This is a genomic window from Paenibacillus sp. YIM B09110, from assembly GCF_037167145.1.
Classification (GTDB): domain Bacteria; phylum Bacillota; class Bacilli; order Paenibacillales; family Paenibacillaceae; genus Pristimantibacillus.
In genome coordinates, this window is sequence record NZ_JBANSP010000006.1 from 288,357 (window position 1) to 346,027 (window position 57,671).

Annotated in this window: 38 protein-coding genes (2 of these 38 cut by a window edge); 6 read left to right on the forward strand and 32 right to left on the reverse strand. The window is 50.2% G+C overall.

Annotation, left to right across the window (positions count from 1 at the left end; translation table 11 throughout):
* A protein-coding gene (locus V8F51_RS12130; RefSeq protein ID WP_337100490.1) for an S-layer homology domain-containing protein crosses the window boundary here: on the forward strand, positions 1-943 show its end. The gene continues 1,073 nt to the left of window position 1, outside the view; 943 of the gene's 2,016 nt are visible here — the last part of the coding sequence; its start codon lies beyond the left edge, outside the window; it ends in the stop codon at positions 941-943.
* A gap of 110 nt (positions 944-1,053) precedes the next feature.
* On the opposite strand, the gene V8F51_RS12135 is transcribed toward V8F51_RS12130, so the two are convergent.
* Both V8F51_RS12135 and V8F51_RS12140 read right to left on the reverse strand, forming a co-directional pair.
* Positions 1,054-1,260 carry a hypothetical protein gene (locus tag V8F51_RS12135; RefSeq protein ID WP_337100491.1) on the reverse strand — a complete coding sequence of 69 codons (207 nt, stop codon included), beginning with the start codon at positions 1,258-1,260 and terminating at the stop codon, positions 1,054-1,056.
* Positions 1,261-1,263: 3 nt separating this feature from the next.
* Positions 1,264-1,707, reverse strand: a complete 444-nt coding sequence (locus tag V8F51_RS12140) for a hypothetical protein (protein ID WP_337100492.1) — start codon at positions 1,705-1,707, stop codon at positions 1,264-1,266.
* 10 nt (positions 1,708-1,717) lie between these two features.
* Between V8F51_RS12140 and V8F51_RS12145 the strand changes: the two genes are divergently transcribed.
* Positions 1,718-1,993, forward strand: coding sequence for a tyrosine-type recombinase/integrase (locus V8F51_RS12145; protein WP_337100493.1), 276 nt, complete (start codon positions 1,718-1,720; stop codon positions 1,991-1,993).
* A 467-nt stretch (positions 1,994-2,460) separates the two neighbouring features.
* Here V8F51_RS12145 and V8F51_RS12150 read toward each other — a convergent pair whose 3' ends face one another.
* The 10 genes from V8F51_RS12150 to biuH all read right to left on the reverse strand — a co-directional run bounded on the left by V8F51_RS12150 (position 2,461) and on the right by biuH (position 13,436).
* Positions 2,461-3,351, reverse strand: a complete 891-nt coding sequence (locus tag V8F51_RS12150; protein ID WP_337100494.1) for an AraC family transcriptional regulator — start codon at positions 3,349-3,351, stop codon at positions 2,461-2,463.
* 810 nt (positions 3,352-4,161) lie between these two features.
* Positions 4,162-4,998 carry a sulfurtransferase gene (locus V8F51_RS12155; RefSeq protein WP_337100495.1) on the reverse strand — a complete coding sequence of 279 codons (837 nt, stop codon included), beginning with the start codon at positions 4,996-4,998 and terminating at the stop codon, positions 4,162-4,164.
* 167 nt (positions 4,999-5,165) lie between these two features.
* Positions 5,166-6,917, reverse strand: a complete 1,752-nt coding sequence (atzF, locus tag V8F51_RS12160; RefSeq protein WP_337100496.1) for an allophanate hydrolase — start codon at positions 6,915-6,917, stop codon at positions 5,166-5,168.
* A gap of 17 nt (positions 6,918-6,934) precedes the next feature.
* Positions 6,935-8,542, reverse strand: a complete 1,608-nt coding sequence (locus V8F51_RS12165; protein WP_337100497.1) for a PucR family transcriptional regulator — start codon at positions 8,540-8,542, stop codon at positions 6,935-6,937.
* A 17-nt stretch (positions 8,543-8,559) separates the two neighbouring features.
* Positions 8,560-8,991 (reverse strand): cupin domain-containing protein, encoded by a 432-nt coding sequence (locus tag V8F51_RS12170; protein ID WP_337100498.1) that lies wholly within the window; start codon positions 8,989-8,991, stop codon positions 8,560-8,562.
* A gap of 48 nt (positions 8,992-9,039) precedes the next feature.
* Complete coding sequence (locus V8F51_RS12175; protein ID WP_337100499.1) at positions 9,040-10,113, reverse strand: ring-opening amidohydrolase; 1,074 nt, start codon at positions 10,111-10,113, stop codon at positions 9,040-9,042.
* Positions 10,110-10,862: an ABC transporter permease gene (locus V8F51_RS12180; protein WP_337100500.1), complete on the reverse strand. Its 753-nt coding sequence runs from the start codon at positions 10,860-10,862 to the stop codon at positions 10,110-10,112. The genes V8F51_RS12175 and V8F51_RS12180 overlap by 4 nt, the downstream gene beginning before the upstream one ends.
* On the reverse strand, positions 10,859-11,683 hold the full coding sequence (locus tag V8F51_RS12185; protein ID WP_337100501.1) for an ABC transporter ATP-binding protein: 825 nt from the start codon (positions 11,681-11,683) through the stop codon (positions 10,859-10,861). Before V8F51_RS12185 ends, V8F51_RS12180 begins: the two co-directional genes overlap by 4 nt.
* Positions 11,684-11,695: 12 nt before the next feature.
* Positions 11,696-12,706 (reverse strand): ABC transporter substrate-binding protein, encoded by a 1,011-nt coding sequence (locus V8F51_RS12190; protein WP_337100502.1) that lies wholly within the window; start codon positions 12,704-12,706, stop codon positions 11,696-11,698.
* Between the two features lie 46 nt (positions 12,707-12,752).
* Positions 12,753-13,436 carry a biuret amidohydrolase gene (gene biuH / locus V8F51_RS12195; RefSeq protein ID WP_337100503.1) on the reverse strand — a complete coding sequence of 228 codons (684 nt, stop codon included), beginning with the start codon at positions 13,434-13,436 and terminating at the stop codon, positions 12,753-12,755.
* Positions 13,437-13,944: 508 nt separating this feature from the next.
* On the opposite strand from biuH, the gene V8F51_RS12200 reads away from it, so the two are divergent.
* The gene (locus V8F51_RS12200) at positions 13,945-19,986 is read left to right on the forward strand and encodes an Ig-like domain-containing protein (RefSeq protein ID WP_337100504.1); all 6,042 of its coding nucleotides are present in this window, start codon (positions 13,945-13,947) and stop codon (positions 19,984-19,986) included.
* A 483-nt stretch (positions 19,987-20,469) separates the two neighbouring features.
* Here the strand turns inward: V8F51_RS12200 and V8F51_RS12205 are convergent, their stop codons facing one another.
* The 4 genes from V8F51_RS12205 to V8F51_RS12220 all read right to left on the reverse strand — a co-directional run bounded on the left by V8F51_RS12205 (position 20,470) and on the right by V8F51_RS12220 (position 28,382).
* Positions 20,470-22,041, reverse strand: a complete 1,572-nt coding sequence (locus V8F51_RS12205; RefSeq protein WP_337100505.1) for an ABC-F family ATP-binding cassette domain-containing protein — start codon at positions 22,039-22,041, stop codon at positions 20,470-20,472.
* Between the two features lie 115 nt (positions 22,042-22,156).
* Complete coding sequence (locus V8F51_RS12210) at positions 22,157-22,897, reverse strand: DUF975 family protein (protein ID WP_337100506.1); 741 nt, start codon at positions 22,895-22,897, stop codon at positions 22,157-22,159.
* 246 nt (positions 22,898-23,143) lie between these two features.
* Positions 23,144-26,995: a fibronectin type III domain-containing protein gene (locus tag V8F51_RS12215; RefSeq protein WP_337100507.1), complete on the reverse strand. Its 3,852-nt coding sequence runs from the start codon at positions 26,993-26,995 to the stop codon at positions 23,144-23,146.
* Between the two features lie 466 nt (positions 26,996-27,461).
* The gene (locus V8F51_RS12220; protein WP_337100508.1) at positions 27,462-28,382 is read right to left on the reverse strand and encodes a hypothetical protein; all 921 of its coding nucleotides are present in this window, start codon (positions 28,380-28,382) and stop codon (positions 27,462-27,464) included.
* A 230-nt stretch (positions 28,383-28,612) separates the two neighbouring features.
* Here V8F51_RS12220 and V8F51_RS12225 point away from each other — a divergent pair, with 230 nt between their 5' ends.
* On the forward strand, positions 28,613-29,176 hold the full coding sequence (locus V8F51_RS12225; protein WP_337100509.1) for a DUF1697 domain-containing protein: 564 nt from the start codon (positions 28,613-28,615) through the stop codon (positions 29,174-29,176).
* 18 nt (positions 29,177-29,194) lie between these two features.
* Complete coding sequence (locus V8F51_RS12230) at positions 29,195-30,307, forward strand: metallophosphoesterase (RefSeq protein ID WP_337100510.1); 1,113 nt, start codon at positions 29,195-29,197, stop codon at positions 30,305-30,307.
* A 243-nt stretch (positions 30,308-30,550) separates the two neighbouring features.
* On the opposite strand, the gene V8F51_RS12235 is transcribed toward V8F51_RS12230, so the two are convergent.
* The 4 genes from V8F51_RS12235 to V8F51_RS12250 all read right to left on the reverse strand — a co-directional run bounded on the left by V8F51_RS12235 (position 30,551) and on the right by V8F51_RS12250 (position 38,074).
* Positions 30,551-31,810, reverse strand: coding sequence for a molybdopterin-dependent oxidoreductase (locus V8F51_RS12235; protein WP_337100511.1), 1,260 nt, complete (start codon positions 31,808-31,810; stop codon positions 30,551-30,553).
* A 160-nt stretch (positions 31,811-31,970) separates the two neighbouring features.
* Positions 31,971-35,024 carry a glycoside hydrolase family 2 TIM barrel-domain containing protein gene (locus V8F51_RS12240; RefSeq protein WP_337100512.1) on the reverse strand — a complete coding sequence of 1,018 codons (3,054 nt, stop codon included), beginning with the start codon at positions 35,022-35,024 and terminating at the stop codon, positions 31,971-31,973.
* A 3-nt stretch (positions 35,025-35,027) separates the two neighbouring features.
* Complete coding sequence (locus V8F51_RS12245; RefSeq protein WP_337100513.1) at positions 35,028-36,914, reverse strand: DUF2264 domain-containing protein; 1,887 nt, start codon at positions 36,912-36,914, stop codon at positions 35,028-35,030.
* 32 nt (positions 36,915-36,946) lie between these two features.
* Entirely contained in the window at positions 36,947-38,074 is a 1,128-nt protein-coding gene (locus tag V8F51_RS12250; RefSeq protein WP_337100514.1) for a glycoside hydrolase family 88 protein, read from the reverse strand.
* Positions 38,075-38,415: 341 nt separating this feature from the next.
* On the opposite strand from V8F51_RS12250, the gene V8F51_RS12255 reads away from it, so the two are divergent.
* On the forward strand, positions 38,416-40,656 hold the full coding sequence (locus tag V8F51_RS12255) for a helix-turn-helix transcriptional regulator (protein WP_337100515.1): 2,241 nt from the start codon (positions 38,416-38,418) through the stop codon (positions 40,654-40,656).
* 319 nt (positions 40,657-40,975) lie between these two features.
* Here the strand turns inward: V8F51_RS12255 and V8F51_RS12260 are convergent, their stop codons facing one another.
* From V8F51_RS12260 to V8F51_RS12315, 12 genes are all read right to left on the reverse strand, one after another.
* Positions 40,976-43,627: an AbfB domain-containing protein gene (locus tag V8F51_RS12260; protein WP_337100516.1), complete on the reverse strand. Its 2,652-nt coding sequence runs from the start codon at positions 43,625-43,627 to the stop codon at positions 40,976-40,978.
* A gap of 75 nt (positions 43,628-43,702) precedes the next feature.
* Entirely contained in the window at positions 43,703-45,526 is a 1,824-nt protein-coding gene (locus V8F51_RS12265; protein ID WP_337100518.1) for an AbfB domain-containing protein, read from the reverse strand.
* Positions 45,527-45,864: 338 nt separating this feature from the next.
* A complete protein-coding gene (locus V8F51_RS12270; protein ID WP_337100519.1) occupies positions 45,865-47,466 on the reverse strand; it encodes an extracellular solute-binding protein in 1,602 nt (533 codons plus the stop codon).
* A 70-nt stretch (positions 47,467-47,536) separates the two neighbouring features.
* Entirely contained in the window at positions 47,537-48,430 is an 894-nt protein-coding gene (locus tag V8F51_RS12275; protein WP_337100520.1) for a carbohydrate ABC transporter permease, read from the reverse strand.
* Between the two features lie 12 nt (positions 48,431-48,442).
* Positions 48,443-49,366 carry an ABC transporter permease gene (locus V8F51_RS12280; protein ID WP_337100521.1) on the reverse strand — a complete coding sequence of 308 codons (924 nt, stop codon included), beginning with the start codon at positions 49,364-49,366 and terminating at the stop codon, positions 48,443-48,445.
* Positions 49,367-49,767: 401 nt separating this feature from the next.
* A complete protein-coding gene (locus V8F51_RS12285) occupies positions 49,768-51,852 on the reverse strand; it encodes a hypothetical protein (RefSeq protein ID WP_337100522.1) in 2,085 nt (694 codons plus the stop codon).
* A gap of 653 nt (positions 51,853-52,505) precedes the next feature.
* Complete coding sequence (map, locus tag V8F51_RS12290; RefSeq protein WP_337100523.1) at positions 52,506-53,258, reverse strand: type I methionyl aminopeptidase; 753 nt, start codon at positions 53,256-53,258, stop codon at positions 52,506-52,508.
* 369 nt (positions 53,259-53,627) lie between these two features.
* Positions 53,628-53,816, reverse strand: coding sequence for a hypothetical protein (locus V8F51_RS12295; protein WP_307206031.1), 189 nt, complete (start codon positions 53,814-53,816; stop codon positions 53,628-53,630).
* A 180-nt stretch (positions 53,817-53,996) separates the two neighbouring features.
* The gene (locus tag V8F51_RS12300; protein ID WP_337100525.1) at positions 53,997-54,215 is read right to left on the reverse strand and encodes a hypothetical protein; all 219 of its coding nucleotides are present in this window, start codon (positions 54,213-54,215) and stop codon (positions 53,997-53,999) included.
* A gap of 136 nt (positions 54,216-54,351) precedes the next feature.
* Complete coding sequence (locus V8F51_RS12305) at positions 54,352-54,780, reverse strand: PaaI family thioesterase (protein WP_337100526.1); 429 nt, start codon at positions 54,778-54,780, stop codon at positions 54,352-54,354.
* A gap of 12 nt (positions 54,781-54,792) precedes the next feature.
* Complete coding sequence (locus V8F51_RS12310; protein WP_337100527.1) at positions 54,793-56,628, reverse strand: long-chain-fatty-acid--CoA ligase; 1,836 nt, start codon at positions 56,626-56,628, stop codon at positions 54,793-54,795.
* 15 nt (positions 56,629-56,643) lie between these two features.
* Positions 56,644-57,671 carry the 3' portion of an acyl-CoA dehydrogenase family protein gene (locus V8F51_RS12315; protein ID WP_337100528.1) on the reverse strand. 775 nt of this gene lie beyond the right edge of the window, so the window shows 1,028 of its 1,803 coding nt (coding positions 776-1,803); its start codon lies off the right edge, out of view; its stop codon occupies positions 56,644-56,646.

The following is a 57,671-nucleotide window of genomic DNA, read 5'->3' on the forward strand; positions in this document are numbered from 1 at the left end:
GGGAAATGTGGGCGGTTTAGTAAAAACAGGTTTTAGGTTTACGGGTTGGAACACGGCGGCAAACGGGAGCGGAACAAGCTATTCCCTAAGCGATACGTTCACCATTACATCGAATGTGACGCTATACGCGCAGTACGTTCCGGTGCCGGTGCCGCCAGTAGTTACTCCGCCTGCCCCGACATATACATTAACCTATAACGGTAACGGCAACACGGGAGGAATCGTACCTACGGATAACAAGTCTTACGTGCAAAACGAATCGATAACGTTATTAGGCAACACGGGAAGCTTGGAGAAAACGGACTACGCGTTTGCAGGCTGGAACACAGCTGCTGATGGAAGCGGGAAAGAGTATACAGCAAATGCTGCGTTTACCATGGGATCAGCGAATGTGACGCTGTACGCGCAGTGGATCATAGTACCTTATACGGATATATCCGGACATTGGGCAGAGTCCAACATTATTGCGATGAGTAGAAGTATAGTGAGAGGATATCCGGATAACACGTTTAGACCGGATAATACCGTAACACGAGCAGAGTTCGCGGTAATGCTGATCAAGGCGCTGAAACCGGAAGGAATCGGGGCGGCACTAACTTTCACCGATGCGGCGCAGATCGGTAGCTGGGCGGAGAAAGAAGTTTCGCTAGCGGTAAAGTTAGGCATTATTAAAGGCTATACTGACGGCTCTTTCCGTCCAGATAAGGAGATTTCACGCGCTGAGATGGCGGCGATAATTGCAAGGGCGCTAAAGTTGACACTCGACGAGACTGCGATAACAGGGTTCACGGACGACAAGGATCTTCCAAAATGGGCGAAAAGTAGCATTGTTGCTGTGAATAAAGCAGGCATCATGCAAGGACGAGGCAGTAACAAATTTGCCCCAGCCCATGCAACAAGAGCCGAGGCAGTCACGGTTCTAATGAACATGCTGGCAAGATAGAGCGAGTAGAGCAATAAACGGAGGATTATCCTGCGGGCGGTTGTACAAACTGTCTGCGGGGTAATCCTTGTTTTATTGCAAATCACTAGCGTTGCATAAAATTACTGTGATTAAAAAGCCGGAAAATTAAGAATTTCCAGCATAATCCATACATTAACCGCCTCTGCGTAGTATGCTGTATCTGGCACATCCGCAAAACGTTGCTGGCTCATGGTTTGGGCAGAAGTAGCAGATCCCGCTTGGCTTACCTTTTTACGCCGTTTACGCTGAAATGCCTCCCTGCCTTGCCGGAAAAGCCGCGCCATGAGCGTAAACAAGCATTAGTCCTTCCCCGGTGTATACGGATGGTATTTTTGCCCCGACTCATGGCAGTTTTCTTCCACATCCAAAGCAATGGCCTGCACGACCTCAGCAACCTTGTCTGCTTGTGACGACGAATCTTTCATAAAAAATGCAAGATATTTTACCAAATCATCAAGATTAACCTTATAACCAAACAGCGCCAATGCGTTTTCCAAACTCCAAAGCAATACTGACGCTTTGTAGCTTGTACGTTCGTACACCTCCATGTTCACCTTTGGTCGATAAGACACAAATTTGGCATCCACAGCCTTTACTTCATCAAGAATCTCTGATTCTGGTTTGGTGGTCAAGTAATCAAGCCATCTTGTTCGAAGCTGTCCGCCGTTTTCTATGGCTCGGCGAACAAGTGACTTAACTTGCTCGCTTGCGCAGGACAAACTTTCTGCTGGAGCAAAATTCAACGATCATGGGTTGGTCACACAAACCAAGTTCGGCTGCCCTGTAAGCCCCTACTACTTTGAATCCCGTTGGCTAGATATGCTTCGCAAGTCTGGACTTCCGAAGATCAGGTTTCATGACCTCAGACACACGCACGCCAGCTTATTGCTACAGCAGAACGTACACCCTAAGCTAGTTAGTGAGCGGCTCGGCCATTCAAGCATCGGCATTACTTTGGATAGGTACAGCCATACTTACGGTGTAGACTATAAAGCGGCGATGGAAATGGATGAAGTGTTGCGGCAATAAAACAAAAGGCAAGTGCTACCTTTTGATAGCACTTGCCCATCTTAAAGTATCTTTTATATCAGTAGACCATCAAAACACATGTGGCAGCAATAAGCCGAAGGAAATGCCAATAAAAGGCCAAGTGAAGCGAGGTAGCACAACTAAACTAAACTATCGTTTTCGTTACTTCAACGAGACTGTCGACACGAATCGGCAGTCTCGTCCTTGATTCATATTAAACTAACATTCTTCGTTAGTTCAATCACTTAGGGTATTTCTGAATGATTATTGATTATCTCATTTGAATGTGAAGCACTATAACTACCTAATGCCCGGGCATGAATATGATGATGAAATCTCTGGTTTCCAAACCCCCATGCTAGAGACCATCCATCACTTCCATCTTTGTCGTAATACAACACAACTTTGTTGCGTTATAAAACCCAAAAAGAGAGCTGTCGCGAAACAGCCCTCCATTGCCCTGCCCATTACGCGTCCCATTCGCTCGCTCGCTTCTTTACCGGGATCCAGATCTCGCTACGAAACGCCGGCGAGCTCGTGTCCTTGCTCACGTTCCGCAGTATCTCCGGCCCCGGCGCCAGCTCGTATCCGGTCGTCGGGAACCACTCGGAATAGATACGCCCCCATACCGATTGCAGCGCCTCGGGGAACGGACCGACCGCTTCAAACAACGCCCACCTCGTCGCCGCCACCTCCAGCGCGGCGAACCGCTCCGGGCAGGCATTCGTCGTTGCGGCGCCGATATAATAGTCGAACTCGCCTTGCTCCTCCATGCGTCCCTCGGAGAAGTTCGCCGACGCGCTGACGAGTCCCGCTGGCTCGACGTCGGACAGCCGTTCCAAGCGTACGAACTCCTCCTCGTCCAGCGAATTCCACATCGCCGCGATGTACGGGTTCACGCCATGGAACACGATCGGCACCCGCTTGCTGTAGCCAACGATGCGGAACGCTTCCTTGTCCACGATCCGATAGTTCATCTCGCTTCCTCCCTGTATTGAAAATCGGAAGGTCATCGGCGGATAAGCTTTCAGCATCGCTCCCGGCCTCCTGGCTTCGGAAGGCGTAGCGTCGTGCAACTGCTGGAATGCCCGCGCAAACGCGTCCGGCGACGAATAGCCATACTTCAGGGCGATGTCGATCACCTTTGCGTTGCTTTGCCGCAGCTCTGCCGCAGCGCGCGTCAGCCTTCTGCGCCGGACGTACTCGGACAGTGGAATGCCAGCCAGGAACGAGAACATCCGGGTGAAGTGATACTCCGAGCAAAGCGCGATCCGCGCCGCCTCGGTCATGTCGATGTCGTCCGCGATCCGCGCTTCGATGTATGCCAGCGCGGCGTTCATGTGCTTCAACGAATCCATATTTGCTTCAGACCTCCTCTCGTGAACATAATAACAGGAAGCGCGAAGACGTATCCGACTTTCATTGCACCCTTATGCAGGGCTGGTCTTGTGTCACCCGCTTCGGCACGTCAGGCTCAGGTCATCGGAGAGAAAGTGAACCGCTTGGATGGTACAAGGTGGGACTACGTTCAGAGAGCTTTATATAAAGACCAGGTTCAAAGCGGTATAGCAATCCCCCCCCAGAATACTAATCAACAATTTAATTAATCAACAAAGCCATCAAAGCAACATCAATGAGTTATGCGCTTGCAGGTAGAACATGGGAATTAAGTATCGTGACCGTTAGCGTTGCGATGATTTACTAAATAATTGGTCTATACCTTGTCCGCTTGGATTTCCATATTTATAATTATTATATATGCACTGGTTCGTTGTCGCCATCCTTTGGCGGCTATTTTGAACTTATTTGAGAGGAGTGATTCCTATGACAACAGTAACAGCCACTCGCGAACGGCTGTCTTCTGCTGCGATCACTTTTAATTTTAGAATGGTGACTCGGCATGATCAATTTTATGTAGAAACATGCACTCAAGGGCCGGAAGTCTCTTTAAGAACGAAAATTACTGGCCTTCTTCATTCACATACTTGGCGCTGAATGATGTTTTCAGCCATATAAGTGGACGCTCGGTGCGGGGGTTCCTGAAAATGTTTACAGAGAGCAAGTGTTGACTCCCTGTTGACTTCGTATCCCTGAGCACAACGCAAAGAAGTACATCGCCACATGAACGATGTACTCCAGATCACATACTGATATGTCGATTACTCCTTCTACTCGTCCCCCATCGCAACAGGGTTGTCCGCATATGAAATCCAATCGCTCCAGCTCCCCGCATACAGCCGCACCTTGTTAAAGCCAGCCTCTTGCAGGGCGATAACATTAGGTGTCGCGGTTACGCCCGAGCCGCAGTAGACGATAAACTCGCGGTCGCGGTCCAGATCGGCGAAGCGGTCGGCTTGCGCCGCAGCGTCCTTCCAAGCGCCGGACTCAGCAAGGCCGTCCTTCCAGAAGCGGTTGATCGCTCCGGGAATGTGACCGGCGACACGGTCGATCGGCTCGACTTCGCCGCGGTAGCGCGGAGCTTCCCGGGAGTCGACGAGCGTCACTCCTTCGCTGCCGAGCAAATCCCTTACTTCATCCATCTCAACCAGCATACTGTGCTGTACCGTTGCGATATAAGTCGCAGGCTGCGCCTCTGTCTGTTCAGACGATACCGGCAGACCCTGATTCACCCAAGCCGAGAAGCCTCTGTCCAGCACATAGACCTGTTCATGACCGAGATACTTCAGAAGCCACCATAAGCGGGAAGCCATTGCTCCGCCTTGATCGTCATAAGCGACCACAACCGATTCGTTGCTTATGCCAGCCTTGCCGAAAGTAACCGTCATTGCGAATATATCCGGCAACGGATGGCGTCCCCCAACTTCTTCAACCTCCCCGGACAGATCCTTCTCCAGGTTCATATAGACAGCTCCCGGAATATGCGACTCCTCATAAGCTTTGCTTCCTGCCGTGGGATCGTCCAATCGGAAACGGCAATCTGCAATAACGAGATTCGTATCCCCCATCTTCTCCTGCAGCCATTCCAACGATACGATATTATTCATTTTGCTTCTCCTCTTTCGTTCAAAAATTTCACCTATATCTATAGTATAGTTTACGGATTCAATCTTCAATGGAACGATTCCTCCTCCTATCATCCCACATCTTGGATTGAACGACAAAGAACCCGAAGCGTCAACGCGCTTCGGACTCGATGTTTTCAAGGCCCGGCTTACACAATATGCCGCCAACCGCCGTAAGCGGAGATGTCTTCGGCATCCTGCTCGGCATAGCCTTCGCATATAAAACCGGGAATTTGCGTCCCATCCGCAAGCTCAACTTTCCCTATTCCGAGAGGCGCTGGTATTAGTGCCGCGAACGCACCGAAAGCTGCGGCCGGCATCTCCCACACTTCCAATTGGAAGGCTTGTCCGCCCTCCTGCCGTTTAATCAAGCCGGGCTTAGGCGGCGCGGTCGCCAATTTCACCATTGCATACTTGGCAGCCGTTGCGGCTTCGCGTACAAACCGGGCACCATGCTCTTGCATCTGCTTCTCCAGCGGAAATCCCCGCATATGCAAGCCGCATACCGCAACGGGAATCATATCCTTCGCCGGACTGCTCACGGGCATTATCCGTCCATGAATAATCATCTCCGCCGTACCTGTAACAAGAGCTTCCTCCTCGGCCAGCGCGAACAGCGTAATCCCGAACGGCAGCGCCGGAGCAGCTTCTCCCGCAGGGATGGCTGCGGCGCATAGATCAAGCAAATTGCAATGGTTCGTATATCGCCCCATATTGGAATTCGTGCCGATCGGGTCCAATCTTACCTGCTCGCGCAAATACGTACCACCACACGTCGGCATAATCATCACGGCGTTGTCCAGCAGCTTCTTTGCAGCGAGCTTATACCGCTGCAGCTCATGCATTGCTGTAAACACGGAAGCGGCAGTCTGCTTATCCGATGCCCCGGAGCGCAGGATTTGCTCCGTCGTTCCGAACACCGCTTCCGGATTGGCCTCCACAAACTCGCTCAAGCTTGCCCAACGCTCCGACACCCACGGCCCGTCGTACAGCAACGCCGCCGTCCGGCCGAATAATTCATAATCGATATAAGCTATCGGCAGATCAAGCTTCGTAATGCGATCGACCGCGGCATCCCATGCATCGCTATATTCAGCCGCATAAGGTCCGTAGAACTGCGGCGGGTCGACCGGCAAATAAACCTTACTCGGCAGTCTGGACGCCGATCGCTCCACGCTGCGAGACCAAGGATCGGATGCATCCAAGCCTCGTGCATACGTATCAACCTTAAGTGCATCCTCCAGCGAATGGGCAAACACATTCACGCAATCGAGGCTGGCGCATGCCGGGACGACGCCTTTGGTCGGCCAAGCCCCCAGGCTCGGCTTATAACCGACCAGATTGTTCAGTGCAGCGGGAACACGTCCGGATCCCGCCGTATCCGTGCCGAAAGAAAAGGCGGCATGGCCGCGCGCGACCGCGACAGCCGAGCCCGAGCTCGAACCGCCGCTAATCAGCTCGGGACGCAAAGCGTTATGCGCTTCTCCGTATGGGCTTCGAACGCCTACAAGACCCGTGGCGAACTGGTCCAAATTGGTTTTGCCCAGCGGAATCGCCCCTGCGTCGATCATTCGCCGTACGACTGTCGCGTGCTCGGTCGGCTCATAGGAATAGGCAGGGCAGGCCGCCGTCGTTGCGACTTGAGCCACATCGATATTATCCTTAATCGCAAACGGAATGCCCCATAAAGGCAGACCTCGAGATTCCGTTCCTTCCAAACGTGCTAGATACGGCTCCAACGCTTCGATAGTAGGAGGCGTGATCCAAATATTCATAGCCGAATCCGCTTGGACACGGTTTATAATCTCTTGGATGACTTCCCTAGGCGTAACCGCTCGACTCGCATATAGCTCCTGAAGCACACCGATCGTCAGCTCGAATGGAATTGTCGGATTGCTCATCGTTTCACTCTCCCCCGTCATTTGGGCCTCATCTCGTTAAGCTTGACGGCCAAATACAACTGAAATAGATCATCGCCGTCATCGATGTTAATGCCCAATATTTCGCATACCCGGTCGACTCTATAAGAAACGGTATTGTAATGCGTAATAAGCTCCGCGGCCGTTTTCTTCAGATTGCGGTTATATTTGAAATACACCTTGATCGTTTCGTAAAATTGCGAATTATGCTTCTGGTCGTATTCGAGCAACGGTACGATATACTGATCGCGGAAGCTCATGACCTCCTCCGTGTCCGGGAGATGATACAGCAGCTGATAAACGCCAAGCCCTTTGTAGTCAATATAAGGCTCGTCATAGTTGCAAATAGCGCTAATATGGTTAATTTTCTTGGCATCATCGTAGCTTTCCCATACCCGGTCCGGACGATTGACCGTCTTGCCGACGCATAGCGAGAAGCCCTGCGAGCCGAATTGGGATCGCAGCTCTTCCGCAATTCGGTCAAGCGTCGTTCGCTGCGGGGTTTGCGTAGAACCTGGAATGAGGATGACTAGCTCCCCTTCCAACAGAGTAGCCTGCAAGCCCTCGCACGGCGACTTGGTTCGAAGACGTCTGACGGCCTGCAGCAGTTGCTTAGCAGGAGGCTTCCCGACTATCCAGCGAACAAGCCCCACGTACATATTCTGATAATCGTCCAGCGAACTGCCCGACGCTTCCGCCCTTATTCTCAAATCCTCCATGGTCACGATTCTTCCGGAAATCCAATCTTGGAGAAACTGATCGATATATTTCAATTCGACCTCTCGTCTAGCGTTCGCGTTGATCATCTCCAGCCCAACGAGAATGCCCACACGGTCGATCGTCAACTGATCGACCACGGAATGCTCCTGATTCCACTCTAATAGAATCAGCAAACATTTCTCGTGCCGCTTATCGTTGACTTCAGATACATATACGCGAATACGTCGATCGCCTATCGAGATGAAGCTGACTCCGAGATTCGATTCAAGCCGCAGTCGAGACCACAACGCGGTATCCTTAGCCTGCTCCAATCGCTCTGCTTGAGGAGACAGAAACAGCTGATCCGAATCGTCGAGAAGAACAATCGGATTATTAAGCATGCCGTCCAGCGTCTGCATAAACTCCTCGATTCCTTTACCATAAAGGAGCTGTTGGGACAGCTTCTGGAATCGGCTTTGCAGGAGCGACAACTCCCTCGCCTCCGTAACGAGCACCCGCTCCATAATGTCCCGAACAACATCCGAGAAAACCGTCGAAGCCGGGAGCTCGAACACGGGAAAGTCGAGCTGGTTCGCAAGCTCAAGCGCCCGCGGCGGTATTTGCTCGATGAACCGCTTTGTTTTGATGCCGAGAGCCGCAACGCCTTTCTCAGCCAACTGCGGAATAATATCGGCGATTACCTCCGGCTGATCGCGGAAAGGGAATCCGCTCGTGATAAGAAATTCCCCTGGTCGAACCCAATCAATAACATCCGGCACTTCCATCACGTTCACCCGGTTAATGCTCCGATGCATGCCTCCGGTTCCGGCCAATACAACCGCTTCCTTGAAACCGGGCATTAACAAAATGTCCCCGCATGTAATACCCGCTTGATTGTTATTCGCCATGGCTGATCCCCGCAATCTTATTTCTTAATGGAATAGACGTCTTCCACGAGAGTCGTGTTAAAGAAAGAGTTAGCCGGCACATCCTGCTCAACAGGCAGGAACACGCTGATCTGCTCCGTCGGCTGATCATCGTCATTCGCTACGGAATGAACGACTCCCGCAGGTACGTGGAACGTATCTCCGGCTTTGTAGCTTTTCCATTCTCCATTGCATAGGAGCTTAACTTTGCCGACCGTAATATATATAATCTCAGCGACGTCATGATAATGGGGCAGCACTTGCCCGCCGACGCCGATTTTTTCCCATAGAATCGAGCTTGAACGAATGCCCAGCTTGTCGGCCTGAGCGGCAGAAACGATTTCGCGGTGATAAAGATGGATATGATCCGGCATAAGCCCCCACGCCATCTCTTCTCCCACCATTACCTCTGTCTTGTTAGCGTTGATCATATTGTTAATCTCCTGTCTTTATTTGTTTATTTGATTTATAAAAAGAGGTTAAGCCTTGCGGCGAAAGACGACCGCCACCGGTCCGCCGCCTGCCGGTCCTTGGTGCTCTGCGCCGCCGGATACATAAATCATCGGATCGCCGCACACGGAAGCAAGAACGCCTCCAACGACCGCGCGGGCATGGCGCGTATGATTAATATCGGAGTCGTCGAGCATCGTATGCCTTTGTCCCCGCACGTAACCCGTCGGATCGGCTTCGGCCTTCGCAAGCACTTGCACCAGCTCCGCATTCGGGTATTTGTCCAATATCCGCTTCAATGCCGCGGCGTCTATCGCATCTTTCATTACATCATGATCGATAAAGTACGGCCCTTCCGCAAAGACGGAATTGCCGAACACGATAACCTCGCAGTACTGCAGCTCGCTTCCCGCAGACGTGGAAGCAACATCGCTGTATAAGCCCCACGAATGGCAAATGTCCGATTCCTGCAGCTGCTCGCGGTCGATTTCCCCCAGTGCCACTGCAGCTCCGAGCGCCGAGGCGCCTCTGGAGAAGCCCATTGATTTGTACGTATCTTCCGTGACGATGCCCATGCCTCTAAGATGCGCATCCTGAATCTGCTCCGCCGTCAGCAGCGGACATTTAATTTGCACGAAATGAACGTCGGCCGGACTGCCGATGCCTGCCTCGCCGATCGCGCGGCGGACAGCTTCCGCGACTTGATCGACCTGTGTCATGCGCCCGAGCTCTTCGGGCTTGAAGTCAGGCGTTCTCGCAACGCCGATCGCTAGCGATTTCTGCGCCTGTTGAACCGAATCCTTATCGACCACTCCGCTGCGGCTGATAACTGAGAAGTGAGGACTCAAGATGCCCTCGGTTCCCCCCGACATGACGAACGAGATGGACTTCGCCTTCTCGCCGCTATAGTCGGCGAACAGATTTTTCAAAGCAAGAACGGCAAACCCGCGCGTAAAGTCGTTCACGCAGCCGTTCCCTTCCGTCTTGCCGAGCACGGCGACGACATCATTCGGATTGATCGTTGAATCCTCAAAGCGCTGTTTCAATGTATGGGTATCGTTCGGCGAACGAGCTGGAACTTTAACAACCGAGCATATCATCATATTTCATCCGTCCTTTGCCAAAATACGACTTTCTTCTCCAGCCAGCTGATGCCCCAGAAGAGCACCAATCCGCATAATGCCGAAGCGATAATTGCCGAGAACATCATCGGCGTGTCCATATGATAGGAAGATACGAGCACGACATAGCCAAGCCCCTTGTTCGCCCCGACGAATTCTCCGACGATAGCGCCGACAATGGCGAGCGACGTCGATATTTTCAATGCCGAGAACACGTAAGGCAAGCTCGTCGGAAGTCGAAGCTTCCAGAATATTTCTAGCTTCGTGCCTTTGTAGGTCGAGAACAGCTCCCACGCTTCATGCTCGATGGCCTTTAAGCCTTTAACGCTGTTAACGAGAATCGGGAAGAAGCAAATGAGCATAGACGCGACAATCTTGGAAGAATAGCCAGTTCCCATCCAAACTACCAGCAACGGCGCTAAAGCTACGAGCGGGGTCGTCTTGAGCGCAATCGCCAGCGGGAATACGCCCTTCTCGATCGGCTTGGAGTGTACGAAAATAACGGCTGTTATCATCCCCAAAATGTTGGCAAGCACAAAGCCGATCAAAGCTTCCATTAGCGTAACGAACATATGTGACGCCAAGGAGCCGTCGATTACCGTTAGAACGGCCGATGGCGCAGGAAGCAAATAAAGCGGAATATCGAACAGACGCACCGCTAATTCCCATATCAAAATAAAGCCTAATGCAAAAGAAACAGGGTACATGATCTCTTTTATTTTTTTCATCATAGATGCTTGACCCTCTTTCTTAATTCGCTGACCGTATGATGATACTCAGGAAGCTCTTCCATGCCTACCTCTCTATGCGAAGGCAGCGGAACAGGAATAATCGCATCGACTCCGGCAGGTCTAGGCGACATCATGACCACGCGATTGGACATAATAACGGACTCTTGAATGGAATGGGTAACCATGACGACCGTGCTGAGGCTCGTATCCGGGCTTTCCCACAAGCGGAGCAGCTCGAAATTCAGCTTCTCCCTCGTGAATTCGTCAAGCGCTCCGAACGGCTCATCCATCAGCAGTACCGCCGGGTCTGCGGCAAGCGCTCGCGCGATCGCGATCCGCTGCTGCATCCCGCCGCTTAGCTGATGCGGGAAGTGATTGACGAAGTCTTGCAAGCCGACTAATCGCAGCGCGCCCTCCGCCTTTTCCCTCGCGACGCTCTTGGAGAAACGCTTCTCTCCGATCGTGAGCGGCAAGACGATGTTCTGGATCGCCGTCAACCACGGCATAAGAACCGGCTTCTGGAATACCATCCCAATGGATAGATCGTTCGATGCGAAGCTGACCTCCCCTCCGGCATTCGGCTGGAGGAGATTCAGCATGAGCCGCAACAGCGTTGATTTTCCGCAACCGCTCGGACCAAGGATGGAAACAAACTCGTTTTTATAAATGTCCAAGGATACGTTGTTCAGCACCTGAACATCTCCAAACGAAAGGGAACAGTTTTTCAAAGTAACCGCGATTTCGTTCCTCGAAGAAGCTGATGTTTGTCCGTCATTCAGGTGTGCTGCACGATTCCCCAATTCACTTAATGTCGCTTGCATTCGAATCACTCCCTATTCGATAAATTCATTCGTGAACACGTCTTCCAAGTTCTGTTCTTCCTTCAAAAACTTCAAGTCGATCAGACTCTTCTGCAGCTCGCTCCAAGCTGCCGTATCCATCTTCCCAAGCGGCAGATTGGCCGGTTCAAGCAGCTCTACGCTAGCTTTCATCATGCCTATTTCATGTTCGAGATTCAGCTTGCTGCCGTACTTCAACCCGAATTCCGCAGCTTCCTCAGGGTTAGCAATCGCGTACTCCCAGCCCTTCATTGAGGCTTGGACGAAGCTCTTGACCATCTCTGGATCGTTCTTGATGATAGACTCGGTCGTAAATAGCGTATCCGCATAAAAATTAATGTCGTAATCGCCAGGTTGGATAACGTTCACTTCATGCCCTTGCTCTTGAACGGCAAGCATCTCGTTAATCACATACCCCGGCCATGCTGCCACTTGACCGCTAAGCAGCGGACTCATATCGTATTTCACCGGCATTTCTTCGATCTTCGAAGCTTCGATGCCGGCGCTGTTCACCATGGCGCGGTAAGTCAATTCCTCGTTGCCGCCCAGCTTCACGCCGACCTTCTTGCCGATAAGATCCTCCATTTTCGTTATGCCGGAATCCTTCAAGCTGAACAAGACGAAAGGCGTCTTGCGATATACGGCCGACAGCGCTTGAACCGGCACGCCTTTTTCCCGCGCCATCAGAATTTGATCGGCACCGGTAACGCCGAAGTGCTCGCTTCCCGAAGCGATCATCTGTACGGAAGGGAAATCCGCTCCGCCAGGTCTGATCTCGACGTCCAATCCCGCTTCCTTATAGAAGCCCTTCTCCACCGCGGTATAATACCCGGCGAATTGCGCTTGATGAATCCACTTCAGCCTTAGCACGACCTTCCTCAGCTCGCCCGTCTCTCCGTTTGAAGCCCCTGACGAAGCAGGCGCTTGATTAGAACCGCATGCCGTCGCAACGAGCATGATAGCCGCCAATACGATAAACAATGATTTCTTTGAATTTCTCCACATAATAGTTCCCTCCGTTATATGTTCTCTATGTTTTGGTTTTAGTAGATTAATAGTTTTGCAATGCCTTCAGCACATGTTCGGAGCTGCTCACGCTACCGAATACGCCGCCCTGCATCGTTACCATGTTCAGCGCCGCCTGATGGTTGGCCGGGTCCGTCGCCCCCGTGCAATCCTCCAGAATCAAGCATTCATACCCTCTGTCGTTAGCCTCCCTCATCGTCGTATGAACGCACACGTCGGTTGTGATGCCAGTCAATATCAGATGCGTAATGCCTTTATTTTTCAATACTAGCTCCAGGTCCGTTGCATAAAAGCTTCCCTTTCCCGGCTTATCGATGATCCATTCGCCTTCGATCGGTCGGAGATCCTCGATGATTTCCCAGCCGGGCTCTCCTCTAACCAAGATCCGTCCGGCAGGACCGTGCGAGCCGATCTCCGCGCCGATCTGTTTGCTCCTCCACCTTTTGTTAGGAGGCAGATCGGATAGATCCGGCTTATGGCCTTCTCTCGTATGAATAACCGTCATGCCTTCTATTTGCCGAACCCGGTTCAACAACTTCTTGATAGGCTCGATAGGCTTTGCCGTCAGCGACAAGTCATACCCCATTTGCTCCACATATCCGCCTTTGCCGCAAAAATCGATTTGCATATCAATAATGACCAGCGCCGTTTTCGAAGGATCAACGTTTCCATCAAAGGGCCACGCATAAGGGTTAGCTGTTATCTGCATCGTTGACTCAACTCCTTTCAAACCTCACATGTTTGTCGTATTTCACAAGAAGAATGCTTTCGTTTTTGTTTATGTGTAAGATTATATCACATGTAATTCGGTTTTTGTTTGTGAATTTCACAAATATGCAGGATGTTCGATTGTGTATTTATACAAAAGAACAATTTTGTGTCATGTTTTATTACATAAAGACGAATTTCCATAACAAAAAACGCCGCTTTCCCCTATCGGGAAATGCGACGATTTTATCGTTATATTTAATATGATTTGGAGCTACAAGCAGGCTGGAGACCAAAATCGTCAAGGCGTATAGTTGTTTTGAATTACGGCATTCGATTGGCTCAAATTATATAAATCAAAATCCATGTTAAATATTGCCACAACAACTAGAGTCATGGAATAATATAGAATAATGTAACTTTAATCTAGAAAGAGGTCAGCTACAATGAAGCTCTTTAAATTAAGCATTAATCTTGTAATAATAATTGCTCTAGCAAGTACATCTTTTTTGGTATACACGCCTCGTGTCTCCGCTGAATCTCAGGAGAGAGGTTATACACAGATTTCGGGAGGCAATCAATTTACGGTCGCTCTCAAGGCCGATGGTTCGGTCTGGGCTTGGGGGTACAACGCGGAGGGAGAGCTGGGAAACGGCACTTTTACGAACAGTCCCACTCCAACCAAAGTATTAAACCTTAACGACGTCGTAGCCGTGGCAACCGGGGACAAGCATGCCCTTGCCTTAAAGAGAGACGGAACGGTCTGGGCTTGGGGCGACAATGATTATGGCTTAGCGGGAATGCAGAATTGGAACGCACACGTATCGGTTCCCGTTCAAATAAACACCTTAAGTGATATAACATCTATCTCGGCGGCTTCGTCTCATAGTTTGGCCCTGAAATCCGACGGAACGGTCTGGACTTGGGGACTGAATCAGAATGGCTCAACTAAGCTTACAAGTGTATTAGGACTTAGTGATGCCGTAACCATTACCGCGGGCGCTAAACATAACCTTGCCATTAAGAAAGACGGAACAGTCTTCGCGTGGGGAGATAATACTTACGGTCAGTCGCACTCTGTAAATCTTACGAATGCAAAAGACATCTCTGCAAGCGAGTATTATAGCGTGGTATTAAAGGACGATGGCACCATCTGGATTTGGGGAAGATATAAAGTTTTCCCTTGGCAGCTGAAATATAAAAACGGAAATGTTTTTAAAGATGTCCATTCGATAAGTTCAAGCGGTTCTTACGGTTTAGCCATGAAAGAAGACGGTACAGTGTGGACTTTCCCCTTCGATTCAGACATCCAAGATCCCGAAATGGTTAGCGGTATTTACCAAGCTATCGGGATTAACGCGGGTTCGGACCATATTTTAGCCCTCAAATCTGACGGTACGGTTTGGGGTTGGGGGGCAAACGTTTACGGCCAACTCGGAGATGGAACATTGACGAACAGTTTCAACCCGACTTTAGCCCTAGGCACTACCCATACTTCCAACTCCGAGCTGTCCGCTACATTAACGAACGTTTCTGCGAATGGGACCGCTGAGACAAAGCTATTAGTAAAGCTAGTCGATAAACTCAATCGACCTGTCCAAGGTCATACGGTACGCATATCACAGAACGGAAACTCTAAAGTCTCACCAATCGAAGGGATAACGGACGATCACGGGTTAGTTGTTTTTGCTGCAACGAACACAATTGCAGAGAATGTAACTTACACCGCGATAGATACGACGGATAAAGAGACGATTAGGCAGCATGTCGATGTCCAGTATTCGCCTGATACCGTAAGTATGGCAAACTCAACATTTACAGCATCCTCCACGTATTTACCAGCCGATGGCACGACCAGCGGCACTTTAACCGTTACGCTTAGAGATTCGAACGATAACCCGATAAACCAACAAGCTGTCCGAATCGATCAAGGTAGCGGTAGCGCCGTCATTACACCGATTAATGGCGGAGTAACAGATACCGACGGAGAGGCTTCGTTTCTGGTGACCAATTCAGTATCCGAGATAATTACGGTTTCGGCTACGCACGATCAAGCGCATTCAACTCTTGAACAATCGATACAAATAACGTTCAATCCCGCAACGCCAAACGCCGAAATTACGTCCTCGTCTACATATGTGGAAGCAAATGGGACAGACTCTTCGTCCATAACCGTTACCCTCCTTGACGCAGAAGGTGCTCCAATTCCCGGGCACATTATCAGCCTCACGCAAGGTAGCGGTACTTCAGCTACTATTCTGCCGAACGAAGGGGTAACGGATGCAAATGGACAAACTGTTTTTTCAGTGATGAATTCTCGCCCGGAGAACGTTGCGTTTACTGCAACAGACGTGACGGAGCAGACAACGGTCGATCAGAGTCCAATCGTAACCTTTTATCATAAAGTGACGGACATCGAATTAAAAGAAACAAACTTAACTCTTAAAGTCGGACAAGATATTTCGCGACTTAAAGCACAAGTGTTTCCAAATAGTGCGACGAACAAGCAGTTGATCTGGAGCAGCAGCAACCCGGATGTAGCCACGGTAAGTGAAGACGGGACCGTCACTCCCCTTTCGGTCGGATCCTCTATCGTTACCGTTACAACCATCGATCAAGAAAAAACAGCTTCATGCGTGGTCACAGTATTAGGTCTTACAGATGAAAAAGCCTCGACGGTTAGTACATCCGCCACAAGTACGAGTGCCGATCGCACAAGCCAAGTAACCATCGTCGCTAAGTTGGTAGATTCGCTCGGCAATCCCATGTCTAATCATTCACTAATCTTATCGCAGGGAGAAGGCAGTTCGACCATCACTCCTTTATCGGATAGTGTCACCAACGCGAACGGACAGGCTTGGTTTACGGTCTCTAACACGAAAGCAGAGACGGTAACCTATACTCTTACCGATAATACGGACCATGTCACTCTATTACAATCGGCGCAAGTCGTATTTAAGGCTGGATTAATCAATTGGCAAAGTTCGATCGTTTCCGCCTCGTCAACCGAAGTGGAAGCAAACGGCATAGAAAACAGTACGATAACCGTTATAGGAAAAGATTTTTATGAAAATTTAATTCCTAACGTTAAAATTACGCTTACTCAAGGAAACGGTTCACGCTCTACGATAACTCCCGTAAACGGTGGAAAAACAGATGCAAACGGCGTAGCGAAATTTACAGTGACGAGTAAATACGTAGAAACGGTAACTTACTCCGCAAGCGCGGAAACAACGCCTTATATGACGATGCTCGATAAGCCGCAAGTCAAATTCATACGGGGTCCGGCAAATACTTCCCAGTCGACGTTAACTGCTTCATCTTCTCAATTACTGGCAGACGGAACTTCCGGCAGTACGCTTATAGTCACGCTTAAAAGCTCAGGGGGCCACCCGATCGATAACCACAAAGTAACAATTTCGCAGGGAGACGGAAATTCTACCATAACTCCGGTTAACAATGGTTTTACCAATGCCCAAGGGCAAGCCCGTTTTATCGTGACAAATAAGAATGTCGAAACGGTAACCTACGTCGTAAAGGATTCAATAGTTAATGAAAATTTTGAGATTACCACGACCGTTACCTTTATTGTTGGCCCAACGAGTCCGACAAACTCATATATCACTGCTACGCCTTCCAAAGTAGAATTAAACGGACAGTCCAGCAGTACTCTGATTGTGACGCTTAGAGATGCTATGGGTCATCGCGTTCCAAACAAGATGGTTAAACTTACACAAGGCGGAGGAAGTTCCTCCATTACGCCTGCCCATGGTCAATTGACGGATGCCTATGGTCAAGCCACATTTACAGTAACGAATACGAAAGAGGAAACCGTTACTTACACAGGGATTGATGCCGCAAACTCTGCCATCTTAACGACCGGTTCTTCCGTGAATTTTTACGTAAACCATGTAGTGGGAGTTATTCTGGATCAAGCCAAAATGACGATAAGGCCAGGCGATGGTCCCGTTGCCTTATCGGCCCAGATTATTCCCGATAATGCTACAAATAAACAATTATCGTGGAGCAGCAGCAATCCTGCCGTGGCGCAAGTAGATCAAAATGGCATAGTGACTCCCTTAAGTCCGGGAACCGCCATCATAAAGGTCATCTCCGAGGACGGCCGCAAAGAAGCCACTCGCAGCGTCGTCGTATCAAAACCAGCGGCAGGTCCGCCGGTTACGAATATATCCATAACGAACAATTTGACTGGAGTAGATGATCTCATAACCGTCAAAGGATTGGCTAGCGGGAGTATCGTGAAAATCTATCGCCAGTTGAACGATCGGACTCCGATCGCACAGGGGAGCGCGACGTTAGTTGGGGGAACCCGAAACTACGAAGCAAGAATTGCAATACCGCAGTTAAGCGAGCTTTCCGGCTCACTTTACGTGTCTGTCACGAATGGGATTAGCGAATCCGGCAAGACGTTAAAAAATTATGCAGGCGAACCTTCAGTCCGCTTAAACGCCGAGCAGATCCGAGTTTACAACAATGTTTCTCCGATTAAAGATACCGTCACCGTATCTCAGATCAACGCCGGCGATAGCATTCAAATCTACAATAATAACAAAACTTCCGCAGCTCTTGCCAAAGCTACGGCAACAAGCGACGGGGAAGTCCAAGTCTCCATTAATCAGTTGGGGCGCACGTCAAATATCGTCCTTATTTCCATCACACGATTGGGGTATTCGGAGAGCGAGAAACTGCCCTTTACCTATGAGGCAGAACCGCCTTCCGGCCCGTCAGCTTCGTCAATAACGGTTACTAACCATTTGGCACCAAGCGATTCTGATGGAAAGGCAGATTACTTGACAATCTCGGGATTGTCTGACAACGATCTGTTCGCGGCATACGATCAATTAAACGATGGCGCTTTGATTGGAAAGGGTGTCGCAGGGTCTTCTTGCTCGCTTGCAGGCAACAAAAAAACGTGTACGATTACTGTAGAGCTCCCAAGCCACAAAAGTGGTACGGTCTATATTAGCGTAACGCGGGCGGGAGTGGAGAGCGCACGTACGCCCAAATCGTATTTGGCCGAACCCTCGTTCCCCGTGAACATGGACTCTTCTAGCGGATCGGACGGAGACGTATTTATTCGAAATAACTACAGAACTCTTGCGGATTTAATACAAGTGACTCATCTTTCCGCTGGGGATGTCGTTAAAATCTATAACGAGAAAAATGTCGTACTAGCGACATCTAAGCCAGTAGCCGACGGGCAGACCAGTATAATGATCCCAATCTCACAATTGGGGACGAATTCAGGCAAGTTGTACGTATCCGTTATACGCAAAGATTATTTGGAAAGCGCTAAAGTTGCAGTGGCCTATCCAGAAGAAGCACCTTCGGGACCTGCCGTAAGCTCCATAACAGTAACAAACAATATTGGACTAGATCAAATATATCTGACGGGGTTGGAACCGAAAGATTTGATTAAAGTTTACAATGACGCGTCAATGACGACTTTAATTACGACAGAAATTGCAGATAGCCCAGACGGAGGCAACAAAGCAACCGCTTCGTTATATCTCTCGCTCCCGAGCGAACAAGCGGGAAAAATATATATTACGCTAACCAGACAAGGAGTTGAAAGCTCACCTACCGAGAAAGCTTATGCGGCACAGCCTTCCAATCCAATTACAGAAGTCACGGCGTTTAACAATCTCGTAAAACCCGATCTTGTTGTCGTGGGCGGTCTAGCCACTGGCGATATTGTCAAAGTTTATAAGGACGAAAGCTCTAAATCGGTAATTATCGGTACTTCTAAGCCAGTAGCAAGCGGACAATCCAGCATAACCGTATCGATTCCCCAGTTCAGCAAGGATTTGAATTCCGGTGTGGTCTTTGTATCCGTAATACGCAAAGGTTATCTCGAAAGCGAGCGTATCCCTGTAGTTTATCAAGGAGCGCCACCAGCGGCCCCTCTGACGAATGCCATCACAGTCGTTAATCGCTATGGAACCGAGGATATCGTGCAAGTGACCGGATTAAAGGCCGGAGATTTCGTACATGTCTACAATAATGCGAATATGGATGCTGGGGCTCTACTTGTCGAAGCTGCCGCCGAACAATTGGAGAATGGTTCTTTCGTCGCCAACACGATCGTTACCTTGAATCCGGGCAAGGGCTCTGTATACGTATCAATTGTTAGAGAAGGGATAGAGAGTGATTATACATCCAAAGCTTATTCCGTTGAGTTATCGCCGACGCTTGACTTTAGTCAAATCGATATTTACGATTACGTCGACAGTAAGGTAAAAGACAAGATCATCGTTTCATACCTTAGCAAAGGCACAACCATTAAAGTATATCTCTTAAACGGAACAAACTGGAAGATATTGAGCACCTCGTCTAATGTGATAGCCGCTAATGGTTCCTATCAATTAACGCTGCCATTAAATTTTCCGAACGAATGGTTCATTAAGATTACGCAAACCGTTACTGGGCACCCCGAAAGCGAAGGGGCTTATTTCCAACTCAGCAATGATGCGATTGCTAGTTTATCGTCAAGCCCCGCAATAAATCTAACGAAAAGTCTAGTTGAATAATCTTTCATAAAAAAAACAGGCTGGGGACTAGGCGCCCCGGCCTGTTGCATGTCTGAACAGAGAATTAAAAAGAATGCAAAAGTATTTTCGATTAACTTACGTAATCAAACAACACATGTTGACTGCTCGCCCCCGCCCCTCGCGGGAATCAATCAACATCACGCTGATCGTGACCGCAAGGTCGAAATTATCCGGCAGCGGTTGCCGTCCGCCATACTCTTCGACGGGGGCGGACAGATCCTCTCCAAATCCAAATATAGGGCTCCTAGAATATGCAAAGTTTCATATATTTCACGGACGGCATCCGGTTTGCCCATAAGGAAGCAACATTCCATGATCACAATATCCGGATCGTATATGCGTTCCAGGAGCCATTTTGAAGAAACGATATTGTTCATTCTTCATTTCGCGCCTTTCACCTTCCGATTCATTCGTCCTATTACACCAAACAACAAGAACCGCCTCTAAAGCTACGAGATCCCCCTACAAACTTTGTTCCGTTATACCTAACACAGGGTCAAAGCTCAGCATCTTCGTCCCGATTTTGTCGATGAAGAACCGATCATGGCTGACCGTTATGACGGCGCCGGGAAAATGGATCAACGCCTGTTCCATAACCTGTATGCTCGTTAGATCCAAGTGGTTGGTCGGCTCATCCAATACAATGACGGCGGCTCCGGAGAGAAGACATTTAGCAAGGGCAACCCTTGCCTTCTGTCCGCCGGAAAGATTGCCGATCGTTTTGCTTAGATCCATCTCCGAGAATTGCAGCATGGATAAGAACTTGTTCACCTTTTTACGAGGCGCATCCAATCCTAAACCGTACGTATTGACCGCATGGCTAACGGTATCCTTAGGATCAAGCTCGTCCCACATCCGGTTGAAATAGGCGTAGCCTACACCCTTCTCCCAGGTCACCTCGCCGGACTCCGGTTTTTCCTGCCCGGTAAGCACCTTAATGAGCGTCGATTTTCCGCTTCCGTTAGGCCCTACGATGACTAAACGGTCATCCTTCTGGATATCGAAGCTGACGTTCTCGAAGATCGTCCGACCGTCGTAGGTCTGTCCGATGCTCTTCACTTCACATAGCTTATCGGGAAAACGCAGCTTTTCGTAAATATCGGTAATCAGCACGTTCACGGGATGCGGCTCGATACGCTTCTTGTTGTCAGCCAGTTGACGGGAAAGCCGGTCCTTCGACTTCTTCTTGCTCGCGCGGCTGTCGATCGCTTCGGACTCCATGAGCAGAAGCTCTTCCTCCCACTCGAACTGGCGGTCCAGCTCTTTTTTGCGCATTTTCTTTTTGCGGACGTAATCGGTGTAATTGCCTTCATATTCTTGAAAATGATAGTTCTCGATCTCAATGGTTCGCGTAACGACTTTGTCTATGAACTGCCTGTCATGGGACACTAGAATCATAGCGCCGTTGAACCGATACAACCACTGCTCCAACCACGTTATCCCTTCGATATCCAGGTAGTTCGTTGGCTCGTCAAGCAAGACGACATCAGGCAGCTCGATTAACATCTTAGCTAGAGCCGCGCGGTTTCTCCAGCCTCCCGACAATTCATCGATAGGCTGATTGCGGGATCTATCGTTGAACCCCAGCTTCGTAAGAACCGTGTTAATCTCGACAGAAACATTCCAGCCGTCCAAATGGTCCATTTGTTCAAAAAGTTCCGCTTGTCTCGCGAGCAGCCGTTCCATCTCGCCATCGTCGGTCACCAGCCCCAGCGTTTCCCCCACTTCCTGCAGCTCTCGTTCGATAATCGCCACCTGTTCGAAGCACAGCTCCAGCTCTTGTTGAACCGACAAACTGCCGGTCATTTCCGAGAATTGAGAGAAGTAACCGATCTTAACCTTCGGATCTATATCCACTTTTCCAGACGTTGGCTCTTCTTTGCCCATGATCAGCTTGAACACCGTCGACTTGCCGGCACCGTTCCGTCCGATCAGCCCGATGCGATCCCCTTGGCTCAAGCGAAAATAAATATCGCGAATGATCAGGGAGTCTTCATACTTCTTAGTCACATTCTCCAAACGAATTACACTCATCACTATCACCCTTCTAAATCCGTCAGTCTAATGTGATTATACCACTACCGCAAAAAAACAGAGCAGCGGACGTCAAGTCTCCGCTACTCTGTTTAACACTCGTGTCTACTTGGATTTAGAATACTGGCGTCTGATTCAGCCACAGCTCTTCTTCCGATGTTAAGCCTCTCTTCAGCGCCTCTTGGCGCAAGGCCAGATAAAGCTCCGCTTTCGTGGCGTAAATATAAGGCATGACAAACAGGACGCCAACGAACAATACGATTACGCCGAGAAGGAGCCAGCCAATAAAGCTTAGATCGAGCACGAAGATACGGAATTTATGTCCCCGCGTCATTTCCTTGCTTAGCTCCACCGCGCGCCGATAGCCGATGTTCGGGTTGTCCGCCAAAATGAAAGGTACCAGGCTGTATGCGTACGATTTCACGATTCCCGGAATAATCAGAAGCAGAAACCATAGGAGGTTCAGGAACGTTCTCCACAGCATCGCTTTCACGATATCCCAATACCTGTGCTTGTTGAACGCATAGCCTAGATGGTTGAGATTCACCTCATGCTCCGCCGCTTGCTTGAAGTAGCGCATCGAACCGACCTCAAGGGGAAAACAGAGAAAAATACGGAACGCGAGCGCGAATACGAAGACGATTAAAAAAATGAAAATGACGATCGCAATGATCGGACCGACAAACTCCCAGTCTACGTCCGGGCCGGTGGAACGGGATGATCCAAAGTTGAAGCTAGACGGACTGCCTCCGCCTCCAGTGACGAACACGAGAATAATACTGACCAGAAAAGCCTTCCAATACGATGTGCGCAGCACCTCCTTGGCTCTCTGCTTCAGCTCTTTCCTCTCCCACATCGCTCAATCTCTCCCTTCATCCTTTATTTCGCGCCTTACAATATGTACCATGTTAAATATAGTATGACAAGCCTTGAAATATGCATATAACAGCAGCATGATTTGTTCTTCTGACCACTGATCGGCCATACCCGCGCGATCGATTCATTATTCACTCATTCCTTTCCGAGCTAAGAACATAATGAGGAGGTGCCCATAGCCTATGGCTTTTGGTACACCTCCTTCATTTACTAATATATTTCTAGCCTAAGCTCGGTTAGTTTTTACGGTTACTACACTTGATTCCCCTTCATACTGACCGCCTACAACCACGAGTTTGAACTTATAGCTTTGATTCGCAGTTAGATCGTCAACCGTAGTCGTAATACTATCAGCAGCAATGTAAACTTCAGACCAAATCTTCCCATCAAGTGAATACAAAATATAAATCTGTTCAGCCCCAGTTATTTCCTTCCACTTGAAGCTTGAGGTATAGGCCGTCTTACTCGTTGAAGTGAAACCCGAAATCGAAAGTGACTTCGTCCGTACTTCCACCTCATTCGACTCTCCTTCATTTCCTCCGCCTGTAACGAATATGCGATAAGCGTAACTCGTATTCGGAGTCAGTCCTTTAATCGTTATAGACTTCCCGGATGCCGAAATACTCACTCCAGCAACTGGTACCCAGTCGCCTCCAACTAATTGCTGCAATTGTATTGCAGTCGCCTTAGATGCCGCACTCCATGCTAGCGATACACTATTCGAAGTATAAGAGTTAACCTTCAACGAATCGATCGGCGCAATGAGTGTGCGCTCCCCTACTGGATTCGAAGTCCCTGCATTTTGACCGCCCGTTACCGTAATACGGAATATATAATCCGTTCCTACTACAAGTCCCGTAACGACAGCACTTTCAGCGCTTGGAACTAACGGCACCATTACCTTCGAGTTTGTCCAAGACTTGCCATTCAACGATTGCTGAATGACTAATTTATTAGCTCCAACTGCTGCCTTCCAGTTCAACGTAATCTTGCTTCCTGTTGTCTCGCCTTCATCTACCGAAAGATCCGACAGCGGCAATGGAATCGTTGTTACCGTCACGCTATTTGATTGGCCCTCATTTTGACCGCCAATAACGTTCAAACGGAAAAAATATTTTGTCGCTGGAGTCAGACCCGTAACTGTTGCAACTATAGCTGTAGAATTAATGTTATCAAGCGCTACAACATTCCATGCTTTTCCGTCCGTCGACAGCTGGATCTCAATCTCAGTCGCTCCAATAGCTCCTGGCCATCTAAACTCGGCCGATGTAGCTTTCAAATTGGCTCTACCCGTACTAGCAAAATTTTTCAAAGGAACCGGCTTTGTAACGCCCTCTGCAATATTGGACGTTCCCATATTAGCTCCTTCAGCTATTTTCAAGCGAAATTGGTAAGCGGTATTAGGAAGCAGCCCTTTTACAGTAGCTGTCTTAGCTGATCCTGATACTTTAAGCGCTTCTTCCTTCCAGCTTAAGCCACCATTTACCGAATACTCGACATAAATTGTTTTTGCTCTAATTGCCGCAGGCCATGACAGAACAACTGTGTTTGTTGTAATCCCTTTCACACTAAGTTCAGATATTGGAACACTAGCGGTAACAGCATCTTCTACGTTAGATACTCCATCATTATGCCCCCCTGTTACAAGCACCCGGAAGTAATATAACGTTCCCGACTGTAAGCCATTTACTTCTGCCTCACTAGCATTTGCGTTCAAATTACCTGTCGCAGCATTAGTCCATGTTTTTGCGTTCAACGACTGCTGGACAATCAGTTTTGATGCTCCGACTGGTGCGGTCCATCTCAGGTCAGCAGAATTACCACTCACAGCGCTTATAACCAGATTTGAAATCGGATTTGTAAGCGTTGTTAATGTAACGGCATTAGATTCGCCACGGTTTATTCCACCAACAACGAACAGTCGGAATTGGTAAGCGGAATTGGGAGAAAGCCCCGTTACCGTTGCCATTGTCGATTCTGCCGTTAATTCATTAGTTACTGAGTCTATCCAAGTCTGTCCTCCATCACTCGATTGTTGGATGAAATAGGTATACACATTTGCAGCAGCTTCCCATTTAAACGATGCTGTTCGATCTGTTTTTCCGGTATTAGTAAAGCTTAAAAGCTTGATACCGTATGTTTCTAACGCAATGATATTGGAAGGACCTGCATTAATCCCTCCAGAAACTATAAGCTGGAATTCATAATAACTATTAGGCTTCAAATTGCTTACCGTCGCTGAAGTTGCAGTAGTCAAAATTGTGTCTGTCTTAGCAACCGTCCACTCTCCGAACTCCTCTCGTTGCATAACGCTAATCTTAGTAGCATTACTTAATGAAGGCCATTGAAGCTTAAGCGTATTGGATTTCACTTCGACAGGAGTTAGTTCCGAAACCGTTATAGTCTCAAAGTCCACATCTACCAACATATTGGGAGAAGATTCGGATTTTACTCTGATAGTAACGCCCGAAGCTTGATTGTTATTAAGCCTACTATTAGGATTTGTAAAATCATTCAGTTCTGAACCGAGTCTATAGAAAGGATCATCAGGATATCCATAATAACTTACCAATTCTACACCAAGCGGGAATGTTGCATTCACTGAATAAAAGTTGTTAGTAAGTATATCTAAATCTATATGCCAAATTGCAATCCCACTTGAGAAATAGGGATAGTAGGAAGGATAATTCGATGAAAAGAATAGTCCTTGGTCAAAACCGCTATAATCTTTTTGTTGGCGGTTCTCCAACAAAAAATATTCAGTTGGATCTATTGTCGGCACTTTGATTATATTGTAGCTATCAAGATCTTCGGTATTGATAGCATTTAGTGTCACCAATGCATCAAAGCCAAAAGCAAGATCCATTGGTTTCTCGAAGCCTAAAAATAGTTTCGACCAAGCATCGAAGTGAACTGGTGTCGCTCCAAAATACTCCCCTGCAACCATTGTCCAAGAACCCGCGCCCATTACGCTGTAATCGCCAACTCCGCCTGTGTCTTCTCCCCAATCCCCATCTACATCATATAAATCGGGTAGATCCAGATCATGGCCTAGCTCATGTACAATAATACCGACGGTTGCTTGGTGATCGCCCTGCATTTCGCCAAATTGCGTATAGCTGCCGTCCTTGGCGTGGTTCAAGATCTTTACGCCGTCGATTACCGGAGCCTTGGAAGTCTCTTCAGTCCACTGATGCCCCCATACGCTTGGAATACCGCTATATTCATAATCATAGAATGCCGCCTCTTGACCTGCAATAATCGTCACAATATGTAGCTCTTGAGAGGATATATGTCCATCCTTGTTTGAGTCATATGATGCAAAATTCACTTGGGGATTTGCCGCTCGGAGAGCGTCTGCCACCAATTGACGATTTACGGAACTTGTATTTTCAGCCGTATCTGGATGGTTCTTAGCCAACGTAACCTTTACAACACCGTTATTTGTCGTGCCAGATGTTTCATTGGCGGGCAAAAAGTAAAACTTATTGCTCGAGTTTTCTTTATAAAAAGTGTTGACCGTCTTCCCTATCGCTCCAAAGATAAGATTACTCCAGTCGGCTTCCGTGGTCGATAAGGAGATGTCGTTGAATTCAACCAATACGACCAGCAACGGGTGCGGTTTCGTTAGATTTTTATTAGTCTTAATTTCTCCGCTTACAATGACCGGAGCTTTAGAAAGACCATTGCTTTCGTCACGTGTCGTTAAGTTATTCTGATAAAGAGGCGTAACGTCCTTTGAAGACAGAACCTGAGACGGTTGCTTATGAATTGCGAATTTATTCTTACTGGCAACCAGCTTACCCCCTTTATTCTCTGCATAATACCAATATCCATCTTCGTTTTGTACAATTACGGCACCGCTGTCTGCAGCAGTCCAGTTAAAATGCTCGTCGCCTACTTTCTGAGCAGTAAATACCGTTCCGTCAGGCTGTATATATTCACCCTTAATCGGTGCAGCAGGTGCTGCTAGAGTCTGCTCGCCCATTAGGACAAAGGCTGCTATCGCAGCAACTAAGATTGCATAAATATAATAGTTTCTAAAAACAAATAAATCTTTCATTCTTAAGCTTTGCAAAAAGTATGACCTCCTGAAGGATGTATTTAGTTCTATTTACTTGCTATATATTCGCTTCCAGGCATCCCCCTTCAGTCTATATATAGGAGTATTCAACCATGATCGAGTGATCGCCAGTGTTATCTTCCTATTTACTTAGTTCTATCGATACAAATGAAATTGCATGATAGAATGCTAAAGTAATATAACAGAATTTGGGTACAAATATTGTCGAATTATGTCGCGATAGAAAAAATGTATATGGAGTGGGAATCAAGAATCAACATACCTATACATTGTTCGCCAGCAAGTTAATTCCTTCTAATCGAATCTTCATAGTCTGCTCCCTATAGTTAGGAAAGGCCAGAATCCTCAGATGAGAAGTTCTGGCCTTCTTTGCAGCTATTTTAAAGACGCGATTAAATCTCGACATTCCTGTATATCTATATCCCTAAATTTATTTAGATTTATTGAATTGTAATTCAGGTTAAATAGTACCATTCGTATTTATAACCGTAGCTGTAACAGCACGGGTATTTATCGATCCCCCGGCGTCTCCTGCAGATGTAGCCAGCCCTTTAATGGTAAATGAATAATTGTACGTACCCGGTCCCGGATTGTCGACCCAAGTGAGATTAGACGTCACGGTAATTTGCTCGAGTGGAGGTTGATTCGGCCCCGGCACAATGGCTTCATTATTAACTGCGATAATATCATTCGGATTTCTTGATAGGAAGCTATTGACCGAATAACTTAGAATATTTGTAAATTCCACATTTGCAAAAGCATCCAGTTTCACGACTTGATTGGCTCCAAGCACAATAGAAGACAGGGTTAACGCAGTCGTTGCCTGGTTTTCCGTCAAAGGAACAGGCTCACTGCTTCCGGCAAATCGAACATCCACAATGCCTGGGGGACCCGCTTGTCCCTGTATTCCCTGTATTCCCTGTTGCCCCTGTGAGCCAGCAGCCCCTTGAGCTCCAGTTGCTCCTTGCGGGCCAATTGCTCCTGAGGCTTCTACCTCTCTCGTTGGTTCAATAATTTTTGCCGCTTGAATGGCTTGTGTAAATGCAGGCGTTGATACAAGCCCCGGCAGTACGGTACGAACTGCGCTGTCAAAGGTAGGATGTGAAATAAGCTCTGGCAGCACGGAACGGACAACTTTATCAAATGCGGGAGTTGCAATTAAATTCGGTAATACGGAGACGATCGTTCTGTTAAAAGTGGGGTGCGAAATTAAAGAGGGTATGACATTAGGTGATATTGTTCTTGAAGTAACCGCATATCTTGCAAGTTTAGTGCTGGTTACCGCTCTCGGAGCTATTCTTCTAGCTTTTATAGGCAACTCAAGTCTGCTGACTCGTTCTTCGACTGTAAGTCTTCTTCTTCTGACCGCCAAAGCATTCATCCCCTCCTGCCATTTCGTTGGATATATTACCCATTCAGTTAACAGTGTATTTTTGGGGGATAGGTCATGGCACGACGTTTGTACCTGATTGATTCGTCTATTTTGCGGCTGTAAGCTCTTCTTATGCTTGGAAAAGACCGCCTACTATTCAACCGATTCATTGTTCGCTCTATCTTTTCCGAGTATACTATTTCCAATTGATCGATTAGGCGAACACAGGAGGTCTGAAGATGGTATTCGTAGCGTTACTTAGAGGCATTAACGTAGGCGGCAACAACAAAATCGATATGAAGCAGCTTAAGCGAACGTTCGAAGCAATTGGCTTAACCGATGTAGTGACCTACATCAATACGGGCAATATCGTATTTACGGACGGCTCTCGCCTCGCCCAGGAGCTAAGCGAGAGGCTGGAGGAAGCGATAGCGGCCGACTTCGGCCTAACCATCAAAGTAATGGTGCGGCATTTGGACGAAATCAAAGCCATTATGGACAAGCTGCCGGATAGCTGGACGAATGATGCGAACATGAAGAGTGACGTGCTCTACTTATGGGATGGGATCAATGAAGAGTCCGTGCTCGAGAAGCTGACCATCAAGCCTCAGATCGACCGCGTTATCTATGTCCATGGCGCCATACTATGGTCGTACGACCGCGTCAATGCGGGCAAGAGCGGCATGGGAAAAATCATCGGCACGAAGGTTTACCAGCAAACGACGGTACGCAATGTCAACACGGCGCGCAAAATATACGAGCTCATGCAAGCCGCAGCACGAAACCTGGACAGCAAGCCGTAACATTATAAGGAGGTCTCTATGTTTATCGTCATCGGGCTCGTATTTATCATTCTGTACGCCCTCATCGTATTCTATATCGGCTGGAGCGGTTGGTCGTGGATCAAGCCGGCGGTATCTCGCAGATTCCGGCTCGTCTATATTATTGCGCTCGTCTTTCTGGCAAGCTCTCTCTTTCTCTCCAGAATGGTAGCAGGCTCAACGATCTTAAGCGTCATCGGCAGCTATTGGCTGGCTTTATTCAGCTTATTGATTATGCTCCTTCCGCTCGTTCACCTAACGGTCTGGCTTACGAAGCTGACACGGCTGCCGCGCCATTCCGTCCAAAAGTGGTCGGGAGTCGCCACTTTGCTTCTGATGGTCGTTCTGCTCGGTTACGGAAGCTTTAATGCCTTTAGTCCGACAGTCCGTTCCTATGACATCTCTATCGACAAAGAAGGACCAGCGAACGGCGAGCTTCATATCGTGATGGCGGCCGATATGCACTTCAGCTATTTATCGGGAAAAGCGCATGCGCAGCGAATGGTGAAGGAAATAAATGCGTTAAAACCGGACATCGTGTTATTTCCCGGCGATATTGTGGATGACGATATTGTGCCTTATAAGGATAAAGGCATCGGCGATATTTTATCGGAGCTCGAAGCCCCTCTCGGCGTGTTCGCCTCTCTCGGCAATCATGACCGGTTCAAAGGCGAGACCGAGGAGCTGATCGCGCTTATAGAGGAGAGCGGGATTCAGATTCTGTATGACGAGACGATCCAGCTTGGCGGTTGGCTGACGCTCGTCGGGCGCAAGGATTACAGCGACAAGGAGCGAGCGGATCTTGCCCGCCTGACGGAAGACATCGATCGTACAGGGCCGACCATTATGCTCGAGCATCAACCGGTCGAGCTGGATATCGCGGAGGAGCAAGGCATCGATCTGATGGTATCCGGCCATACCCATCACGGACAAATCGCGCCCGGCAATTTAATAACGGACCGGTTGTTCGAGAATGATTGGGGCCACTTGCAGAAAAGTCGGCTGCACTCCATCGTAACTTCCGGCTACGGCTTCTGGGGGCCACCGATCCGCATCGGCTCAAGGTCGGAAATCGTGTCCATTCATGTCCGTTTCTCCAATTCGGAGGGTTAACGCTATAAGCTTGTTACGTTCTAAGATTAGCCTGTAATTCATACAGGCTAATCGGAACTGCTTGCCTGATAAGTGGCTTTTGAGTGGAAATGATACAGCCAAAACCGGCGCTTCAGTCCTCAGCAGCCTTTTTCCGTCCATTTGACTGCACGAAATCCAATCAAACTTAGAAATCTTCTCATTCTCAGCCTTTTTATTGTATGAAATCCAATCAAAAGGCTGGCACACCTCAAAGACAGCCCCTTACACCCAAGCATCGTTGGAGTAGCCGCGTTGCTCCCAATACCCGACATGCTCGCCTTCAATGAGCTCGATCCGGTTTAGCCATTTGACCGACTTGTAGGCGTACATCTTGGGCACGATCAGCCTTACGGGACCGCCAAGATCGCTTGGGATCGGCTTGCCGTCATGCATAACGGCGACGAGCACATCGTCCAAATCCGCTTGCTCAAGTGTTAACGTATCCGTGTATACGCCGTCACCGGAATAGAACTTCACGGTACGGGCGGATGTCTTCACCCCCGCCTGCTTCAGCAGATCCTTCAGCTTGATGCCTTCCCACGTATTCTTATACACCGACCACCCTGTTACGCAGTGGAAATCGCTCACCTGCACCTCGCGTTTCAGCGCGACGAACTGCTTCCAGTCCCACTTGAAACTGCGGTCGACGAGTCCGTCTACCGTGAACGACCAGTTCTCGTTCGTGAAAGTCGGGATCGGCGTGACAGTGTACACGCGGAATTGCCCTTGGGCTCCTCCGCCGAGCGGCGGCGACGATGCCGGAAGCGGCTGCGGCGCGGGAACGAGGCTGTTGCCATCGTTCTCGATCAACTTCTCGAGCGACTCGCTGCCGCCGACGCCGAAGTTGCCAAGCGAATCGCCGACCCACTCCAGGAAGGAAGGCCCGATCGTGACGGCAAGCCCCGCTCCGATTGCGCCGCGTATGAACGAACGGCGCGTATACACCGGCTGTGGCGCTGCGGGATGCAGCGCTCCTGCAGCCGCAGTTGCCTCCCTCTCATCGCCTCGCTTAATCGTCCGGCGGTTCGGCTCCTTGAGCCATCGCACCCGAGTGAGCGAGTGATAAATGATATACGGCAGGCCGACCCACGTAAGCAGATCATGGACGACCAACGCGACATTAGAGACGCGCGGCCCGACTGCCCGGAACTGCCATAGCAGTACACCCGACAAAAACCAGCCTAGCAGCAGAGCCAGCACAACGATTACATTTGCTCGCTGGGCAGGCTTATCCTTAAGCTGCTTCCAATGCTTGCCCGCTAACAGCAAGTAGTACAGCACCGGCACAATCGAGGCGATACCGACAACGATATGCAGCCACTTGATCCACACGCGCCCTTCGCCGAGAATGCCCCGCCAGAAGCCGCCAACGAGAATGAGCCCCGTAAGCGCCAATAGGACGACGATCCATCCGTTCCACGAATGCAGCGACACGAGCTTTTTGCCAAATCCTTTGCGCAGGCTTGCAAGCATTTTCCCCATACGGCTGTCGCTCCTTTATTTCCGACTTTTCTCTTTCTTCTATTATAGCGCCTCGATAGAACATATTCGATATGCCATGACATGACGGATTACAAAAACGAAAGGACCTCATCCGCCACGGTTAGGTGGTGAATGAGGTCCTTCATGCCCAGTAAGACACTTACTTCCCGGCAGCGCTCAAAGTAAACTCGAACGTTATTTCTTTATCTGCCGGAATCAAGTATTCATCATGCACTGGCGCTCCCCAGCTGTCATCGCCGCCTACGCCCATTTGTTTGCCGGCAATGGTCACGACCGTATAATGGATATTCGGCAGCTCCCATGCATGGGCTGCATTCTCCAGCTCGAAGGCGGTGTATGGCGACAGCGTGCATTCCACGGGAGCTTGCGGATCGGCGCTCATCTTGAGGCCCGCTCCGGCAGCGTCGGTAATCGATAATCTTCTCACGCCCGTCCGATTGCCCGATTCCTGAGGCACCAGGTAGCTGGATGGCAGCTCGTCAACGCGTCGCTCGAATACGCCGAGACGCGCACCGAACGCGCGGTCGATATAGTTCTCTTCCGGCCCCATGGCATACCACTCCGAACGATCATAATCAGCCGGGATCTTGAACGTTAACGCGAAGATCGGCAAGTTCGGCAAGCCCTCGGCACCGATGTACCGCGAGCGAACGCGAAGACGTCCGTCTGCGAATACGGTGTAGGCTACGCTCACCCGCACATCCGGGCTAATGCTGAACGAGTACTGATAAGCAACTGTTGCCGATCCAGCCTCTTCGGTTAGCTCGACGCTCTCGCAACGGCGAGCCAAGCTTGCCGCATACCAAGCTCCCGCTTGGAAACCTTGGTTGTAGCCCTTGTCGTTATCCGTCGTCGCCCGCCAGAACAACGGCATTGGCGGCGCGGCGATCATCTCGCCTCCGTCGCCATACCGCAAGGATACGATCGAGCCGGCTTGCTTCGAGAACAGCATAGCGAAGCCGACTCCGGTTATACCGATATTAACGTCTCCCTCGATAACCGTCAGTTCCCCGGACGCCTGCTCTGCATCAACAGTTTGCGACTCTACCCGATAAATATGTTGCCCGAACGCGACCTCATGCCCCGCTTCTGCCCACAGCTCGTCCTCTTTCAATACTAACGCAGCGTGCAAGCAGTATTCGCCAGCCTCGCTGCAATTTTCCGCCGGCAACTTCAAATGTATATGTCCCGTTTCCTGAGCCGCTACGAAGACGTCGCTCTCTCCGGCAAATACCTCCACGCCCTCAAGGTACAATCGGATTCGCAGGCTTAAGCCTTCCGTGCTCTCGAACAGGTTCTCGTTCTTGATAGCAACCGAGTCGCGCGACACTTCAAGCTTCATATTCTGATACAGGAACTTAACCTCCTGCATCTTAGGCGTCTCCTTCCGATCGGCGAACACGATGCCGTTGCCGCAGAAGCTATAGTCCGTTGGACGGTCGTCGTAGTCTCCTCCGTACGCCAAGTACTCTTCGCCGTAACGATTGGTCTTCACAAGCGACTGATCGATATAGTCCCAGATGAAGCCGCCCTGATACATCGGGTATTTGCTCTCCAGCTCCGTATATTTGTGCAGTCCGCCAACCGAGTTGCCCATCGCGTGCATATACTCGCAGCTAATGTAAGGCTTCGCCGGATTCCCTTGCAAATAAGCTTCGATATCCGCCGGCTTCGCGTACATGCGGCTTTCCATATCGCTCGTGTCGTCGAAATCGCGATTGTGGAACACGCCCTCGTAATGAACCAATCGGCTCGGATCCGCCTCGCGGAAATAGTTAGATACATTCAGGATAACTTCGCCCGCGTACGATTCGTTGCCGCATGACCAGATGAGAATGGACGGATGGTTTTTGTCCCTCTCCAGCATCGATATCGCGCGGTCCATGACGATTGGCTGCCATTCGGGCCTATCGCCCGGCACATTCCACGAAGGCTCGACCGCCCCCATCTTCTGCCAGGAACCATGCGATTCCAGGTTCATCTCATCGATGACGTACACGCCGTATTCGTCGCACAGCTCGTACCATAACGTCTGGTTCGGATAGTGGGACGTACGCACAGCGTTAATGTTGTTTCGCTTAAGCGTCGCGATATCCCAGAGCATATCTTCCTTCGTCACCACCCTGCCGCTGCGGCAATTGAACTCATGGCGGTTAACGCCCTTAAATACGATCCGCTCACCGTTTAAGCACATTAACCGATTGATCATCTCGAACCTGCGGAAGCCGGCCTTCTGCACAATCGCCTCTACCAATTCTCCTTCGGCATTCAATACCGAAATATAGACCCGATATAAATAAGGCTTCTCCGCGCTCCATAGCTGAACCTTACCCGCAGCAGCGGTCAATGTGAGCGAACCGTTCCCGAATTGCCCCGTTACGGTAGCAACCGTAATGCCCGCCGCATCCTTCAGCTCCACTCGCGCCTGAGCAGCCGAATGAATCTTGTCCATCAGTTGCAAATCCACGGTTAACACGCCTTGCGAATAGGAATCGTCCAGCTCCGCCCGAACGCGCACATCCTGCACATGCAGCTCGGGAATCGTATACAGGTACACATCGCGGAAAATACCCGAAAACCGCCAGAAATCCTGATCCTCCAGCCAGCTTCCCGTGCTCCGCTGATACACCTCTACGGCAAGCTTGTTCTCTCCCTCGCGCACATGCGGCGTCAGCTCGAACTCCGACGGCGTGAAGCTGTCTTCCGCATAACCGACGAACTCGCCGTTCAGCCAGACGTAGAACGCCGATTCCACGCCCTGGAACGAAATATAGACCGGCTGGCCCGCCATATTCGCAGGCAACTCGAACGCCTTCACATAGCTGCCGACGGGGTTCTCCTTAGGAAGCCCGGGAGGACGCGCGCCATCCAATCCGTCCCACGGGTACATCGTATTGACGTATTGCGGCGAGGCAAAGCCTTGCAGCTGAATATGACCCGGAACCTGAATGTCCGACCACTCCGAGTGATCATAATTTACGTCATAAAATAAAGCTTCTCTCGCTTCCGCTCTGCCCGAATAGCTGAACTTCCAGCTCCCGTTCAGCTCATGCCTAAGCGCCATCGGCGCTCCCGCCTCCGCTTCCTCCATCGTGCGATAATACCGGTGATCCGAGTGGGCATCGAGACGATTCACCCGAAATACGCTCACGTCGCTAAGCCAAGCGCTTGTTGGTTTCTTTTCTGCTCCCATTGCTTATGCTTCAATCCTCTCTATGCCAACATTCGTTAGTTTATAAATGCTCTCTTTGCCTATATACACGTTAAAGCTGTCGTTCTCATAGTCCACTCGAGGCGCAGTCTCCCATTCCTCTGCACAGTCTCTCGTCTTACTTCCGGGATTTCCATATACGCCGGTCGCCATCCAATGGACGCCCGGCTGCAAGCTGGCTGTCACCGTCGGAATGACCGTCCGCGCGTACAGCACATTCGTATTCGCGTTCGGATGGACAAGCTCAGCTTGCCCGCTGCCGAAGAGCAGCCGGATGCCGCTTGCGCCTAAAGCGGATACGGCCAGCGCTCCGCCCTGCTCCTTGCCCTCTTGCAGCGTTCGTTTCCCTTGCCGATCTTCAACGCCGAGCGCGAACCCGCCGTCAGCGGCATCGAGATATCTGCTGGAGGCGATACGATGAATGCGCACATGCCATGGCGCGCCGACTATGAGCCATGTCTGCACCTCGACATCGAGCCACGGCTTCCATACCGTATAGATCACGCCCGGCTCGATCAACGTCTGCTCTGCTTTCCGTTTCACCCGATAGATCCGGTCGCCTTCGCTAAGCGCAAGCATCGAATCGTACGCTCCTTGCGCAAGCCCCCATTCCGCCCGCGGCACGCTGAAGCCGAATTGATTGGAATAAGCGAACTTCTCGTATTTGGCCGCCGTATGCGTATGCTCGTTCGTCGAGGGATGTCCTGCATTGAAAGCGACAATATGATTGCTGGCTTCCTGCCTCTGAATGATTAGATGCGGCGACCGCTGCAAGGAGCGCTCGTTCAGCTCAGGCAGCGGCAGCTCCTCTGCCTGCCAGAACGGATGCTCCTCCGGCAGCGCAAGCGGAAGGAACGTTTTGAACGCCCAATACGGCGATCCCGGCGCATTGTAATTTTCCGCCATGACGAGATTCGGATAGGCGTAACCGATCGACAGCCTGCCGTCCGCTTCGAAGATCGGCTGAGCAAACCACCAGCGCAAATGCCGCAGTACAATGCCCTTCATGACGCCATAGGGAAACACCTCCACGCCTGCATAAGCAAGCGCGCTCCAGAAGGCCGCCTGCGAGAAACGATACGTTAGGCTTCGTCCGTAAGGCAGCGCGGAGCCGTCGCCCGCGAACCAGTAAATGAAGTCCTTCGCGAAAGCCGACGCCCTTTCCTTATAAAGCGCTGCCCGCTTCGGATCTTCCTCCCCCATCCACTCCGCATAGATCAAACCGTAATAATGGATCGCGAACGGTCCATAATAGTCGCAATGGCCGCCGATGCCGTCCGAATACCAGCCGTCCGACAAATAGAACGCGTCGATTCGATCCAAATTCGCGTTCATCTGCTCCCGGTCATACGGAAGTCCAAGCTTCTTGAAGCCGAGATTGACCATGACGAGAAAGAACAGCCAGTTGCAGTCGTAAACCGGACGTTCATTTATTTGGTTAAACCAGTCGAAGAAACGCCCCTTCTCCACATCGCTGAGCGGCTGCCACACTTGCTCTGGCGCCATAGCCATCGCAAGCCCGAAGGACGCCATCTCTACCAGCTTCTGATCGTAATCGTTCACGATTCCCCAATATTCTTCGTGCCCGGGATTCGTTCCGTTCCGTATTCCTTCTGTATAGAGCTTCCACAGCCCGGAATCGCCGCCTCCGGCAGCCAGCGGCGCCAGTCCCCATAACACGCGCGAGAAGCCTTCCATCTCGGCGGTTTCACTCGTGCAGCCCGAACCGGTCTCCCCCAGCTTCAGATGGGCCTTCCCTTCGCTGTAATATGGAACCAGCGGCTCGCATAGCTGGCGCAGCGCATCCTGCATATCCGCTCTCGTCGCGAGCGGATTCGATTGGATCGGCAATGGCTTGCCATATTTCGTCATACTCGCATCTCTCCTCTCCTTAACGACTCGTTCTACCAGAATAGGTCGTCGTGCCCATTCAATTGCGCGATGCCCTCGGCGAAGAAATAGTCGCCGTAAATAAGCGGCACATCAATGTTTCTGCCTTCCGGATAATGACTCGTGCCGTGCAGGATCAGACCTTCCTCGTCGCTGCGGTCCCATGCTCCGTAGTTGGCATACAGCGAATGCAGCATCCGCTCGCCCGCTTCATAATACAGCGACCGCTCCTCGTCCTTAACGAGCCTCGCGAGCAGCAGCAACCCCGAAGCGGCGCATGCTCCTGCAGAGGAATCGCGATATTTGACCACTTCTGGAGGCGTCCTGAAATCCCAATGCGGCACATGGTCCTCCGGCAGATTCGCGATAAAGAAATGAGCTACGCGCTTAGCCCCATCCAGGTAGCGCTCTTCGCCCGTGTAACGGAAAGCCAGGCTCATGCCGTACAGCGCCCATGCCGCCCCTCGCGACCAAGCGGAATCTGGCGAGTAGCCCTGTCCTCCATGAACACGCAGACGCTCTCCGCTCTCCGGGTCGAACTCGACGATATGATTGACTGAGCCGTCCTGCCGAATGAAATGCTGCAGCACCGTATCCGCATGCGCAACCGCCATATGCTTATACCTGGGATCTCCGGTAATGTCCGTCGCCCATAGAAGCAGCGGCAGATTCATCATGCAGTCGATAATCGCCCACCCTTCGTTGCGATCGCCGGGCTTCCAAGGATTCCAAGCACGTATGAACTTCCCTTGCATATTAAAACGTCCGCTCAGCAGATTAGCAGCCAGCAGTCCACGACGCCGAGCCTGTTCATCCCCGAGCAGCTTATACCTCGCCACGCTCGTCAGCGTCCACATGAATCCAATATCATGATCCAGACGGTCATAATCAAGAATGACCTGATCCAGCTGATTCTCGCAGGATTCGGCCAGTTGCCGAAGATGCTCGTCATTTGAATCCCTGTACACGAGCCAAAGCAGACCCGGCCAGAAGCCGGCCGTCCACCATGAAGCCGGCTCGAGCTTATACTTCCCCTCGACGCTTGCATGAGGAAATCCGTCACCTATCCGCAAGCTGGTGCTTGCAACCTTCTTCGCAATTCTCGACCACGCTTCCTCATGCCAATGCGAACTAGTTTCCATCGCTTCTCCTCACTCCAATCTTTTTCTATTGCAACCTTTCTCCAACCAGTTTATAATCGAAAACTTCACTGCACTATAACAACATGCTGTACTTAGTGAACAAAGATGCGGTTTTCATGTGAACGGTTGTGTGCATCGTTCATTATTCGACAAATACCCGCACGGCGCAGCTTATTTCACTGAAATGTTCACACAAAGCAATTTTGTTCACAGCCAAAAGTTGAATTTATGCATAAAGTAGGGAACGCTCTACTACCGAATACACTGTGCACAGGCTATAATTGAGCAGAAATGTACACCCGCAGCAATGAAACATTTTAGAGATTAAGGGGGAGTATTCATTGCGTTTGAACAGGATCAGAAGAAACGGCAAACTATACGTCAGATTACTGCTCGGCATTACACTCAGCATCGTAATGGTGCTGCTGATCAGCTCGTCCGTGTATTACTTTTCATTCACCCGCATACTTCAGGATAAAGCTTATGAGTCGGATCTCAGCAATCTAAGGGAGACCGGACAAGCCGTAGCCAAAACGACGGAAAGCGCACAATCGGTTGCTTTCCAAATCTATCGGAACAGCGCGATTGCCAAAGTGCTTTATTATCAGAATCCGAGTGCTTTTGACGAACAGGCCGTCATGATTGATATCAGCAACTACTTGGCGACTATGCCTTATATCCAGTCCATCTATGTATATAATCCGACCGAGGATCGCTTCTATATATCCGCTCAGACAGGTCAAAGCGGTATTCTTGAACAAAGCGAAGTGAATGATGCGGGCATTATGGACATTCTGGGCCGCTATCAGGAGTATAAGCCGTTCACGCCGATTCCAAGGATCATCAAGGCAGCCAATTCGAATGCGGAGGATATAGGTGTCTACACGTATCTATGCTACGATGCCATCAGCTCCAACCAACAAATGAATTCGGCTGTAGTCGTCAACATCTCGGCCTCCTGGATTAACGGAGAGCTGGAGAGCGACATGATTGACGGCTCTGCGCGCACGCTGCTATTGGATGACCGGGATATCGTGCGTTCCGTGGGAGATCTTAAGCCGTTGCAACTAAGCGAGCAAGACTTCGAGCTTATACAAGCAGCGCCAGGGGAATCAAATACCGGATACACGATAGCATCTTTCGAAGGCGTCAAATCGTTAATCTCGCGTACCTCTTCTCCTCAATATGATTGGCACTACGTCCGCATCTCTCCATATGGAGAGATCGTCAAGGAAATGAAGTCGGTGAGGGTTACAACGCTGCTTATCGCCTCCTCCGTGCTACTCGCGGGCTTGTTTCTTTCCTGGCTGCTCTCCCGCTACTTGTACGTGCCGATTAACAAGATCGAGAGCCGCATGGCGGATCTCGAGTCCGAACGAAGGAACAGCAGCTATACGATACGCCAGAACGTTCTGCACAAGCTTGTTCAGATTCAAGAGTTCGATCCGCAGGTGCAGCTGGATAAGCTGCGACGGGCAGATATTTCGTTCGATTTCACGAAGCCTTATCTGCTCATTTATCTGCGCATCGATCAGTTCGAGAAATTGAAGAAACATAATTCCAAAGATCTGCTCACGTACAAATTCGCGATCATGAATATCGCGACGGAAGTCTGCTCCAAGAACTTCAGCGTCGATTCTATCGAGCTGGAAGATGACAGCATCCTTATGCTGCTCAATGTCGCAGATCCCGCGTTCGCGGAATCAGAGCCGCTTCATGCGATGCTCAGTGAAGTTCAGGCTGCGTGCCTCGAGTACATTCATATCGGCATTTCTGTTGCAGTAACGCCTATTACCGACGACCCGCACCAGCTTCATGCCATGTATAAGCAAGCCAAAGAAGCCTCCTTCCACCGCTTCTTCCAGGGCAGAAGCGCGGTAATTGAAACGGAATCGCTTCAATTCTCTGAGGGCGTCGACTATTCCTTCCCGGTAGGCAAGGAGAAACGAATGATCGATGCGTTGATCGCAGGCAAGACGGACGAAGCCAAATCGCTGTTCACGGAAATCATCGGCGAAACCGCGCCGTATCCAATCCGTGTCGTTCATTCGGCGGCTACGCATATGACCGTCGCTCTAGGCAACATGCTCAAGGAAATCGAGCGGAACGGCTCGCTGCAGCTGGGCTTCAACGCTGAGCTCGCCGTACCTAAAATCGAAGACTTCGAAACACTCGAAGAGATGACGGAAGCGTACTTCACATTTTTCGACTTACTGAAATCCAAGCTGGTCGAGAAGCGCAGCGGCAAGCAAGAGGATCTCATAAGGAAAATTACGCATCTTATTGAAACCCATTTCAATGATCCGAACCTTAGCTTAAACTTTGTCGCGGACGAGCTGAACATGTCTTCCTATCATATCAGCCGCGTCTACCGTCAGCAGACGCTTACCACCATCGTCGACATGATTAATCATGTCCGTATGGAGAAAGCCAAGGAGCTGCTCACAACAACCGAATACTCCGTATCCGACATTGCCGAGAAGACCGGCTACACGAGCAGCTCGTACTTCCATCGGATGTTCAAAAAAATATACGGCGTCACGCCGTCTGAATTCCGTAATGCTCACCCTAAGAAGAAATAAGAAACGAAAGCGGAGAGCGTCCGGTTCCGGTTCATACGGCTTCCTTTGAGGTGTACTGGCCATTTTGAATGGATTTCTTCCAATCAAATGACTAAGAGCGAGACCAATTCAGGGTTTGATTGGATTTGGTACAATCAAATGGACGTCGGCGGGCTGTATGGCGCAAGAATGCAAGTTTTGACTGTATGATTTCCACCCAAAAGTCACTAAACAGCAGTTAGGGACCGTTTTGACTGTATGTAATACAGGCAAAAGTTGTCCGTAAAAAGGCGGCAGCCCAGGCGAAATCAATTCGCTCAGGCTGCCGCCTTTATTTTGGTTATTGCGCCGCGAAAGTGGCATCCCCCTGCTCCGCTGCCGTACTGATCGGATCGATCCGCAGATTGAAGCCGGAATGTCTAATATACCTTGTAGGATAATTGTACGATTGGAACGAGAATTTGCTGCTGTCTGCAAGTCCAGGCACTCTATAGAACGTGGCATCGGCAGCGAAGGTGCCGCCTGAGTTCGTCTGAGCATACAGCACGTAACTCGAGTGTCGTAAGTAGAGTGCCGGATTGCTTTTCAGTTGGAATGAAACACCGGTCGGGTCCGCCAAGCCGGGAACCATATTCCATTCGGAATTCGCAAGCGTCGGATTTTCCACGATTTTTGCTGTGCCGGCATCATTGGCCACATACCTTGTCGGATAGTTATGGGACTGCCATCTCGAAGCCGCTGTCACCGCCCCAGAGTCATTGCCGAATACTTTAACCTCGAACAGCCTTGGGGTATACCAGTTGCCGGGGTTATTATGAAGATCAGCGTTAACCATATTGATCCTGACGTACCTGGCCGAAGCCGCCAACGTATCCGACGTAAAGCCATAAGAGGTGTTACCGGTACGGTCTGCTGCGACAGTCCAATTGACGTTATCCGTACTCGTCTCGATTTTGTATTGATAGAAACCCTCAGACCCCTTCAGCATCCACCAAGAGATTTGCACGTTCCGTATCGATTGCACCGAACCTAGGTCTACCTTCCACCAATGCGGCCAAGCAACGCTCGTCCCAACCCATTCCGTCAAGTAGTTTCCGTCATTCGCATAGCTCGCCGGACCCGAAGCCAGCACGGATTGTGCCGTCGAGATCTTGCCTTGCGACAGCAGCTTGCCATTCTGTACGGGAACGACGATATCATTCGCCGCGTTATACATCACTTGATCGAAATAATCGTAGAAAGCAAACCCGTTCGAGAAGGAGATCGGCATCAGACGCTGCTCTGTCTGGCCGTTCACGACGCCTGCCCAGCCGAACATCCACCTGAAGGCTACCATGACATAATTGGCGCCTCCATTTTGTTTAACCCGAACGACTCCGCCAGACTGCGCCGAGAACGTCGACGTGTTGCCGACCGTGCGCAGCTCGGACCACGAGCCTCCGATTTGGGTCGCCGCGGAGTACATCGGTTGGCTCGGATACCAGCCTGCCGCCTGCGACGAGAACAGATAATAAATGCCGTCCTTCTTAATCATCGATGGCAGCTCGCGATGCATATTATCGTAAATAACCGATACTTGGTAATCGACGTCGAGCCAATTGGAGGTCAGCTTGTATAGGATGGTATCTGTATTCGTGTTAGCCGTTGAAATCAGGTAAGCTGAGCCGTCATCGTCCCTGAACAAGCTCAAGTCGCGAGAATCGTTTCCTGCCGGTCTGAAGCTCTTATGGAAAGTGAAGCTTTGTCCCGGCGTGGCAGAAGCTACAGATACCCGTCCAAGCGTGTAATCGGTGCTATTCTCGTAATGCGCCCAAAAAACAAACTTGTTCGTAGGGGCATGATACACGATAGAAATGCCCTCGAACTTGCAGTTGTTCAGATCCGCATGATCCGTATACGACAGCACGACCTGGTCATTTCCGTAATTGATGTCATCCGTGGACGTTTGTTGAATCATTTGACCGAATCCGCCTTCGGCTTTTCCGACAAAATTAAACCGGTAGTACGTGTTGCCAACCTTCAGCTCGTTCGGTGTCTTAAGTGTCGATGCTTGCGTATTGTCGAATGTTGTAAGGCCAGCAGGAAGCGTGTAGGGAACGTAGGCTATCGATTCGGCAGAAGCGAGTTGCGTCGTTCCGGCGTACGCCTTGACTTGATACTTATAGCTGCTCCCTACCGTCAATCCGTAATCATCCAAGGATGTGCCCGTGACCGATTGCAATGCTGCATAAGCGCCGTTATTGACGGAGCGCGTCACATCGTAACGGGTTGCTCCCGTAACCGGCGTCCATTGAACCTTGGCGTTCGAAACGGCCGTTTCGTTCTTCAAAAGAAATAAAGTCGCAGCTACGCCTAAATTGTTGGTCGTAACCGTTGCTTCGTCTGCTTGAAACGTTCCCCAGTTGGAACGAATGCCGACTTTTCCCGAAGCAAGAGCCGTATCCACCGTATCGAATATGAGCGAATCATTGACAAAACATTTGATTTTACCGCCGCTCACCTCGACTTTCAGCGTGTACCAGGTGCCGCTGCTCATGGTGAAATCCGTTTTGCTTCCCAATAAAGTGCTCGTACCGCCAACCTTCTTAGAAAGCTCCAATGTACTCGTGCTTACTGGATTCATCCGGAACATGTAATAATTATTCGCATCCTGATAGCGGGCAATTAAACCGACGAATGCACCTCCATCTCCATGCCTAACCTTCATTTGGTACGTATAATCCCCCCAAGATGAGTTGCCTGCTGTAATATAAGCCTCCTGAGAAGTATGGGTCTGATTCAGAACTTTGTTGCTGGCGTTCGCCGCGTCTGTCGCGACGGCCCATGTCCCCCCGCTTGTCGTCCATGCGGGCGAGGTGAAATTGCCGTCCTGAAAGTCGTCTTGAAGGTACACCATGCTTGCTTCCGCAATGTTGCGATCGGTTAAGAAGAGATAGGACGATAACAGCATCATCGTTACGATTATGGCAATCCCTTTTTTCACGCGTTGCATAACAGCCCTCCTACAAATCCGTATTTGTAAAAAAAAGAGGACTAAATTAAATCTTTAGTCCCCCATGCTGTACATTTAAAGTTGGTTAAACGTAGCGTCGTTCTTCTCCGTCGCCGTCGAGATCGGATCAATTCTTAGGTTATAGCTCGAATGTCTAATATACCGGGTAGGATAGTTGTAGGATTGGAACGAAAACTTACTGCTGTCCGCAAGCCCCGCTACTTTATAGAACGTAGCATCGGCAGCGAATGCGCCTCCCGTGTTCGTCTGCGCAACCAGCACGTAGTTGTAGTGTCTCAAGAAAATGCCTGGATTGCTTTTCAATTGGAAGGAAACGCCCGACGGATCTGCCAAGCCGGGAACCATAATCCACTCGGAGTTGGCGAGAGTCGGATTCTCCACAATCTTGGCGTTGCCGGCATCATTGGCAATATACCTTGTCGGGAAGTTATGCGAAGTCCATCTCGTCGTCACCGCCGTAGTCGCTGGAGTGCCGTATATCTTGGCCTCCCACAGTCTTGGCGTATACCAGTTGCCAGGGTTATTCCACAGATCGGCGTTCACCATATTAACCCGCACATACCTCGCCGTTGCATAGAGCGAATCCGAAGTAAAGCCGTACGTCGTATTGCTCGTACGATCCAGCGCTACCGTCCAGTTCACATTGTCGAGACTCGTCTCGATTTTGTATTGGTAGAAGCCTTCGGAGCCGTTCATCATCCACCAGGAAAGGTCAACGGTCTTGATCGTGTAGTTCGCTCCGAGGTCAACCTTCCACCAATGCGGCCAGGTTACGCTTGTGCCCACCCATTCCGTCTGGTAATTGCCGTCATTCGCATAACTTGCCGGATTCGTGCCTAATGCAGACTGGGCCGTTGCCGTCTTGCCTTGGGAGATAAGCGTGCCGTTCGATACGCCGGATACGGCTCCTGTAGCCGCATCGATGCTGATCTTCTCGTAATAATCCATCGATGCAGTCGTTCCGCTCAATGTCAGAGGAAGCCACACATATCGCGAATCACCCAAAGCGCTTGAGTTCCAGCGGTCGCCCACATAGATATAATTAGTCGCGCTGCTGCCCTGTACCGTCAGGATAAAGGATGCCTGCGTATAGAAAGTGGACGAGTTTCCGATCGGCTGCAAGGCCGACCACGGTCCGTTCAGACTAGTAGCCGTCGAATATTTCGCTTGGTTCGGATACCAGCCCGAAGCGCCGGAAGTAATCAAATAATAGACCGAGTCCTTCTTCACAATCGCCGGAGCTTCCCTATGGTCGCCTTCGTAAATCATGTTCATCTCGGAATCGATTGCTAAGTAGTCGGAAGTCAGCTTGTAGATTCTGAGATTGTAGTTGTTGTCGGAGGAGGAGATGAGGTATGCCGTACCGTCCGTATCCTTGAAGAGCGTCATGTCTCTGGATTGCATGCCGTTCGGCTGGAAGCTGCCATGGTAAGTGAACGGTCCGGTCGGCGATGAGGACGACGCAACGGCTACCCGCGCAAGGGAATAATCCGTACCGTTCTCGTAATGTCCCCACAGGACGTATTTGCCTGTCGTAGCGTTATAAATGACTTTAGGACGTTCGATCTTGGAGCTGGCAAGCTCCGGGGCGGAGGTCGTCGTGAGAGCGTTGCTCTGGAACGTCCAATTCTTCAGGTCGGTCGAGGAATAGATGGATACCGCCTTGAGATTCGCACTATTATGAATCTTGTCCTCGCCATACCAATAATACGTAGATCCGACCTGAAGAATCGAACCGGCATGCGCTTGCAGCGAAGCGCCGCTCGTGTCTTTCCACGGCGTTCCGTTCGTGATCGTTTGCGCGGCAGCCTCAGTAGGGGATGCGCCAAAGTTAAAGATACTAGCAGCAAAAGCGAGAGTCAGCAATAATTTGAACATCTTACTCACAACAAATCATCTCCTCTTGGTTTGTAACTGACTAAGCATCAATAGCCGAAGACGTATGTAAGCGCCTTCAATATTAACAAAAACTCCTTCCACCTTATTATTGCAACCAAACCATTGTGTTACATCTATATAGCTACCATAAGCATACAAACAATGACAGTGAACAATCCGAGTAAGCATGAACAAAACCCAGTTTGCGGAGTTGAACAAATCTCGTACATTGTAAAAACCGCAACGGCGTGTTGTTCAGCTGTTATTCACACAAAAAATAAGAACTGTCCCTAGGTTCATAACCTTATGGGACAGCCCTTATTATTAGTTAAATGATATTATTGAATACCTGCTTCAGTGAGGTAAGCCAGCCATTGCTTCTTGAAGCCCTCTTGAATTTTCTCAAGACCAGCTTGCTTCGCTTTCTCCATGAATGTGTTCAATCCTGCTTCCACGTCTGCAACTTGACCAGCCATCAGCGGGAACAGATATTGTTTCTCTACTTGCTCAAGCGCCGCTCTCTCTGCTTGATATTCCGTGTAGTCTTCTGCAAAGCCTGTGTAGATGTCTGGTACTTGGATTTTGTCCAGCTCGTCGAAGATTGCTTTCACGCCGTCATAGCTTGGCTCGAACAGCATGAATTCTGGATTACGCCATGCCCAGCCTTGCATGCCTTCACGAGGGAAGCCGTTCGTGTTCGCGTCGCCAACCATTTTGTAGTGACCTTCTTCTACCGTGTAGTTCACGCCTTCGAAGCCGTATTGCGCAAGCAGGTTATAACGTTTGTCGGTTACAAGCTTCTCGTAGAACGCAAGCGCGCGCTCTGCGTTGTCGCTGCTCTTCGGTACTGCGAAACCGTTGTGGATCGGGTGAACCGGCGTTGCGTAGCCATTCGTGCGGCCGTAAGGCGTGTAGCCCAGCTCCCAATCCGGGTGAAGCGACTTCATGTTGCCGGACGTGCTGTTGTAGCGAGTCGGGTTGTCGCCTAGCATAGCGGCTGCCGTTCCGTTCACGAGCTTATCTTGGGATGTTTCTTTTTCGTTCAGCTCGTTTTTGGAGAAGTAACCTTTGTCAGCCCAGCTCTTGAAGCGTTTCAAGTCTTCCAAGTGCTCAGGGGAGCCCCAGTATGCAGTAACTTCGCTTGGTTTTTGATACGTCGAGAATACGCCGTAAGGCATTGGTCCAACAATTTTACGTTGGAAGTCCAGATAGGCATCGGACAATGCCGCATCTACCGCTGCGCCAATCGTTAACGGCTGGATCGAAGGCTCGTTTTGCTTAATGCCATCCAAGTACGCTTCGAAAGTCGCCATATCTACAGGAGTCGGCAGATCGTATTTCTTACGCAAGTCTTCACGCCATACGAAGCCGTTTGTTACATATTCTTTGTACGTAGCAGGTACCGTGTAGATTTTGCCGTCGATACGAACGGCATCCCACATATCCTTCGGTACGAACGAGTTAAGCGTCGGAGCCGCTGTTGGCAGCAATGGCTCGATATCCAGGAATGCGCCTTTTTTCGCGTATTGCTGATATTGCGTCCAGTCCGCCGTGAAGATCAAGTCAACGTCTTGGCCAGTGGAGAGCAACAGCTTATACTTTTGATCCCAGTCCGTCCAAGTCGTGAAGTTGAACTTAACCGTCGCGTTCAAATCTTCAAGCGCCATTTTATTAATCTCTGCTTCAACCTTAGGCAAGTCTTTAGGTGCGTTGCCGAGCATGTAGAACTGCAGCTCTACCTTCTTGGAAGTGTCGATGCCCGTTTTCTCTCCGCCATCTGCTGGCGCGTTTGTTGCCGTCGTATTGTTCGTTCCTTTATTGCCAGTGTTGTTACTCGTGTTGTTGCCGCCGTTGTCGTTGTTGCCGCAAGCAGCCATTGTAGATAGGAGCAATACAGATGAAAGCATAATGCCTGCTGCTTTTTTCGATTTTCTTAACATGTGAATCCTCCCTTTGAATGTGTATTATCTATGTTAGCCGATATTTGGTGACCCAAACAACGGTTCTAACCTAACCTTTGACCGCGCCAATCGTTAAGCCTTTGACGAAATAACGTTGAATGAATGGATACAGGAGCAGGATCGGTCCTGTAACGACGATAGCCATGGCCATCTTCATCGATTCGGTTGGAACACCGTCTGCCAGCACGATGCCTGCGCCCGCTCCAATGTTGCTCAAGAAGGCGGAAGTATTAATGATGTTATATAAGTAGAATTGGAGCTGGTAATTCGCTGCGTCGTTAATGTACATCGCCGACGAGAACCAGTCATTCCAATAGTGAAGCGCAAGAAACAGGCCTACGGTTGCCAGTCCGGGAATTGCGAGCGGCAATACGATTCGGTAGTAGATCAAGAAGTCGTTGGCCCCATCGATCTTGGCCGATTCAACGACCTCGTCCGGCACGGCGGAGCTGATGAAGCTCCTCATTAGGATGATGAGGAACGGCGTCATTAACGACGGCCAAATTAACGCGGACATTTTATTCGTGAAATCCAAGTAGTTGGTAATCAGCATATAGTAAGGAACGAGTCCCCCGCCGAACAAGGTCGTGAAGTAGATCAGGAATGAGAACAGATTGCGGTACTTGAAGTCCTTGCGCTGTAGCACATAACCCGCCATTGTCATCAACAGCAAACCAAGGGCCGTACCTATAACCGTCACGAGTGTGGTCACGTAGTAAGCGCGGAACAGCTCGTCCGGCACCTGGAAGATGACTTTATAGCCCTCTAGCGAGAAGTCCGTCGGGAAGAGAGTATAGCCATTTTGCAAAATCGATGCATTGCTTGAAAGTGATGCCGACACGATAAGAATGAATGGCAGTATGCATAGGATGCTGCCCACGATAACGACTGTATAAGCGATTAACCGAAACCACTTTGTGGCGCCGTCTTCTCTAATTTTCATATAAACTCCCTCCTAGAACAGTGCATAGTCTTTGTTGATTTTACGGATGATAGTGTTAACGACCATGATGAGCGTGAATCCGAAGATCGATTGGTACACGCCGGCAGCTGTCGCCATCCCCATATCGAACGTTACACGCAAGGAGCGGTATACATACGTATCAAGAATATCCGTTGTGCTGAACAGCAGGCCATTGTTGCCGACCATTTGGTAGAAGAGATCGAATTGACCTTTCATGATGCTTCCTAGTGAGAACAGCAGCAGAATCGCGAATGTGTTCTTCAGCATCGGAACGGTAATATGCCAAGCGCGTTGGAATATGTTCGCTCCGTCGATCTTCGCGGCTTCGTAGTACTCTTCGCTGATTCCTGTAATGGAAGCTAAGTAGATAACCATGCTGTAACCGAAGTTCTTCCATAAGAAGAACATAATAATCAAGAAAATCCATAGCTTCGGCTTGCTGTATACGTCTACCGGCTCTCCTCCAAGCTGTTGAAGCACCGTGTTCAGTACCCCTTGCTCGTAGTTGAAAAGGTTGAATACGATAACGCTAAGAATAACGAACGATACGAAGTAAGGAAGGAACAGGGCAGACTGCGTAATCTTCTTGAACCATTTCCCTTTAACCTCACTAAGCAATACCGCAACGGTTATCGATAAGAAGTTAACTAATAAGATGAAAGCGACGTTGTATCCGACTGTGTTAATCGTAAGCTCGGTCAGCTTGCCTGACTTCCATAGAAATTCGAAGTTTTTCAGTCCGACGAAGTCCATTTGGAAGAGGCTCGTATTAAAGTCGAATTGTACGAACGCGTAGTAGATCCCGATCATCGGTAAATAGTTATTGATTAGAAAGTACAATAGCACCGGCAATAACATAAGAAATAATATCCGGTTCGTGTATAGCTCCCGCAAAACTCCTTTTTTCTTTAACATGCTTGTTTACTCCCTCCTACTGGTTCTGAAGCTTGTGACTGTACTTGCGTGTTCAACTGCGTGTTCACCTTACGTGCTTATCTTGCGTGTCTGCCTTATGTGGCGTCTGACTGTGCATCTTGTCGACGCCTTGGCCCTGAGAACTACTATAGTTGACCGACAATGTTCTACATAGTGAAAATCCGCTTCACTGCTGAACATTTCACAGTTTTGGACAGTGAACGAATCTGACATTTCTGCACAATAGCAGCTTTGTGCAATACAAAACGGCTGTTCACTCACTTTTGTGCAGCATGAAGAAAGCCCTGTGAACGTAATGTTCACAGGGCTTTCTTCATCTTTCAATTGCTGTGGACAGGATCATTAGGCATGACAATGATGAAAATTCCTGTTCTCTCTTCTCAAGGAGAGGTTAGCCCCTTAAGGTGAATATTTTCCAATCCGGCATGCGTCGTCCTCATGATGTTGACCATTTCCGTATACGGCTGATCCTGCTGATTGACTAGGCCCACGTTGTAGCTTTCTCCGTCCGTACGCCCGGTAACCGGCTGGTCATAGTAGGAATACCAGCCCGAGCCGACAAACAATGGATGCACAGCCTGGCTTTGCGTAAAAGCTTGGTATGCCAATCCTCTTTCCCTTATGCTTGTTGTCATCGTAGCCAAGCTGAAATAGGAAAGTCCGCGTTCGGACGAGCCGAAAGTATGCTCCAGATTCAATAGAGGCTTTCCGTAACCCTCATATCTGGAAATCCAGCTTCCGTCTCTTGAATAACTGTCGACGGAAAAGGCGTCTACATAATCCATGGCCGCATGATCCCAATCCAGGCTGGTACGCCAGGTTGGAACGATGGACGTGCCCAGAAACAGATGGTTCGGATCGTATTTTTTAATAATGTCTTTGATCATGGAATGGTAAGTTCTGGACGCCAGCCTGATATATTCCGATACGTCGGCCGCGGGAACTTTGGCGATATCGACCGGGATATCCTTTAAAGCGTCGAACGATGCAGCGTTCGTGCCCAGCTTCTGATTTACCAAGGTCAGGCTGCCATTGTATCTTTGCGCAAGTAAATCAACGAATGCGCTTTTCGCCGGAGAGGACGATGAGTAGGACAGGACCTCTTTTACGATATCGGTAGTCCAACCCGCTTCGTTATCGTAGGTATAGCCGATCAACCATTTGCTGTATCTCGCATTTTGAAGCTGCGCCTTCAGTGCGTTCTCGATGATGGGTCCGCTCTGCGGATCAAATACGTCGTACGTCCATAGGATCCTTCTCAAATTCGAGGGGTCCTGCAGCGATTGAATGAAAGGGAACGTCACGTTTTTCGGTTTGGTCCACTTGCTGAACGTGTTAAACCCCCACTGGATCAAACGCTTCTTCGTGATATCCTCCCATTTCGACTCAAAGTCGCTTCCGTATTTTTTCATGACATTGGCGACGACGAAACTGACGTATTCGCCGCCCGTATCTTTGGTGTAGGCAGGTGCGTAAGCGGTACGATCGGGCAATTGCTCGAAAATCTGCTTGAGGGTCCCGTCCGGTTTCAGGATAGGCGTCTTATACCCGGGTTCCCACAAACTTGTTGCATCCACTCCTTTAACAATAAAGGGATATCCGTCCGGCGTAATAAACCACCATTTTCCGTTGATGGCCTGAAGCCTAAAGTAACCGGTGCTTGTTTGCTTTCCTAAGCTTTTGAGGCCTCCATATTGATCATATTTCGTGGTATCCAAAGAAATATTCGCCAAGGCAGCGGCCTCATTGTCATATTCCGTCCGCAACTGTGTTTCGGTTGCGACCTTTCCCGGCCAGGTTTCATTCATCCATTGACCGAACCTGTCCGCCAGCAGGGCCTCTTTCTTCAGTTCGGCTTGCAATCCTTCCTGGATAAGAGCAGGACTCGGATTTTGCCCTTCAACGCCCGAACCTCTATAGATCTCGACTTCCGTCAGCGGAATATGTTGATAAGCTTGGGTACGCCTAATGTTCAGCACGATGAACCTGGCCGTCACGTTCGACATCGGGACGGTGACCGAATAGTTCAAGTCGGTTCCCGTTCTAACGTGTCTGGTTGCAATGTAATACCCGGTCGCCGACTCGGGACGGTACTTTACGGTAATGTCCTTAAATCCCCAATATTTGTTGGGTGAATTCAACACGATCCGAATCTGGCTCAAAGGATAGTCCTTCAACAAATCAATAACTACATTTACGGTTGAGTGCGAGGTTGCGCTACCCATCCAGCCAGCGTAAGCCGGGGTTCCGTCGAACAAGACGCCGTCCGACGCGGATATAACCCCGGACCCATTCCAGTCCGGAGAGTTCCCTCCGTTCGGAGCAGGGCTATGAAGATAGTTCCCTGTCTTAAGCATAATGCCTTCCCCTTCAATTTTACCGATTGGGACAAAAATGGCCGTGGCGACAAATGCCAGCAAGAACGTTAGTATACCGCTGGGATTATACTTAGATCTTCTTTTCATATTGTATCGAGCCTCCGGTTGGTGTCATACCCAAGTTATCGAAATCTCGAACGGATAATATTATAGTTATGTTTTCTCATTTTTTCGGAATTTCGCCGATATTAGGGAACCATGTCGATATAAATAAAGAAAACCACATGGAGTTGTTATACTCGCATGTGGCTATCTATCCGGGTTGTACCCGCCTTTTCTCGGTAGCAAATCCTCAAAGTCGCAAGAAGCTACCGCTTTATATCCAGTCGCCGCCCCCAACCTCTAACCTCTAACCTCTAGCTAGCTACTATTCCTCCAGTTCCTTCCTATCTTCTCTCGCCAGCTAGCGCGTTTGACGCACGATTGATGTAAACGACGAGAATGCCGTGCAAGTAACGGACATTTTCGACCGTTAGCGGCTCCATTTAGAGGTTTGCGAAACGTAACGGACATTTAAAGCAGTTAGCGGGTAATCGGAGCTGTATTGCTCCGATTTCGCCAGCTAATAGTCGAAAATGTCCGTTACATCGCGAATCGCCGAAAAGAGCTGCTCTAATCGTCGAAAATGTCCATTAGACGAGGGAGGACAGTTAACTCTTAGACGAGATAAGGTTTGACGGAGGGGGATCTGGCGTAAAGCGGATCTGCGTCAAGGCTCGTGGGGGGCCAATTAACTAGCCTTATTCCCAACGTGTAAGGATAACCGGCCCTTCCTTGGTGATGGCCACCGTATGTTCGAATTGCGCTGACCATGCTCCATCCTTCGTGCGTGCCGCCCAGCCGTCCTGCGCAATGTACACATCATCGCGTCCCGCCGTTAAGATCGGTTCGATCGTAATGACCATCCCCTCCTCCAGCATCACACCTGTACCAGGTACTCCGCGATGCTCGACGGTCGGGTACTCATGGATTTGTCTGCCGATACCGTGTCCGACGAATGATGTAACAACCTGGAAGCCTTCGCGCAGCGCCCTGGACTGAACAGCGTAGCCGACATCACCGAGCCGCTTGCCCGGATAGGCTTGCTGAATGCCATCCATCAACGATAGCTTCGCCGCCTTAAGCAGCTTATCTACGGCAGCTGTCGCGCGGCCGAGGACGTACGTCCATGCCGAGTCGGCCTTCCATCCGTCTACATCGGCAACCATATCGATGGTCACAATATCTCCTGCCTCAAGCGGGACGCTATCGGGAAAACCATGGCATACAACATCATTAACGGAGGCGCAAGTGGCAAACGGATATCCTTTATAGCCTTTCTGCGCAGGCGTCGCTCCACGATCCAGCATAAACCTTTCAACGAACCGATCAATCTCCTGCGTCGTCACGCCCGGGGCAATACGCCCTGCAATCGCCTTATGGCATGCGGCGACGATGCGCCCCGCTTTCCGAATGCCTCGAATATGCTCCTTGGACTTCAACTCCAGTGACATGACTGTGCCTCCTTAAAGTTTGTAAAAACGAAGCATGTAAGCGTGTGTATATGTAAACAATATTCGTTGAATCGCTCCCCCATGACGTCTATTCGTGAACATTTCCCGCATCCTCCAAAGGTTATGATGATGTGACAAATAACGGGGCAAGCTGAGGCGTGAGTCCGCGGGCTGTAAGGACGTATGCGCTCTTACAGCGATGGAGTAACTGGCTACTTCGGCGTGTAAGGTCATATATGACCTTACAGCTTGGGGTTAGGCGGTAGGGTGACCAGGGAGGTGGAGTGATGGAAAATTACGACAAACAACAAAAAAGCCTTGCCCGTTCCCAGCAGGAACGGACAAAGCTATATATTCGGGTACGTGTGCTCAACTGACCGAGGAGTTCATTCTGCCTAACTCGTCTTCAACCAATGTCGTCAATTCATCCTCGTAGCCACCTGTGATCCGGTACTTTCGAATGTAATCCTTCACAAATTTCCGCGGGTCCTTGGGTTGAAAAATTCTCGTGAGTTCTTTCAGGCTTTCCTTGACTTCATTCTGGCTATGTTTCGCCATGAAATCTCCTCCCTTATACGATGGATGGTCGTCCTAAACAGCAATGTACGAGAACGCATGCGGCTTATTCCACCGCAAGACCCCCCTCGGTGCAGGTAACTCCATGGCCAATGAGTCACAATGTTTTAACTTTTCTTACTATTATAACATTTTGGGAACAATTATGAAAGTGAACAATTATTAATCTATGCGATCGGCTTGTTCGGATATCGGCTCGGCAGCGAGCTCCGTATCCGCCGTACGGGCCGAAATCTTGACAGGAGGTGGGATTTCAGCCGATGATTGGGCAGTCGAAGCGAACTTTTCTTTACGAAACATTCTTAAATAAGCGATAACGCCAATGATAGCAACTGCCAGCCCGAACGCAAGCACCAGCATCGTTACCCAACCTTCAACCATGATCCCGCCTCCCTCCTATATATTATTTATCGGATAAAACGGTCCAAATTATTATCGAAAACCCAAATGTTTACGCTTCCATATATTAGGTATTATAACGAATGCCACAATGGTAAGCAAATGATCGCCATTCCCCCTATACGAGTCGATAAGCACCGCTTGCCCAAGCGAGCAGCTTGCCGTCTTCATCCTTGACCTGTCCTTGCAGCGTCAACGTTCGCTTTGTACGATGCAGCATTTCCGCCTCGCATACCAACAGTCCGCCCTTGCTGCTCGATAGAAAATGCGTGTTCATCGTCGCCGTCACCGTACGCTCATTCGCATGGGCCAGCATAACGACGAGTCCCATCGCATTGTCCATTAAGGACATCAGCACGCCGCCATGAACGATGCCGATCAAATTCAAATGCTGATCGCCTGCGTCCAGGCAGATCGTCGCTTTTTTGCCGTCCGCTTGCACAACCTCGCAGCCAAGCAAACCCCAGAAGGTCGTCTGCGCACGCGCGGCCAAGCGCGTCAAGAGACCGGCATCGCCTGCCTGCTGCACGAACCAATCCTCATCCATGACGCTCCTCCTTCATTCCTTCTTATCGGCTGCAGAATCCTCCTTCAATGCCGCCGTAGCCTCGGCTTCCATTTCCTCCTCCAACAGCCTGCGACGCAGCACTTTGCCTACCATCGTTTTCGGCAATGACTCCCGGAACCTATATTGATGCGGCACTTTGTAGGCGGCCAACCGTTCGCGGCACCAGCGATCCAGCTGCATCGGCGAAATGTTCCAGCCTTCCTTCAGAACCAAATACGCTCGAACCGTCTCCCCTCTGTACGCATCCTTGACGCCGACGACCGACGCTTCCTTCACGGCCGGATGCTCGAACAGCACCTCCTCCACCTCGCGCGGATAGATGTTGAACCCGCCGGCGATAATGACATCCTTAATGCGATCCATAATCGTAAAATAACCCTCTTCGTCCATCGTCGCCAAATCGCCCGTATGCAGCCAGCCATCTCGCAGCGTCTGTGCCGTTTCTTCCGGGCGATTCCAATAGCCCTTCATGACCTGCGGTCCGCGTATGACCAGCTCGCCAAGCGAACCGATCGGCAAGTGCTCGCCGGTCGCCGGATCGATGACCGATGCTTCCGTATCGGGATAAGGCAGTCCGATTGTTCCGATCTTGCGAAGCCCCCAGAACGGATTGGCATGGGTGACGGGCGATGCCTCCGTCAACCCGTAGCCTTCGATGAGGCGCCCGCCGGTCACCGCCTCGAACTGTTCTTGCACCTCAAGCGGCAAGGCGGCCGAGCCGCTTATGCACAACTTGATGGAAGAGAGGTCGGTCCGCGAAACATCCTTGTGGTGAAGGAGAGCGACGTACATCGTCGGCGCGCCGGGAAAGATCGTCGGACGCTGCTCCTTGATCGTCCGAAGCACCGTATCCGGCTCGAAGCGCGGCAGCAGCACGAGCATGCCTGCTCGCATGACCGACAAATTTATAAGCGCGGTCAAGCCGAATACGTGGAAGAGCGGAAGCGCCGCGAGAAAACGCTCCTTGCCGTCCTGGGCCTTATAGCACCAGGCCGACGTCTGCATCGTATTGGCGACCAGATTGCGGTGCGTCAACATGACGCCCTTCGGCGTTCCCGTCGTGCCGCCCGTATATTGAAGCGCGGCAAGCTCCTCTCCCTTCGGCAGCTCGGGAAGCAGTACCGTAGAGGACACCGAGCTTAGCAGCTTGCGATACGCAATCACGCCATGCTTTCCGTACTCAATGTTGATGCGAATGCCGTCCTTGCGCTGCTTGAGCGGGTAGAGCAAATTTTTCGGAAAAGGCAGTCCATCCTTAATGGAAGTGATGACGACATGCCGCAGCTGAGGCAACGGCCCGTTCTCCGGCTGCTCGCCGCGAACGCGGCTTATGCGCCCTGCCAGCAAATCAAGCGCAATAAGCGCGACTGCGCCGCTGTCGGCAAGCTGGCTCTCGAGCTCCCGCTCCACGTACAGCGGATTCGTCTGAACGACGACGCAGCCTGCGAGCAAAACGCCGTAATACGAGATGACCGCCTGCGGACAATTCGCCAGCATGATCGCCACGCGCTCGCCAGGAGAGATGCCGAGTCCTATGAGACCTTGCGCAAGCTTAACCGCATCGGAATGCAGGTCGCGGTACGACATCGTTTTGCCCATGAAATGAACGGCTGTATGATTCGGATAATGTTTAACCGCGTTTAAGAAAAATTGGGCGATGTTTTGGTCCGGATAATCGAGCGAAGCAGGTACTTCCTCGGGATAGTGACGCAGCCATGGACGCGGAAGCGGTTCGGATACGGCGGAGTGGACGGATTCAGCATCTGTCTGATCGACAGTCGGCAGCTCACTTGGTAGTAGCGGGTCCTGCGGTCCGAGCGGTTCCATTGACGCTCTCCCCCTTTATACGACATAGTGCTCACTTCGGATGACGCGTCTGGCTATCCCCCGCTTCAGCGCGATCGTATCGGCAAGCGGCGCACGCATCAGTTTTTTCAAGACCGATAGTTGCATCTGCAGACCGTCTCCCTGCTCCATTGCTGCAAGGGCAAGCTTCGCAATCGACTCGAGCCTCTCCATTGATTCCTGCACGAACACTTCCGTCATTGCCGCTGCATGCTCGAATTTGTCCGATACGCCAGCGCCTCCCGCCGTGTTCAATTTCTTCGTCCTAAGCAGCGCACTCTCCATCGCGAACAGCTCGATCATCATATCGGCCAGCGAGCACAGGATCTCCTGCTCCTCCTCAAGCCGAATGCCAAGCTTCTGTAAAGCCAGCACTCCAACGGCGAGAAAAGCTTTTTTACCTTGAGCGATGCGGTACGTTTCCTTGCTGAGCGGCTCGTCGAACGTCGGCAGCGGCATTGGCTGTGTCAGCTCGGCTTGCAAGGCGCGCGCTTTGCGCAGAAGCGGAAGCTCGCCTTTGAGCGCTTTTTTCATCAGGGTGCTTGGTATGAGCATGCGGTTAATTTCATTTGTCCCTTCGAAAATACGATTAATCCGCGAGTCGCGGTAGATCCGCTCGACCTTGTACTCCTTGATGTAGCCGTAGCCGCCATGAATTTGGACGCCCTCATCCGCCACGAAGTCCAGCGCTTCCGACGCGAACACCTTCACGATCGAGCATTCCAGCGCATATTCGCTGATTGCCGCCGCAATCCGGCTGCCCGCTTCCGCAGCGCCTTCTCCAGCAACTTCCTCGGCCGACGCCCCGCTTAGCATACCGTCAATCCAACCCGCCGTCCGGTACACTATGCTCTCCAGCACGTACGTCCGAATGTTCATGTCCGCCAGTTTCGCGCCAATAAGCGGATACGAGGAGATTGGCTTGCCGAACTGTTTGCGCTCGTTCGCGTATTTGGACGCCAGCTCAATCGTTTCTTTCGAAGCGCCTAGACAGCCCGCGCCAAGCTTGAAGCGGCCGATGTTCA

What these genes read in the sequence shown, in the direction of transcription:
- V8F51_RS12150 (WP_337100494.1), bottom strand. Translation starts at nt 3,351, where the DNA reads ATGGATTCGTTGAAGCACATGAACGCCGCGCTGGCATACATCGAAGCG.
- V8F51_RS12155 (WP_337100495.1), bottom strand. Translation starts at nt 4,998, where the DNA reads ATGAATAATATCGTATCGTTGGAATGGCTGCAGGAGAAGATGGGGGAT.
- atzF (WP_337100496.1), bottom strand. Translation starts at nt 6,917, where the DNA reads ATGAGCAATCCGACAATTCCATTCGAGCTGACGATCGGTGTGCTTCAG.
- V8F51_RS12165 (WP_337100497.1), bottom strand. Translation starts at nt 8,542, where the DNA reads ATGGCGAATAACAATCAAGCGGGTATTACATGCGGGGACATTTTGTTA.
- V8F51_RS12170 (WP_337100498.1), bottom strand. Translation starts at nt 8,991, where the DNA reads ATGATCAACGCTAACAAGACAGAGGTAATGGTGGGAGAAGAGATGGCG.
- V8F51_RS12175 (WP_337100499.1), bottom strand. Translation starts at nt 10,113, where the DNA reads ATGATGATATGCTCGGTTGTTAAAGTTCCAGCTCGTTCGCCGAACGAT.
- V8F51_RS12180 (WP_337100500.1), bottom strand. Translation starts at nt 10,862, where the DNA reads ATGATGAAAAAAATAAAAGAGATCATGTACCCTGTTTCTTTTGCATTA.
- V8F51_RS12185 (WP_337100501.1), bottom strand. Translation starts at nt 11,683, where the DNA reads ATGCAAGCGACATTAAGTGAATTGGGGAATCGTGCAGCACACCTGAAT.
- V8F51_RS12190 (WP_337100502.1), bottom strand. Translation starts at nt 12,706, where the DNA reads ATGTGGAGAAATTCAAAGAAATCATTGTTTATCGTATTGGCGGCTATC.
- biuH (WP_337100503.1), bottom strand. Translation starts at nt 13,436, where the DNA reads ATGCAGATAACAGCTAACCCTTATGCGTGGCCCTTTGATGGAAACGTT.
- V8F51_RS12205 (WP_337100505.1), bottom strand. Translation starts at nt 22,041, where the DNA reads ATGAGTGTAATTCGTTTGGAGAATGTGACTAAGAAGTATGAAGACTCC.
- V8F51_RS12210 (WP_337100506.1), bottom strand. Translation starts at nt 22,897, where the DNA reads ATGTGGGAGAGGAAAGAGCTGAAGCAGAGAGCCAAGGAGGTGCTGCGC.
- V8F51_RS12220 (WP_337100508.1), bottom strand. Translation starts at nt 28,382, where the DNA reads ATGAATGCTTTGGCGGTCAGAAGAAGAAGACTTACAGTCGAAGAACGA.
- V8F51_RS12225 (WP_337100509.1), top strand. Translation starts at nt 28,613, where the DNA reads ATGGTATTCGTAGCGTTACTTAGAGGCATTAACGTAGGCGGCAACAAC.
- V8F51_RS12230 (WP_337100510.1), top strand. Translation starts at nt 29,195, where the DNA reads ATGTTTATCGTCATCGGGCTCGTATTTATCATTCTGTACGCCCTCATC.
- V8F51_RS12235 (WP_337100511.1), bottom strand. Translation starts at nt 31,810, where the DNA reads ATGGGGAAAATGCTTGCAAGCCTGCGCAAAGGATTTGGCAAAAAGCTC.
- V8F51_RS12240 (WP_337100512.1), bottom strand. Translation starts at nt 35,024, where the DNA reads ATGGGAGCAGAAAAGAAACCAACAAGCGCTTGGCTTAGCGACGTGAGC.
- V8F51_RS12245 (WP_337100513.1), bottom strand. Translation starts at nt 36,914, where the DNA reads ATGACGAAATATGGCAAGCCATTGCCGATCCAATCGAATCCGCTCGCG.
- V8F51_RS12250 (WP_337100514.1), bottom strand. Translation starts at nt 38,074, where the DNA reads ATGGAAACTAGTTCGCATTGGCATGAGGAAGCGTGGTCGAGAATTGCG.
- V8F51_RS12260 (WP_337100516.1), bottom strand. Translation starts at nt 43,627, where the DNA reads ATGCAACGCGTGAAAAAAGGGATTGCCATAATCGTAACGATGATGCTG.
- V8F51_RS12265 (WP_337100518.1), bottom strand. Translation starts at nt 45,526, where the DNA reads ATGTTCAAATTATTGCTGACTCTCGCTTTTGCTGCTAGTATCTTTAAC.
- V8F51_RS12270 (WP_337100519.1), bottom strand. Translation starts at nt 47,466, where the DNA reads ATGTTAAGAAAATCGAAAAAAGCAGCAGGCATTATGCTTTCATCTGTA.
- V8F51_RS12275 (WP_337100520.1), bottom strand. Translation starts at nt 48,430, where the DNA reads ATGAAAATTAGAGAAGACGGCGCCACAAAGTGGTTTCGGTTAATCGCT.
- V8F51_RS12280 (WP_337100521.1), bottom strand. Translation starts at nt 49,366, where the DNA reads ATGTTAAAGAAAAAAGGAGTTTTGCGGGAGCTATACACGAACCGGATA.
- V8F51_RS12285 (WP_337100522.1), bottom strand. Translation starts at nt 51,852, where the DNA reads ATGAAAAGAAGATCTAAGTATAATCCCAGCGGTATACTAACGTTCTTG.
- map (WP_337100523.1), bottom strand. Translation starts at nt 53,258, where the DNA reads ATGTCACTGGAGTTGAAGTCCAAGGAGCATATTCGAGGCATTCGGAAA.
- V8F51_RS12295 (WP_307206031.1), bottom strand. Translation starts at nt 53,816, where the DNA reads ATGGCGAAACATAGCCAGAATGAAGTCAAGGAAAGCCTGAAAGAACTC.
- V8F51_RS12300 (WP_337100525.1), bottom strand. Translation starts at nt 54,215, where the DNA reads ATGGTTGAAGGTTGGGTAACGATGCTGGTGCTTGCGTTCGGGCTGGCA.
- V8F51_RS12305 (WP_337100526.1), bottom strand. Translation starts at nt 54,780, where the DNA reads ATGGATGAGGATTGGTTCGTGCAGCAGGCAGGCGATGCCGGTCTCTTG.
- V8F51_RS12310 (WP_337100527.1), bottom strand. Translation starts at nt 56,628, where the DNA reads ATGGAACCGCTCGGACCGCAGGACCCGCTACTACCAAGTGAGCTGCCG.